Below are 53,650 nucleotides of genomic sequence, written 5' to 3' on the forward strand. Positions count from 1 at the left end.
CTCAGCCGGCGCGGCCAACGCAGCCGGTAGCCCGACGCAGGTGACGGTGTCCCGCAGTGCGTGCGGCCAGGGCTGGACCGATGCGAAGACCGGCCGGCAGACGATCACCCTGCACAACACCGGCGACGCCTCCGCCGAGGTCGATCTCGTCGACGTCGACAGCAAGAAGGTGTACGGCGAGGTGGAGGGCCTGGGGCCGAACACGTCCGCGCCGATGGACGTGCAGCTCGGCGCCGGCCGGTACGCGATCCGCTGCCTGATCGAGGACACCGACGTACTCACCGGCCCGACCGTTACCGTCGCGGGCGACGGGAAGGCCGGCCCCGCAGTGGTCGCTGTCACCAAGAACGACATGTTGCCGCTGGTGAAGCAGTACGAGGCCGCGGTCGCCGCCGGCGTCGCCGGCCTGGTGGTCAAGACGGACAAGCTGCGTGCGGATGTAGACGCCGGCAACCTCGCTGCTGCCCGGGCGGACTGGCTGCCCGCGCATCTGGCGTACAACTCGCTCGGTGCGGCGTACGACGCGTTCGGCGACTTCGCGGACAAGATCGACGGATCCGGCGGCTTCCACCCGTTGGAGAAGGGCCTGTGGCACAACGCGTCCGCCGCGACCCTGAAGCCGATCGCGGACCAGCTGGCGGCCGACGTACACGGCCTGCAGAAGGACCTGCCCAACGAGCAGGTCGATCCGAACGATCTCGGCCTCCGCGCCCACGAGATCATGGAGAACGCGCTCCAGTTCGAGCTGACCGGCGAGAACGACCAGGGCAGCGGTACCTCGCTGAACACCGCACTGGCCAACCTGAACGGCACGGCGAACGTACTCGGCATCCTCGACCCGGTCCTCAAGCCCCGCGATCCCGACCTGCCCCAGGTGCAGAAGTGGGAAGCCCGGGTCCGCGCGCTGCTGACCGCGCATCAGAACACCCCGGTCGCTCAGCTGGACCAGACCACCCGGGAACAGCTCAACGGCGCGGTCGGAGAACTGTTGGAGAAGCTCGCCCCGGTTGCGGCGATCTGTGAAGTTCGGAGGGCTGGATGACCGGCTTCGACCGTCGCTCGTTCCTCCGCGGCACGCTGGCAGGCGCCGGCGCCGCTGCAGTGACCGGCGTTGGGGCGGCGGCACTGGCCGGCTCGACAGCTGCTGCGGAGACGGCGACTGCGGTGCCGTTCCACGGCGAGCACCAGGCAGGTATCACCAACGACCCGCAGAAGCAGGCGATCTTCGCGTCGTTCGACGTGATCGCCGCGAACAAGGCCGAGCTCACCGATCTGTTCAAGACGATCACGGACCGGGCGAGGCTGCTGACCGCGGGCGGAGCGCTTCCGCCGCTCGGGATCACCGCTCCGCCGGCCGATTCCGGCGTACTCGGTCCGGACATGCCTGGTGACGACCTGACCGTCACCGTCGGCGTCGGGGCGTCGCTGTTCGATGCGCGGTACGGCCTGAAGGACCGCAAGCCGGCGAAGTTGAAGCCGATGAAGGAATTCCCCAACGACAGCCTCGACGACAGCCTGTGCCACGGGGATCTGAGCCTGCAGATCTGCGCGACCGAGAGCGACACCGTGCTGCACGCGTTGCGCGACATCGCCCGGCACACCCGCGGCGCGATGCAGCTGCGCTGGCGGGTCGACGGCTTCCAGAGCCCGCCGCGGCCGTCCGGGACGCAGCGCAACCTGATGGGCTTCAAGGACGGCATCGTCAAGCCGGCCGTCGCCGATCACGACAAGCTCGTCTGGGTCGGCAAGGGGAACGGCGAGCCGGCCTGGACCGAGGGCGGTAGCTACCAGGTGCTGCGGCAGATCCGGATGCTGGTCGAGTTCTGGGACCGGGTGTCGGTCGGCGAGCAGGAGAACATGTTCGGCCGTCGCCGCGACTCCGGCGCACCGCTGGACGGTAACCACGAGACCGACCTGCCGAACTACCCAGCCGACCCGACCGGCGGCGCGATCCCGTTGACCAGCCACATCCGGATGGCCAACCCGCGCACCACCAGTACTGCGGCCAGCCAGTTCCTGCGCCGCGGCTACAACTACGACAAGGGCACCGACTCGGTCGGGGACCTGGACATGGGGCTGCTGTTCTGCTGTTACCAGCAGGACATCGCCCGGCAGTTCGAGGCCGTACAGACCCGGCTGATCGACGAGCCACTCGTCGACTACATCCGGCCGGTCGGTGGCGGCTACTTCTTTGTACTTCCCGGTGTTCGGGACGGCAACGACCACTTCGGGCGGTCGTTGCTCGCATGATTTACCTAAGAGGAGAAGGCATGCGCGCAAGACTCCGTGTGCTCGCTACGGCCGGTGTGGCCGCGACGAGCCTGTTGCTGGTCGCCTGTAGCGGCGGCGGCACCAACCAGGGCGTCGCCAGTGGGGGCGGCAAGGGGAGTGTGAGCGGTCAGGGCGGTAGCGCACAGGTGGGTGACGCCGCCTTTTCGTTCCCGACGGTCCACCCGTCGACGCCGATCCAGCACGTCGTGGTGATCTTCGGCGAGAACATCTCGTTCGACCACTACTTCGGCACCTACCCGAACGCGACCAACCAGAACGGCACGCCGTTCAAGGCGGCCCGGAACACGCCCAAGGTGAACGGGCTGTCCAAGAAGCTGCTGACGAACAACCCGAACGCGTACAACCCGAAGCGGCTGGCGCCGTCGCAGGCGCTGACCTGCGACCAGAACCACGGCTACGGTCCGGAGCAGAAGGCCGTCAACGGCGGCAAGATGGACAAGTTCGTCGAGAACACCGAGACCGACAAGTGCACCGGTCAGCCGGTGCTGTTCGGTGAGCCGGGCCTGGTGATGGACTACTACGACGGCAACACCGTCACCGCGATGTGGAACTACGCGCAGCACTACTCGCTGAACGACAACTCGTACGACACGGTCTACGGCCCGTCCACCCCGGGCGCGCTGAACCTGATCTCCGGCCAGACCCACGGGGGCCAGGCCGTCGATCCGAAGACCGGCAAGCCGACCACCGACGCGTACGCCGTCCAGTCGCCGGACAAGAACGGGATCGGCACGATCACCAACGACCCCGACCCGTACTACGACGACTGCTCGAACAACAACGGCAAGTCGGCCAACAACCTCGCCGTGATGCACGGGCAGAACATCGGCGACCTGCTGAACTCCAAGCACGTCACCTGGGGCTGGTTCCAGGGCGGCTTCAAGCCGACCAGCACCGTCGACGGCAAGGCCGTCTGCGGCGCGACGCACAACAACATCGGCGGTATCGCGGCAGCGGACTACAGCCCGCACCACGAGCCGTTCATGTACTACAAGTCGACGTCGAACCCGAAGCACCTGCCGCCGACCTCGGTGAAGGCGATCGGTCACACCGACCAGGCCAACCACCAGTACGACACCTCGGACTTCGACGCGGCCGTCGCGGCGAACAACCTGCCGGCGGTCAGCTTCCTGAAGGCCGGTGAGTACCAGGACGGGCACGCCGGGTACTCCGACCCGCTGGACGAGCAGGCCTTCGTGGTCAAGGAGATCAACCAGCTGCAGAAGTCGAAGGAATGGTCCTCGACCGCGGTCGTCCTGGCCTACGACGACTCCGACGGCTGGTACGACCACCAGAAGTCCCCGACCGTGAACGGCTCGAAGGACGCGGCGCTCGACCAGGCCGCGACCTGTGGCAAGGACCCGGTCTCCGGCGGGTACGCCGACCGCTGCGGCTTCGGTCCGCGCCTGCCGCTGCTCGTGGTCTCGCCGTACGCGAAGACCAACCACGTCGACCACTCGGTGACCGACCAGTCCTCGGTGCTGAAGTTCATCGAGGACAACTGGCGCACCGGCCGGATCGGTGACCACTCGTTCGACCAGCGCGCCGGCAGCCTGAACGGCATGTTCAACTTCTGGCAGCGCCCGAGCAAGAGCAAGCTGATCCTGGACCCGAAGACCGGGGCCGTGGTCCGCTGACCTGAGTCAGACGCCCTGATCGACGAGAAAATCGTCGATCAGGGCGTTCACCTCTTTCGGGGACTCGAGCGCGGCCAGATGCGCCGACTGCTCGAGTACGACGAACCGCGCGCCGGGGATCGAGTCCGCCATCTCCTCGGTCTCCGCCGGCGGGAACGTCGTGTCCTCGCCGCCGGCGACGACCAGGACCGGCGTGCGGATCCGGCCGAACAGGTCGCGCTGATCGGGTCGGCGCGGCACCACGCTGGTCACCGCGTGCCGGCCCGAGGTGATGTTCACCTTGGCGGCCAGTTCGTTGACCGTGGCAACGACCTCGGGCTTCTCGCGTTTCGCGGTCGGGCCGAGGAACGCGTCCCGCACCGGCGCCTTGAGCGGCCCGCGGATCCCGCCGAGGAGCTGGGCGGAGCGGGTCAGTACGCCGTACTCGAATCGTTGCCTACGGCCCGCGGGTGAGGCGGTCGCGTTCATCAGGACGGCGATGCCGATCCGGTCGGGATGCAGAGCCGCGAAGGTGCCGCCGATCATGCCGCCCCAACTGTTGCCGATGACATGGACCCGGTCGACGTCGAGGTCTTCGATGACGGCTTCGACGACCTGCGCGCACTGCTCGAACGTGAACGGTCCGGTCAGCGGCTGGCTGTTGCCGTGACCGGGTGGATCGACGAGGATCACCTGGAAGCGGCCGGCGAAGTGCGCGGCCTGGGCGGACCAGAGCGTGCCGTCCATCAGCAGGCTCGGCCAGAACAGCATCGCGGGCCCGGATCCGTCGATGCGTAAGCGGATCCGGCCCAGCACGGTCTCGACGTACCGATCCTGCATGCCTGAACGGTACCGGTCAGGACGGCGGGAGCGCGGCAGCAAGGCGCGTCGTGAGCTCGCGAATGCAGTCGATCAGCTCCGGCGGTGATTGGACCTCGAAGGGCAGGGCGAGCAGGCCGAGATGCAGCGCGATCTGGTCTAGCGAATTGGCGCCGGTCTCGACCAGAGTCGTGTGCTCGTCGATCGGCGTGACGGTCGCGACGTTCGGCCCGAAGCGGTCGGCCACCTGCTCTGCGGGGGCATGGACTCGGATCTGCGCCTGGTACCGGTAGCCGCCGTACGCGACGCCGCGGTTCGTGGTCGCCAGGTCCGGTACGTCGCGCGGGGTGAATCGCGGTCCGGTCGGGATCCGCGGCTCGAGCCGGTCGAGGCGGAACGTCCGCCAGTCGGTCCGGTCGAGATCCCACGCGACCAGGTACCAGCGCCGGCCGGTGTGCACGAGCCGATGCGGCTCGGTCGTGCGGGTGGTCGCCGTACCGTCGTGGTTGCTGTAGTCGAACCGCAGTCGCTGACGGTCGCGACAGGCGGCCGCGACGGCGAGGAGTACGTCGGGTTGCACGGACGGACCGCCTGCCGGCGTGACGGCGATCTGCTGGAGCAGCTCGATCCGATGGCGCAGCCTGGACGGCAGGACCTGCTCGAGCTTGGTGAGCGCGCGGACCGAGGACTCCTCGGTCCCGGCGACTGTGCCGGATGCGGCGGCACGCAGTCCGATCGCGACCGCGACCGCCTCCTCGTCGTCCAGCAGCAGCGGTGGGAGCGCCGCGCCGGAGCCGAGTCGGTAACCGGCCACACCCGGTACGGCGTCGACGGGGTAGCCGAGGTTGCGGAGCTTGTCGACGTCCCGCCGGACGGTCCGGACGCCGACGCCGAGCTCGTCGGCCAGCGCGGAGCCGCTCCACTCCTTGGGCTGCTGCAGGAGTGAGAGGAGTTTGAGCAGTCGGGCCGAGGTCTCGAGCATGTCCTTGATTCTGTCAGCTGGTTAGGACTGAAGGTGTCCTAGGCGGGTGACAGAGTTGTGGACATGATCAAGCCCTTCACGATCGACATTCCGCAGAGCACGCTCGACGACCTCGCCGCCAAGCTGGCGAGCGCCCGCCTTCCCGCGCCGCTACCCGGTGACGACTGGGACACCGGCGTACCGGTCTCCTGGCTGTCGACGCTGGTCGACTACTGGCGTACCTCGTACGACTGGCGCGCGGCCGAGAAGGAGCTGAACTCGTACCCGCAGTTCACCACCGAGATCGAGGGTCAGCGCATCCACTTCCTCCACGTCCGGTCGGCCGAACCGGACGCACTGCCGCTGCTGCTGACCCACGGCTGGCCCGGCTCGATCGTCGAGTTCCTCGACCTGATCGGCCCGTTGACCGACCCGGTCGCTCATGGGGGACAGGCCTCGGATGCCTTCCACGTGGTCATCCCTTCTCTGCCCGGGTTCGGGTTCTCCGGGCCGGTGTCCACGAGTGGGTGGTCCAGGGAGCGGGTCGGGCAGGTGTGGGCGCTGCTGATGGAAGAGCTCGGGTACGAGCGGTACGGCGTACAGGGTGGTGACATCGGTGGCGCTGTCTCGCCGGCGGTCGCGCGGGCGGCTCGGGACCGGGTCGTCGGTGTGCACACGAACGGCGGCCCGTCGCTGCCGCCGTACCCGCTGCCGGAGGAGGAGCTGAAGACGCTGACGCCGCTCGAGCAGGACCGGATCGCGCGGATCGGCGGCTTCCTGCAGAAGGAGTTCGGCTACATCTCGATCCAGTCCACCCGGCCGCAGACGGTCGCGTACGGACTCGTCGACTCGCCGGTCGGGCAGCTGGCCTGGATCATGGACAAGTTCATGGCCTGGACGTGGCCGGCCGAAACCTTGCCTGAGGCAATCATCGCCAAGGATCGGCTGCTGACCAACGTGATGATCTACTGGCTCACCGGCACCGCCGGCTCGGCGGCGTACGTCGGTTATGCGCAGCAGGAGGCGTGGGGGACCAAGCTGGAGAACTCCGGCGTACCGACCGCCGTGCTCGCGTTCGCGCACGACGTACCGGTTCGCCGGTACGCCGAGCGCGACAACAACATCACCCGCTGGACCGACGTCGACCACGGCGGGCACTTCGCCGCCCTGGAAGAGCCGGAGATCCTGGTCGGTGACGTTCGCGAGTTCTTCAGCTCACTCCGCTGAATAGTCGGTCGAGGTGGTCAGGTGCGCCCAGGCGGCGGCCTCCTCGGCGCGGGACCTGGACGCGCGGTCGGCGTGGGTGAGCGCGTCCTTGCCGAGCAGGAGACGCAGGGGAGGGTTGTCGAGGCTCGTGACGTGCACTATCGCCTCGGCAGCCTTCGCCGGGTCGCCGGGCTGCTTGCCGTCGGTCTCCAGGCGGTAGCGGTTCATCTGGCCGACGGTGGAGTCGTAGTCCGGGTGCACCTCCGCGAGTTGCATCGACGAACCGCCCCAGTCGGTGCGGAAGGCGCCCGGCTCGACGATCGTCACCTTGACGCCGAACGGCCGGACCTCGTTGCTCAGCACTTCGGAGAAGCCTTCGACAGCGAACTTCGCAGTCTGGTACGCGCCCATCCCGGGCGTGCCGCCGACCCGTCCGCCGACCGATGAGAACTGCAGGAAGTGCCCGCTCTTCTGCTCGCGGAACACCGGCAGCGCCGCCTTCGTCACGTTGACGACGCCGAAGAGGTTGGTCTCGACCTGCGCCCGGAAGTCGTCGTCGGGAGTCTCCTCGATCGGGGCGCTGTTCGCGTAGCCGGCGTTGTTCGCGACCACGTCCAGGCCGCCGAACGCGTCGAGAGCGGTCTGTACGGCGGCGCGCGCGGCCGCCGCGTCGGTGACGTCGAGGGCGACGGCGCGGATCTGCTCGCCGTACTTCGCGACCAGGTCGTCGAGCTGCTCGGGCTTGCGCGCGGTGGCGACGACCCGGTCGCCGGTGGCCAGCACGGCCTCGGTGAGAGCGCGGCCCAGGCCGCGGGAACTGCCGGTGATCAGCCAAATCTTGTTCATGATGCATTCTAACCAACTGGTTGGTTGGTTAATTCCCGAGTCGACCAACCAGTTGGTTAGCCTGGTCAGATGCAGCAACGGAACGCCGACCGGACCAAGGCCCGCATCCTGGCCGCCGCCATCGAGGAGTTCGCCGCGCGCGGGATCGCGGGCGCCCGGGTCGACCGGATCGCCGAGGTCGCCGGATGCAACAAGGCCATGCTCTACGCGTACTTCGGCAACAAGGACGAGCTGTTCGACGCAGCGTTCAGCGCCAACGTGGACGAGTACCTCGACGAGGTCGGGTTCGACGTCGACGACCTCCCGGCGTACGCGGGGCGCGTGTTCGACTACTTCGAGGCGCATCCGGACCGGCTCCGGCTGTCGACGTGGTACCGGCTGGAGCGGCCGGAGGGGCAGCCGTTGGAGGCGATCGTCGCGGTCAACCACAGCCGGCTGGACGAGCTGCAGCGGGGGATGCGGCGGCGGGTGGTCACGCGGCAGTTCAGCGCAGTCACGTTGCTGTCGCTGATCCAGGCGATCGCGACGAGTTGGTCGTCGATGAACCCGGAGTACGGCGCCGACGTACCGAGCGCGACGGTGCGGCGGCGGGCGGTGGTGACGGCCGTGGAGAAGATTCTCAGCTGATTCATTGGTTGGCCCGATGGAGTTCTCAGTCTGGCGAGCTCTACTCGTAGGCAGAGGGAACTGGCTGAGGAGGGCACGGGAGATGAACGAGAGCGCTGGACCTGGACCGTACGACGGTGGGCAGTACGGAGGTTGGCCGCCGGCGCATGGCGGGTATCCGCAGTACAACCCGCAGAACGGGCCGTATCCGCAGTACCAGCAGGGGCCGCAGTACAACCCGAACTACCCGTTCCCGCCGAAGCCGCCGAAGAAGCGCGGCCGGCGGTTGCTGGGAGCCGGGGTGCTCGGGCTGGCCGCTGTCGTGGTCGCCGGATCGGTTGCCTGGGGCATCGACCAGCACAGCGCGGCGAACCCGTCGCAGCTGTCCCAGACGGCGTTCGACGCGTCGGCCGTGGCGGCCAAGGTCTCGCCGGGGCTGGTCGACGTGAACACCGTGCTCGGATACGAGAACGCCCGGGCGGCCGGGACCGGGATCGTGCTCAGCTCCGACGGTGAGGTGCTCACCAACCACCACGTGGTCGAGGGCGCGACATCGATCACCGTGACCGACATCGGCAACGGGAAGACGTACACCGCGAGCGTCGTCGGGTACGACGAGCAGCACGACATCGCCGTACTGAAGCTGAAGGACGCCTCCGGACTGGAGACCGCGAAGACCGGGAACTCCGACCAGGTGAAGCTGGGCGACCAGGTCGTCGGCGTCGGGAACGCGGGCGGCACCGGCGGTACGCCGAGCTACGCGGCCGGCAAGGTGACCGGACTGAACCAGGCGATCACCGCGACCGACGAGAACGGGCAGGACCCGGAGAACCTCACCAACCTGATCGAGACCGACGCGAACATCCAGGCCGGCGACTCCGGCGGGCCGCTGGTGAACGCGAGCGGCGAGGTCGTCGGGGTCGACGTCGCCGGCGGGAACGGGAACAACGGCGGGCAGGGCGCGCCGGGTCAGACGGCGGTCAGGTCCGGGGCCACTGCGACGGCGACGTTGGCTGCCGCTGGGAACGGGAGCGGCTACGGCGATCCGTTCGGGAACGGGAATGGGTTTGGCGACCCGTTCGGCAACGGGAACGGCTTCGGTGACGGGTCGGGGTCGCAGAACGGGTCGGGCAACGGCTCGGGCAATGGCTCGGGCGACGGTTCTGGCTCGGGCAACGGCTCGGGCAACGGCTCGGGTGACGGGTCTGGGAACGGGTTCGGGAACGGGCAGGGCGGTTCGGGCAACGGGTCCGGGACGACCACCGAGGGGTATGCGATCCCGATCAACCAGGCGCTGGACATCGCGCAGCAGATCGAGAACGGGAAGTCGTCGGACGTCGTACACATCGGCGCCTCGCCGATGCTCGGAGTCTCGGTCGTGACGAGCCAGGGCACCACCGGCGCCGTCGTCGGCGACGTACTCGCCAACGGCCACGCGGACGACGCAGGCATCGAGGCCGGTGACGTGATCACCTCGTTCGCCGGTCACACCGTCGACTCGCCCGACGCGCTGTCGACACTCCTCAACAACCAACACCCCGGCGACAAGGTCGAGGTCGGCTGGGTAGACCAGTCCGGCCAGACCCACAAAGCCACCATCGAACTGATCACCGGCCCGGTCCGCTAACCCCAGCGCCACCCCCCGCTGCCGGCGGACCGCCCGATCGGGCCCGACGCTCCCCTCCCCCTCGGAGCGCCCGGGCCCGATCTTTTATGTCTGGGTCAGGAAAGGAAGCCGGTGCGCCAGGTTGGGTGGGTGGGGGACCAGCCGAGGGTGTGGGCGTGGGTGTTTGTGGCGCCGCGTGCCCACGGGGTGCGGGAGGTGCTGGTGGGGGATGGTGGGGTGGGGGCGCCTACGGCTTGTGCGAAGACGGGGAGCCAGGTGGTGGCTGGGGCCGGCTCGTTGTCGACGATGTTGACGGGGCCGGAGGGCCAGGTGAGGGAAGAGGCGGCGGCTGTGGCGGCGTCTTGGATGTGGAGGAAGCTGGTGATGTCGGCGTTGGTGGGGAGGTTGCCGGCGGTGGCCAGGTCGGCCATCAGGCCGCCTTTGGTGTACCAGGTGTCGGGGCCGTAGAGCATGCCGTAGCGGAGGAGACCCACTCGGGTGCTTCGGCGGTGATCGCCTCGAGCGTGCGAACAGCGTCGACCATCCCGCGGCGGCTCTCGTCCGCGGCGTTCACGTCCAGCGGCGTGGATTCATCCGCCGGCGCCGAACCCGGCTCGTACGCCCACGCGACGCTCTGCGAGATCACCCGCTGTACGCCGGCCGCCAGCGCAGCGTCGACCAGATTCCGGGTCCCCTCCCGGCGGATCCGGGCGTTGGCGGCGAAATCCCGCGAGGTGAGATCGGTCAGCTGATGCATGACCACCTCCGGCCGAGCAGCCGCAACCACCTCGCGGAGCGCGGCAGCGTCGTACACATCACCCTGCACGGTCGTCACCCCAGGCACCCGCGACCGCCGGGACAACGCGATCACCTCGTGGCCCTCGGCAACGAGCAACGGAGCCAGCCGACGACCGATGACGCCGGTCCCACCGGCGATGAAGATCCTCATACAACCAACCTAGGCACCCACAGGCCCGGCCCGATGGTCCAATCCGCGGCCATTTCGCCGGGCCATTTCCATCAGGGGTGAACAAGCGTTTACCATGCCTGAGAAACCTGAGTAAACAACTGCTCACCCCTGTGAGGACCTCAGCTTGACCGTCCGCCCTGCCGCTCACCCACGCCTGATCCTGGCCGCGCTCGCGTTCTGCGGCGTACTCGTCTCGATCAGCCAAACCATCGTCGTACCCCTCCTCCCTTCCCTCCCGCAGATCACCCACAGCCCGGCGGCCGACGTCAGCTGGCTGATCACGATCACCCTGCTCACCGGCGCCGTCTTCACCCCGCTCCTCGGCCGGGCCGGCGACATGTACGGCAAGCGTCGCGTCCTGCTGATCGCCCTGTCGTCGATGGTGATCGGCTCGTTGCTCTGCGCAATCAGCTCGAACCTGACCGTGCTGATCGTCGGCCGCGCCTTCCAGGGCGCCGCGGTCGCCGTGGTCCCGCTCGGCATCAGCATCCTGCGCGACGAACTGCCGCCGCGGCGGGTGATCCCGTCGATCGCGATCATGAGCTCGACCCTCGGCATCGGCGCCGCATTCGGCATCCCGGCCGCCACGCTCGTCGTCGAGTACGCGAACTGGCACACGATGTTCTGGATCAACCTCGGCCTCGGCCTGCTCGACATCGTCCTGGTGCTGCTGATCGTGCCCGAGTCGGCCGTCCGGACCAGCGGCCGCTTCGACATCGTCGGCGCGATCGGCCTGAGCGCATTCCTGGTCTGTCTGCTGCTCGCCGTCTCGAAGACCAACTCCTGGAGTGCCGAGCGACTCATCACGCTGTACGCCGTCGCCGTGCTGCTGGTGCCGATCTGGGGATGGTACGAACTGCGCGTCAAGAGCCCGCTCGTCGATCTCCGCGTATCCGCGCGACCGGGCGTGCTCTTCACCAACCTCGGCGCACTGCTGATCGGATTCGCCTTCTACGCCAACTCCCTCTCCACAGCCCAACTCGTCCAGGAGCCAACCTGGACCGGCTACGGACTAGGCGAGTCCATCGTGGTCAGCGGCCTCTGCCTGCTCCCAGGCGGCGTGGCGATGGTGCTGCTCTCCCCGGTATCGGCCCGCATCTCCAACGCCCGAGGGCCGAGGTTCACGCTCGCGATCGCGTCGGTCCTGATGGCGGCCGGGTACGTCGTCCGCCTGTTCACCAGCCACAACGTGGCCGGCATCGTCATCGGTGCGACAGTCGTTTCTGCCGGAACCGCCGTTGCGTACTCCGCGCTCCCGGCGCTGATCATGCATGCTGTGCCGGTGACCGAAACGGCCGCCGCGAACGGCCTCAACACGCTGATGCGCACGGTCGGGCAGGCGATCTGCAGCACGATCGTCGCGACCGTACTCGCCAACGTCACGATCGCGAGCGCCGGCCGGGTTGCGCCCGCGCTCTCGGCGTACCTGATCGTGTTCGTGGTCGCGGGTATCGCGGCTCTGGCGGCGGCAGGGCTGGCGTTGCTGATCCCGGTACGGCGTCGCGAGCCGGCGTACGAGGTGGCGGTGAAATGACCGATCCGGGGCGGACCACGATCCTGCGAGCAGCCCGCAAGGCCTTCGCACGCGAGCCGTACGACGCGGTCACGCTGCGCGGGGTCGCTGCGGACGCAGGCGTGAGTGCCGCCCTGATCGTCAAGTACTTCGGCGGCAAGGAAGCGCTGTTCGAGCGGGTCGCCGACTTCACCGAAGCCGCCCAGTTGCTGCTCGCCGCACCGAACGAGCGGCTCGGCGAGCACGCCGTACGGACCCTCGTCGAGTACCGCCGGGCGAACGAGCAGGACCTGCTCGTCCGGGTCGTGTTCGCGGCCGGCAAAGGTGATGAGCGCGCCCAGATCCGCGAGCACTTCCGCGACCAGGTCACCCGCGCCTTCGCCGCCCGGCTGACCGGCGCGGACGCCGACCTGCGGGCCGCGCTGATCACCGGCCAGTTGCTCGGTCTCGGGGCCGCGATCGCGATCGACACGAGCGGCCCGATCGCCGCGGCCGACCCGGCGACGATCGTCGAGCTCTACGCCCCGGCACTCCAGAGCCTTATCCACTAGTTGAACACCCGTCCTAAAATGTGGACATAGGGCTTGGCGTCAGGTGTGACGCCACTAACATGGAGCATCCAGGCCGAGAGGCGCTGCAACGGACCCCGGGTCCGCCACGCTCGTCCTGGGGCACGACTGCAAGGGCGCCTCCGGAGAGTCTTCTGGAGGGGTTGGCAGATGAGTGAGACCGCGCTGCGCGAGCTGCTGGATCAGCGGATCGTCGTGCTCGACGGTGCCTGGGGCACGATGCTGCAGAATGCCAAGCTGAAGCCCGAGGACTACCAGCCTGAGCGCTACAACGACGCGACCCACGACGTCACCGGCGACCCGGACCTGGTGAACCTGACCCGGCCGGACGTCATCCTCGACGTCCACCGGCAGTATCTGGCGGCCGGCGCCGACATCACCACCACGAACACCTTCACCGCCTCGAGTATCGGCCAGGCCGACTACGGTCTGCAGCAGCACGTGCGCGAGATGAACCTGGCGGGTGCGCGGCTCGCCCGGCAGGCGGCCGACGAGTTCGCCACCCCGGACAGCCCGAGGTTCGTGGCCGGTTCGATCGGCCCGCTGAACGTCACCTTGTCGCTGAGCCCGCGGGTCGAAGATCCGGCGTACCGCGCGGTGAACTTCGAGCAGGTCAAGGCGACGTACGCCGAGCAGATCGCCGCGCTCGCCGAGGGCGGTGTCGACCTGCTGCTGATCGAGACGATCTTCGACACGCTGAACGCGAAGGCTGCCGTCGCCGCGGCCCGCGAGGTCGCGCCGGAGTTGCCGCTGTGGATCTCGGTCACGATCGTCGACCTGAGCGGCCGGACGCTGTCGGGCCAGACCGTCGAAGCGTTCTGGAGCTCGGTCGAGCACGCCAACCCGCTGGTCGTCGGCGTCAACTGTTCGCTCGGTGCCGCGGAGATGCGTCCGCACGTCGCGGACCTCGCGCGCTTCGCCGACACGTACGTCGCCTCGCACCCGAACGCCGGCCTCCCGAACGCCTTCGGCGGGTACGACGAGACGCCCGAAGAGACGTCCGCGATGCTCGAGGAGTTCGCGCAGTCCGGGCTGGTGAACATCGTCGGCGGTTGCTGCGGGACGACACCGGCCCATATCAAGCAGATCGCGGCCGCGGTGCAGGACCTGGAGCCGCGGACCGTCGTACAGAGTGATCACACGACCAGGTTCTCCGGGCTCGAGCCGTTCAAGATCAGCGCGGACACCGGGTTCGTGATGATCGGCGAGCGGACCAACGTGACCGGGTCGGCGCGGTTCCGCCGGCTGATCGAGGGCGACAACCACCAGGCCGCGGTCGACGTGGCGCTCGAGCAGGTGCGCGGCGGCGCGAACCTGCTGGACGTGAACATGGACGCCGACCTGCTCGACAGCGAGCAGGCGATGACCACGTTCCTGAACCTGATCGCGACCGAGCCCGAGGTGGCCCGGATCCCGATCATGGTCGACAGCTCGAAGTGGTCGGTGCTGGAGGCCGGCCTGAAATGCGTGCAGGGCAAGGGCGTGGTCAACTCGATCAGCCTGAAGGAGGGCGAGGAGGAGTTCCTCGAGCGCGCCCGGAAGATCATGGACTACGGCGCCGGCGCGGTGGTGATGGCCTTCGACGAGCAGGGCCAGGCAGACACCGTCGAGCGCAAGGTCGCGATCTGCGGTCGTGCGTACGACCTGCTGACCGGGATCGGCTTCCCGGCCGAGGACATCATCTTCGACCCGAACGTGCTGGCCGTCGCGACCGGCATGTCCGAGCACAACGGATATGCGAAGAACTTCATCAACGCGCTGCCGTTGATCAAGGAACGCTGCCCGGGCGTCCACATCAGCGGCGGTATCTCGAACCTGTCGTTCTCGTTCCGCGGCAACGACATCGTCCGCGAAGCGATGCACTCGTCCTTCCTGTACCACGCGGGCAAGGTCGGCCTGGACATGGGCATCGTCAACGCCGGCCAGTTGGCTGTGTACGAAGACATCCCGAAGGACCTGCTGGAGCTGGTCGAGGACGTCATCTTCGACCGCCGCGACGACGCCACCGACCGCCTGGTCGCCTTCGCCGAGAACGTGAAGGGCAAGGGCACCAAACGCGAGATCGACCTGACCTGGCGCGAGGGCACCGTGCAGGAGCGGCTGTCGCACGCATTGGTACACGGCATCGTCGACTACATCGAGGCGGACACCGAGGAGGCGCGTAAGCAGCTGCCGCGTCCGCTCGAGGTGATCGAGGGTCCGCTGATGGACGGTATGAAGATCGTCGGCGACCTGTTCGGGGCCGGCAAGATGTTCCTGCCGCAGGTGGTGAAGAGCGCGCGGGTGATGAAGCGCTCGGTCGCCTACCTCGAGCCGTTCATGGAGGCGGAGAAGGAGCAGGCCCGGCTCGAGGGTCGCGCGGAGATGGTCCGCGGCCAGGGCAAGGTCGTGCTGGCGACGGTCAAGGGCGACGTCCACGACATCGGCAAGAACATCGTCGGCGTCGTGCTCGGCTGCAACAACTACGAGGTGATCGACCTCGGCGTGATGGTGCCGGCGGCAAGGATCCTGGACACGGCCGTTGCCGAGGGCGCCGACGCGGTCGGGCTGTCCGGGCTGATCACACCGTCGCTCGACGAGATGGTTGCCGTAGCCAACGAGATGCAGCGGCGCGGGCTGAAGTTGCCGCTGCTGATCGGCGGTGCGACCACGTCGAAGCAGCACACCGCGGTCCGGATCGCACCGGCGTACGAGAAGACCACTGTGCACGTGCTGGACGCGTCGCGGGTGGTTGGCGTGGTGTCGGATCTGCTCGACGAGACCCGTGCGGAAGAGCTTGCTAAGAGCAACAGTATTGAGCAGGAGCGGCTCCGCGAGCAGCACGCGAACAAGCAGCGCAGCCCGCTGCTGACGCTGGCCGAGGCGCGGGCGAACAAGGAGCCGGTCGAGTTCGGCGAACTGCCGGTGCCGGCATTCACCGGTCTGCGCCGCGAGACGCCTTCGCTGGAGACGCTGCGCGCGATGATCGACTGGCAGTTCCTCTTCCTGGCTTGGGAAGTGAAGGGCAAGTACCCGGCGATCCTGGACAACCCCGTCGCGCGGGAGCTGTTCGACGACGCGAACACCTTGCTGGACGAGATCATCGCGAACGGGTCGTTCCGGGCCGAGGGCGTCTACGGTTTCTGGCCGGCGCACAGCTCAGGGGATGACATCATCCTCGACGGGTTGGACGTGTCGTTCCCGATGCTGCGGCAGCAGACCGAGAAGCCTGCCGGGCGGCACAACCGTTGCCTGGCGGACTACGTCGCGCCGGCCGGTGACTACCTCGGCGGGTTCGGGGTCGCGATCCACGGTGCCGAGGCGCTGGCGAAGTCGTACGAGGAGAAGAACGACGACTACCGGGCGATCATGGTGAAGGCGCTGGCCGACCGGTTGGCAGAGGCGTTCGCCGAGTGGATCCACCTAGAGGCGCGGAAGGCGTGGTTCGAGCCCGACGTACAGCCGGTGCTGGAGGATCTGCACGCGGAGCGGTTCCGCGGGATCCGGCCGGCGCTCGGGTACCCGGCGAGCCCGGACCACACCGAGAAGAAGGAGCTGTTCGAGCTGCTCGAGGCGGAGAAGCTAGGTCTCGGGCTGACCGAGTCGTTCGCGATGACGCCGGCCGCCGCGGTCAGCGGCCTGATCTTCGCGAACCCGGCGTCCCGCTACTTCAGCGTCGGCCGCCTCGGCCGCGACCAGATCGAGGACTACGCCGTACGCCGAGGCCTCTCGGTCGAGGAAGTCGAACGCTGGCTCCGCCCCAACCTCTCCTACGACCCGGCCTAGCCGCCGAGGCCTCGCTGCTCGCGACCGGGCTGGATCGTCGACGGCCCGGTCGCGCTGTAGCCGGCGCCGGCGGTGATCGCGCCGCTCGCCGAGGCCAGGGCGGAATCCTCGATCAGCCTGCGGAGTTGAGGATCGATCCGTTCTGACGCGGCCTGGACGGCAGCGGCCGCGAGCGACGGGTCGTTCTTCGCGACGGCCTCGGTGAAACCGTTCCGGAGCGTGACCTCGGCCCGGAACAGGTCTCGCGGCGACAGCTCGTCGGTGCCCGGCAGCAGCGAGAGGATCTCGCCGTACCGCTCCTCAGGCTTCACCGAGATCAGCCAGTCGGAGAGCGCGGCGTAATCCTCGGGCTCGGCCGGTGTGCCGCCCTGCTGCCGGACGATCTCGGCCATCAGTGCGCGCGCTGCCGCGGCCGCCGCCGGGTTCCGCCCGGCGAAGGCGAAGTCCGGCACCTCTGCGGCCGGGAGGAACTTTCCGGATTCGGTCTTCGACCAGAGCTGCGGCAGTCGTTCCTGCGTCCAGACGTCGGCCAGGCCGTCGTCCAGATCCGCTTCCGGCTGGTGAAGTCCGCCGATGTTGTCGAACAGCGGGCTGCTCAATCCGACCGACTGCGACATCGTGTGCGCGGTGGCCTGGACCAGCCGTTCCCGGTCGCCCTCCACCGGCTGCCCAGCGCCATACCGGCGGACCGCGTCGGCCAGTTCCTCCGGCAGGACCAGGGGACTGTCGTTCGACCGGAGCGCGTCGACTGCGTTCATTCCCGGGCGGTCGTTCGGCCGGACGACGAAGTCGATGCCGCGCCAACGGACGAGGCGATCGGTGGTCTCGCTGACGGCTTCGACGATCGAGTCTCCCCACGGGAAGCACGGATCGTTGGTCTTGACCAGGCCAGTGGCCATGGCGTGTTCTCCTTCGTGAGGGAGGCCGAACGGAGCAAGCGTAGGGGTGCACCGGGTTCATTTACGCTGACCGCATGACTGTGATCGTGCGACCTGCCGTTGCCGGTGATGCTGATGCTGTGGCGGCGATCTGGTACGCCGGTTGGCGGGACGGGCATCTCGGGAATGTGCCGGACGAACTGGTCGCCTTCCGGACCGAGGAATCGTTCGGAACGCGTGCTGCACAACGGGTTCCGGACACCACCGTTGCCTTGGCCGGGGACGAGGTCGCCGGGTTCGTGATGGTCGTGGGGGACGAGGTCGAGCAGGTGTACGTGTCGCGCGATCACCGCGGATCGGGAGTAGCCGGGACGCTACTCACCGAAGCTGAACGGCAGGTGAAAGCAGGAGGGCACGGCGAAGCCTGGCTGGCCGTGGCAACCGGGAACGCGCGGGCCCGCCGGTTCTACGAGCGCAGCGGCTGGAGCGACGGCGGCGCGTTCGACTACCCGGCCGCGGTGGAGGGCGGGACCATACCGGTCCCGTGCCACCGTTACGTGAAGTCGGTCTGAACAGACGCAGGATTCCCCTGCAATTCAGGCTGACGGGCGGTCAGCCCGGCCGGACCGGGGTTAGTTTGCTTTGGCAAGCATTCCCGTACTCCGAAGAAGGTCACCATGGCATTCCGTTCCTGGCGCCGGCCGTCCCGCCGGATGGTTCTGACCAGCGTCGCAGCAGTCGCGATGACATCGGTCGTCGGCGGGGTCGCGTACTCGGCCGGTGCCGCGAACCCGCAGCCGGGCATCCAGACGTCGACACCGCGCAGCGAGAAGCAGGTCACGAACATCGACGTACTGCGTCAGCAGTTGCGCAACTACTACGGCGATCCGCTCGGCAGCGGCACGTTCGCGGACGACAGCAACTACGCCAAGGAAGCCCGTTCGGTCGCGGCCGCCGGCTCGCGGTACCTCGCCGCGCCGCACCACACGCACAAGACCAAGGCGATCCTGCTGGACGTCGACGACACCTCGCTGGCGACCTGGAACTACGAGATCTTCAGCAACTGGGCGTTCAACCCGACCACCAACGCGGACTACGTGCTGAACCAGCGATTCCCGGCCGTACCGGGCATGGTCGACCTGGTGAAGAAGGCCTCGCGCCAGGGGTACGCGATCTTCTTCCTGACCGGCCGCGGCGCCGCGCAGGAGCCGGCGACGCTCGGCAACCTGACCTCGGACGGCATCGGCGTCGACGCCGGCTACCCGCAGCCGACGACGCTGAGCAACGGTGAGGACGGCCTGTTCACCAAGCCGGCCGTCGCCGACTACCCGGACTACCTGAAGAAGGCGTGCGCGGCCGACCCGAACGGCTCGTGCACGACGATCCACTACAAGTCGGCGACCCGCGCGCATATCGAGTCGCTCGGCTACGACATCGTCGCGAACTTCGGCGACCAGTTCTCCGACCTGAAGGGCGGCTTCGCGGACCGTACGTTCAAGCTCCCGAACCCGAACTACTACCTGCCCTGATCACGGGGTAGGGCGCCGTACAGCAGGGTGCGGAGCGAGTCGGTGAGCGCCGGCTCGAACCGCATCCGGATGGCGCCGAGGGACGGGTCGGCCTCGTACGCCGCGAGGATGGCCGGGACGGGATGCGAGTGGGACCAGATGGCGCCCGCAAGCAGGCTGGCAGTCGCGATGAACTGACCGGCCCCCTCCCGGCCCAGCTCGGGCAGTACGCCGACGACCGCCGCGATCATGTCTTCGTACGCCGTCGCGGCCGCGCGCTTGAACGTCAGCGCTGTCTCCGTGGTGATGTTGCGCTCCAGAACGCCCGCCTGCGCACTGATCAGGTCGCAGAGCACCGGCCGCTCCGACAGCGTGCCGACGATGGCCGTGATCAGCTGCTCCGCCCGATCATCGATCGACAGCTCGGGTAGCGCGTCGCCGACCGCATCGTTCAGATCCTTCACCCAGGCCGCGAGCTCGCTGCTGGACAGCTCGAGCAGGACGGCCTCGCGGGAGTCGAAGTAGTTCAGCACGTTCGACTTCGCCAGGCCGACGCGGCGACTCAGCTCGTTCAGGCTGACGTCGGCGACCGGCATCTCGGTCAGCATCGTGGCGGCCGTCGCGAGGATCGCCCGCCGCCGCTCGGCCCGCTGCTCCGCGCTTCGCGCGCGCTGGAATGTCGTCACGCTCACATTCTACAGACCATCGGTCTGTTGTTATCACACCGATGGTCTGATAACGTCGTAGCCATAACAGACCATCAGTCTCTTACGGAGTGTGGATCATGTACGACGTTCCCGATCAGACCGGCAAGCTCGTTGTCGTGACCGGCGCCAACAGCGGCACCGGCAAGGAGGCCACCAAGCGGCTCGCCGCCGCGGGCGCGCGGGTTGTGATGGCGGTCCGGACTCCGGCCAAGGGCGAGGCGGCGAAGGCCGAGATCCTCGCCGAGCACCCGGGCGCGCAACTCGAAGTACGGCGGATCGACCTTGCTGATCTGGCCTCGGTCCAGGAGTTCGCCGAGAAGCTCGCGGCCGACGAGTCGCACCTCGACCTGCTGGTGAACAACGCCGGCGTGATGCACCCGCCGACCCGGCAGACCACGAAGGACGGCTTCGAGCTGCAGTTCGGCTCGAACTACCTCGGCCCGTTCGCGCTCACGGTCCGCCTGCTGCCGCTGATCCTCGCCGCTCCGGCGCCGCGGGTCGCGACGATGGCCAGCGGTGCGGCCAACTTCGGCAAGATCAACTTCGACGATCTCCAGTGGGAGCAGCGTTATCGCCGGATGGCGGCGTACTCGCAGTCGAAGCTCGCCGACCTGATGCTGAGCAACCACCTGGCCAAGCTCTCGACCGATCGCGGCTGGGGTCTGCTCAGCGTCGCCGCGCACCCGGGCTACACCCGCACCAACCTGCAGAGCGCAGGCGCCAGCCTGGGGCGCGAGCGTCCGTCCGTTCTCACCGAGCTCCTGTTCCGCTTCAACCCGCTTCCGTCGCAGGGCGTGGAGGTCGGCACCGAGCCGGTGCTCTTCGCCGCCGCCGATCCCGCGGCCCAGCACGGCGCGTACTACGGTCCGTCCGGTCGCTTCGGTCTGGTCGGTCCGACCAAGCAGGTCGACGAGCCGAAGGCCGCGCTCGACACCGCCACCAGCGCCCGGCTGTGGAGTGTCGCCGAAGGCCTGACGGGGGTGTCGCTCCCGTCTATCCTGCCCAAGTGAATGAGTGGTCGGACGGTGGGGTCTACGAGTCGTTCATCGGCCGCTGGAGCCGGCTCGTCGCGGCGGAGTTCGTCGACTGGCTGCAGCAGCCGGCGGCTCTGCGCTGGCTCGATGTCGGTTGCGGTACGGGCGTTCTGACCAACACGATCCTTCGTGCGGCCGAGCCGGCCGCGGTGCTCGGGATCGACCCCTCGGCGGGCTTCGTCGAGTACGCCCGGCAGGCCGTCCAGGATCAGCGCGCGAGTTTCGACGTACGCTCGGCGGCCGAGCTGCCGGACGGTCCGTTCGACGTGGTGGTCGCCGGGCTGGTGCTGAACTTCATCCCCGAGCGGGTCGAGGCGCTGCGCCGGATGCGGGAGATCGGGTCGACGGTCGCGGTCTACGTGTGGGACTACGCCGAAGGCATGCAGTTGCTCCGCTACTTCTTCGACACGATGCTCGAGCTGCGCCCACAGGATGCGCACCACGACGAAGGCTCCCGCTTCGGTTTCTGTACGGCGGAAGGGCTCGAAGGGCTCTTCCACGAGTCCGGATTCGGCGACGTGCGGACGCGCGAGATCGTCGTACCGACGGTGTTCACGTCGTTCGACGACTACTGGCAGCCGTTCCTCGGCGGGACGGGCGTGGCGCCGGCGTACCTGCGCAGCCTCGATCCGGCTGACCAGGAGGCGATGCGCGAGGGCGTCCGCGAGCGGCTGCCGATCGAGGCGGATGGCTCGATCAGGCTGACGGCGCGGGCGTGGGCCGCGATCGGTTGAGGTAGTCGTCGCGGAGGTAGCCGAACAACAGGTCGTCGGTCCACTCGCCCTTGAACCATGAGTTGGACAACCGCAGGCCTTCGCGCGTGAAGCCGACGCGCTCGAGCAGCCGGGCCGATGCGGTGTTGCGGGCATCGGCTTCGGCGGAGATCCGATGCAACTCCCGCTCGACGAAGAGGTGCTCGAGCAGCCCGCGCACGGCTTCCGAGGCATACCCCATTCCTTGGTACTCCGTTGCGAGCGTGAAGCCGAGCTCGGCCTGCATCAGGTTCTCGTGCAGGTTCAGACCGAGGTCGCCGATCAACACACCGTCCAGATCGACGGCGTACTGGAACCAGCCGGGCGCCTCCGGATCGCCGCCCGCGAACCGCTCGACCGTCTCCTGGGCGTCGGCGAGCGGCACCGGCGCCTCCCAGCCCTGGTAGTGGGCGACGTCAGGATCCGAGCGGTACGCCGCGAAGCGCTCGGCGTCGGCCGGCAGGAAGCGGCGCAAGGTCAGCCGTTCGGTACGCACGAACATCGGGCCATCATGTCAAAACCGCGCGCTCGACTCCGTCCTATCAGTGGAGAGGAGTGCGCCGATGAAGTTCCTACTGCTCCTGCAGGGTGATGGTGAGCCGCGCCTGCAGCGCGACGAGTTCGAGCGAGTTGCCCACGACGCCGGCGAACTGGTCGGCGGCGAACTGCTCGCCGATCCGCAGCTGTCCGTCCAGCTCCCCGAGTGCGAGCCGAGCCAGATCGACGGGTACTACGTGATCGACGTGGAGACCCGGGAACGAGCGATCGAGCTCGCGCGCCTGCTGCCAGACGCGCGAGCCGCTGGTCGCTCCGTCGAGATCCGCGCGGTCATGCACCCGACCGCTGCGGACTTCTAGACCACCGTGAACCACATGCTGGTGGCCATCGCCGTCTCGGTGACGCTCTTGCGTTCCAGCCGGACCGTGTGGCCGCCGGGGTAGTCGAAGAGACGGGTGCCGTCGCCGAGCATCGTCGGCGCGAACAGGAGCAGGACCTCGTCCAGTTCGCCGGCCTCGATGCACTGCTTGGCGATGTTGGCGCCGATCACGTTGACGTACTTGTCGCCGGCCGCCTCCTTGGCTTGAGCGAGCGCCTTGGCGAAGTCGTCGACGTACGTGACGTCGGGTTCCGCCTCGGCCGGCGGGCGGTGGGTGACGACGTACAACGGTCCGCTCCACCCGCCGCCGAATGCCTGGCCCTCGCCGGATTCACCCTTGAACGGATCGTCCCCGTCGTGCGACCGGCGGCCGACGAGGATCGATCCGATCCGCGGGATCAGCTCGTCGACCTCCGGATTGGGGCCGAGGTACGGGCGCATCCACTGCATGTCACCGTCCGGCCCGGTGATGAAGCCGTCCACCGACATCGTCACCGAGTACAACACCTTCGCCATGAATCCTCCTGCTCGTTTCGTTGGTAGGTGTTGAGACGAACGAGCCGGAGAAAACTCATCGCGAGGCCGGCAAGACGCCCCCGGTGCAGCGCTCGGCGGATTTGCTGGATAGCCTTCCGGCAATCCCGCTTTTCGGATGACGGAACGAGGTGGAGCAGGCCATGCCGGATTACGGGCAGCTGGACCTGATCGACCTCGACCGCGCGTCCCAGGCGCGGGTCTACGACCTGCTGCTCGGCGGCAAGAACAACTTCGAGGTCGACCGGCGGTTCGTCCAGGAGCTGCTGAAGATCGCGCCCGAACTGCCCGAGCTGACCAAGCAGAATCGGCGCTGGCTGGCCGAGGTGATCGGCCGGATGACGACCGAGGGCGGGATCGACCAGTTCCTCGACCTCGGCGCCGGTCTGCCCACCGCGCTGAACACGCACGAGATCGCCCAGCAGGCCAACGTCGCCGCGAAGGTCGTGTACGTCGACCACGACCTGACCGCGATCTCGCACGGGCAGGCCCTGCTCGCCGACGACAAGCGCACCTTCTTCGCCGGAGTCGACCTGAGCGATCCGGCCGCCGTACTGAACCACCCGGACGTGACCGCGGGACTCGACCTCACCCGCCCGGTCGGGATCCTGCTCGGGCTGGTCCTGCACAACGTCCCGAGCCCGAAGGCTGTTCGCGTCATCGCGGATTACGTGGCCGCCGTACCGTCCGGCTCCTACGTTGCACTGACCAATCCGCTCAACCCGCGCGACGGCGGTCGGCTGGCGGAGTTCTCGACCGCGATCGAGGAGAAGCTGCAGGAGCCGTTCCCGCAGATCCGGTTCCGTACCAGGGCCGAGACCGAGGAGCTCCTCGGCGGGCTCGAGCTGGCCAAGCCCGGGCTCGTCGATCTGACCGCGTGGTGGCCGCACGACGAGCAGACCCTCAGCTCCACCGGCGCCGGCCAGCTCCTGATGGTCGCCCTGGGCCGCAAGCCGTAGAAATTTCACTGGTGTCCGGCCGTCGGCCGGACGATGATGGGTCGCATGTCTGCCAAGGCTGCTGCCGCTCACTGATCGCATCGCGCCCCGATGAACCCTGGCGCGCGACCTGATCACGCCCGTCCCGCGGACGGGCTCCGTAGCGTGCAGTCCTTCAGCCTTGGAGCTTGTGTATGAGTACCCAGTTCGAGGTCGCGTGTGACGAGTCGGGGTTCTCCGGGACCAACCTGCTCGACCCCGCCTCACCCGTCATCACCCACGCCAGCGTCGACCTCGACGAACCCGCGGCGGCAGGCATCATCGCCGTACTGCGAACCCGTCTGCGCCAGCGCACCGAGTACAAGTCCAACCAGCTACTGCGACCCGAGCAGCGCCCCGCGCTCGAGTGGCTGCTCACCACGCTCCGCGGGCATGCGCACGTCCACATCATCGACAAGACGTCGTACGTCGCGGCGCGGGTGCTGGAGCTGTTCACCGAGGAGCCGTCGTACGGCGCGGGGACGAGCCTCGGGACGGATCACTCCGAGGCCGTGGCGACGTTCCGGCAGCGGACCGGGTTCCTGACGGCGTTCGTGGATCTGGCCCGGACCAAGCGGGTGCGGCTGATGGATCACGAGGCCGTGGATCGCTTCTTCGCGACGATGCCCTCCGACGTACCGGCGTTGCGTGCGGTGACTCGCGCACGGGTCGAGAAGGTGATGCAGCGGCTGATCGACGAGGATCCGGAGATCCCGCCACCTCTCGAGCCGCTGGTGCCGGCGCTCGCGGAGACTGTCTTGTACTGGAGCGCCGGCCATCGATCGGTCGCCGTGGTACACGACGAGCAGAGTGCGCTGACCCCTGGTCGGGTGGCGCGGCTGGGAGCCTTCCTGGCCGAGCAGGCGGAGCCACCGCCGTTGCAGTCGTTCACACAGGTTGATTCCAAGCACGATCCGCGGGTGCAGGTGGCGGACTTCCTTGCCGGGATCGCGCGGCGTCGTACGCCGGATCTGGAGGAGCTGTTGGAGCCCTACACCTGTGCGGCGACGAAATCTTCCCAGGTGTGAGTGCCGCGATCGGCGCCGCTGAGGCTGAGGTTGCCGCCGGCGCGGTACACCTTGCCGGCCTTGCCGGGCACGTGGATCGGCAGCGACAACCGGTGCTTGCCGGTGGCGTGCAGATAGTCGTGAGCGAGCTCGGACAGGCTGTAAACCTTCGGGCCGACGAGGTCCGGGACGAGGCCCTGCGGCTCACCGAGTGCGAGCTCGACGAGGCGCTGGGCCACGTCCCGCCCGTCGACCGGCTGGAACCGGACGCCGCCGGGCATCGGCAGGACGGGCATCTTCGCCATCATCCGGACCGTGTTCCAGGCGAAGTCGTGCAGCTGGGCGACCCGCAGTACGGAGGACGGGACGGACGACTGCAGGACGGCCTGCTCGGCGCCGAGCTTGGACCTGAAGTACGTCAGCGGGAGTTGGTCGACGGCGGTCACCGAGATGTGGACCAAGTGGCCGACCCCGGCCTGCTCGGCTGCCTTGACCAGGTTGCGGGTGCCGATGTCGTCGCCCTTCGGCCCGCCGGCCAGGTGCAGGATGACGTCCACGCCGTCCACCGCCTGGTCCAGGCCGTCGCCCTTGAGCAGGTCGACGGCCAGGTACTCGACACCGTCGCCGCGGTCGTGCGCGTGCCGGCTCAGCACCCGGACCTTGGCACCGGCCGCCTGCAGCAGCGGTACGGCGTGGCGTCCGATCGTTCCGGTCCCGCCCGTCACCAGAATCGTGCCCATGATGTGTTCCTCTCTTCGCGTCTAACCGGCTGACGGAACCCGGCGGGGCGAGTGTGACCGGATGTGAGCTGGAATACATCGAGGAGAAATGTCGAGGTCTGTCGAGGGCCTCCGACGTCATCGGTGCCGGGGCGCAGTACGGCGTACCGGCTGAGACTGGAGGTCAAAGATGAAGTACGTGGTTCTGATCCACTCCAACCCGCAGCCGTGGGGTCACCCGACGATCGACTTCACCGAGGTGGGGCGCTCGATCCCGGCGGACGAGCGGGAGGCGATGGGCAAGGAGTTCGACGCGATGCTGGCCGAGCTGTCCGCGTCGGGCGAGCTGGTCAGCGGGCTGGCGCTCGACGCTCCGTCGACGACACGCACGTACCGGTGGGAGGGGAAACGACCGGTCAGCACCGACGGTCCGTACGCCGAGTCGAAGGAGCAGCTGGCCGGGTTCTTCGTGCTGGACTGCGCGACGCGGGAGCGGGCCGAGGAGCTGGCGGCCAAGTTCGCCGGGCCGGGCGACGTCATCGAGCTCCGCCCGGAAATGATTTTCTGAGATGAACGGCACCGGGATCCGGCTGAGTTCGCCGACGATCAACTGCCCGGACGCGGCGGCGCTCGGCCGGTTCTACGCCCAGATCACCGGCGGGAAGGTGGTCTACACCGACCCGGTCTGGGCGGCCGTCGACGGGCCGGGCGGGCGGATCGACTTTCAAAGCGACCCGGCACATGTCGCGCCGACCTGGCCGGATCCCGCGGTGCCGATCCAGTTCCACCTCGATTTCTACGTCGAGGACCTCGCGGCCGCCGCCGAGTTGGTGCTCGCGGCGGGTGCGACGCAGTACGAACATCAGCCGAATGCCGATCACTGTCTGGTGTTCGCGGATCCGGCCGGGCATCCGTTCTGCCTCTCGACGTGGGATTTGCTCGAGAACCAGTGATTCCGGACAGTAACGCGCGGTGTGACGTATTTCGGGGATTCGGAGTGACGTACGCCGTACCGCAGTTGCGGAAGGTCCAATATTCTTTGGGACTTACCGAGGGTCAGGAGGGTGCCGTGACCACTGTCTTGCTGATGGGGCCGCCGGGGGCGGGTAAAGGGACGCACGCGGGTCACCTGGCCGACCATCTCGGGGTGCCGGTCATCTCCACCGGTGATCTGTTCCGCCGCAACATCGCGGACGACACCGAGCTCGGGCGCACGGCCAAGCGCTACCTCGACGCGGGCGAGTACGTACCCGACGAGGTGACCAATGAAATGGTTCGCGACCGGCTCGCCGCGGCCGACGCCGCCGCGGGCTTCGTCCTGGACGGCTACCCTCGCACGCTCACCCAGGCCGGCGTGCTGGACGACATCCTCGACGAGCAAGGGCGCGAGCTCGACGCGGCCCTGGTCCTCCAGGTCGCGGTCGACTCGCTGGTCCACCGGCTCCTCCGCCGCGCCGAGATCGAGCACCGCTCCGACGACACCGAAGAGGTCATCCGCCGCCGCTTCGAGATCTACCACGAGCAAACCGCACCCCTGATCAACTTCTACGCGAACCGGGGCATCCACCACGAGGTAGACGCCTCCGCCGACATAGACACCGTCCGCACCCGCGTCTGGCAGGTCGCCGTAGAACTAAAACCCGCCGCCTGAACCAGTTGCCGTGCGCACCTTCACTGTTGCCAGGTGGGGGCTACTGATTTGCGGTAGGTGCGGCCGAAGAGGCCGGCTATGAGTGTGAGGACCGGTTTGGGGACGGTGTGGGTGATGGCTTCGGATTCCTCCGGTCCGGCGCCGTCGAGGGCCCAGGCGAAGAAGGTGCCGCCTTGGACCGGGCCTACCTTGGCGAACTCGCGGCCCATCGCCTTGATCTCGGGAGCGTCCTTCTTCGCGAGGTAGACGGGCTCGATCTCCGCCTCCTCGTGGTCCAGGTGTACGACGGTGACCCGTCGCAGCTCCAGCATCGCGGCGTGTGCGGCGGCCGCATCCGTCGCGCTCGCGGACTTCCGCAGCTTGCCCATCGCCGTCCGGGTCGCGGCGAGCGCGGTCGCCATCGTGTCGTGCTCGGCATCCAGTTGCGTCAGCAGGTCCCGGCTCACACCGACCTTCTCCAGCGCCGGCCACGCGATCTCGTGCTCGCCCTCGTGATGCCGGACGAGCTGCTCGTCGAAGTTCTGCCAGGCCACCGCCAACTGCTCGGCCCGCCGCCGGTCCGCGTCCCGGAACCGGTCCAGTGCGTCAAGGAAGCGATCGAGGTCGCGCCGTACGGCGGCGTGGATCGCCTTGTTCATGCTCATTTCCCCCATGACCGGGAGTATGCGCCCCGGGAACAACCGTTGACCAGCGCAAGTTGTTGCTGAGTATGCATGGTGAGTACAAGGTGCCCGGTGGGAAGCTCGTCGTCGCGGATCTCGATGTGGTCGACGAGCACGTCCGGAACGCGCAGATCTCCGGCGACTTCTTCCTCGAACCGGACGATGCGCTCGAGCGGATCAACGGCGCCTTGGCCGGCTTGCCGATCGCGTTGCCCGCGGCCCAGATCGCGGCGCGCGTGCGTGGTGTGCTGGGCGACGGCGTCGAGATGCTCGGCTTCTCCCCGGAGGCGGTCGCGGTCGCCGTACGGCGTGCGTTGACCGGGGCAACGGGTTGGCGCGATCACGAGTGGGAGTTCGTGCACGACGTACCGCGGGAGCCTGCGCTGCAGATGGCGCTCGACGAAGTACTGACCGAGCAGGTCGGATCCGGTGAACGTCCGCCGACGCTGCGTGTCTGGGAATGGGCCTCCAACGCGGTGATCATCGGCAGCTTCCAGTCGCTGCGCAACGAGGTCGACCTGGCCGGCGCCGCGCGGCACGACGTGACAGTGGTACGGCGGATCAGCGGCGGCGGCGCGATGTTCGTCGAGCCTGGTAACACGATCACGTACTCGCTGTACGTTCCGGAGTCGCTCGTGTCCGGCCTGTCGTTCATCGAGTCGTACGCGTTCCTCGACGACTGGGTCATTGGTGCGCTCAACGATCTCGGCATCGCGGCGACGTACCAGCCGATCAACGACATCACTTCGCCGGCGGGCAAGATCGCGGGCGCCGCGCAGAAGCGGTTCGCGGGCGGCGCGGTCCTGCATCACGTGACGATGGCGTACGACATGGACGCCGGCAAGATGCTCGAAGTACTGCGGATCGGCCGTGAGAAGCTGTCCGACAAGGGGACGACGAGCGCGAACAAGCGTGTCGACCCGCTGCGCAGCCAGACCGGCCTCGACCGTACGGACGTGATCGAGCGGATGGTCGGAACGTTCCGGAACCGCTACGGGCTTGCGTCGGGCGCCATCGACGCCGCGACCGTGGAGCTTGCTCAGGAACGGGTTGCGGAGAAGTTCGGCACCGAGGAGTGGCTCACGCGGGTGCCGTGATCGGTACGGCGTTCCCGCTGACGCGCACGCGGTTGTCCTCGTCTGACAGCTCAACCGTGATGAGGCTGGGCCGACCGAGGTCGTCTCCCTGGTGCAGCGTGATCGTGGGCTGCCCGAGCCCGAGCTCCCGCAGGTAGGCGCCGAACGCGGCCGCGGCCGCACCGGTCGCCGGATCCTCGACGACACCGCCGACCGGGAACGGATCCCGCACGTGGAAGACGGTCGGCGACTCCTGCCAGACGAGCTGCAGCGTGGTCAGATCGCGCTCGAGCATGTACGCGAGCAGGCGATCGAAGTCGTAGTCCAGGTCCGCAAGTCGTTGCCTGGTCGCCGTACTCAGCACGAGATGCCGCGCCCCGGCGTACGCGATCCTGGCCGGCAGATCCGGGTCGAGGTCGGTGGGCTTCCATCCGAGCATGTCGAGCACGTCCGTCAGATCACCAGCCGGCTCGACTGACGGCTCCACGCTGGTGAGGGTCGCGCGCAGCCCGTCGTCCACAGTCACCGGGACGACACCGGCCGGGGTCGAGAACACGAACTCACCCGGCCCGTTCCGCTCCGCCAGCGCGACCGCGGTCGCCACCGTCGCGTGCCCGCAGAAGGGCACCTCTGCCTTGGGCGAGAAGTAGCGCACCGATCGGTCGATCACGAACGCGGTCTCGGAGTACCCGACCTCCGCGGCGATCGCCTGCATGGCTTGGTCATCCAGCCCGCGGGCATCCAGCACCACCCCCGCCGGATTCCCACCAGCCGGGTCGAGCGTGAAAGCGGCGTACCGGAGCACAGTCGTCATACCGACAATTGTGGGTATGGAGATCGGGTACGTCATCTTGTATGTCGGGGACCTGGAACGGTCCGTGGCGTTCTACCGGGATGTGGTAGGGCTGGCGTACAAGTTCACGGATGCGGGGTACGCGGAGTTCGACGCCGGGGGAGTGCGGTTCGCGTTGTACGAACGGCGGCGGGCGGAGTGGTTGACCGGGCATGACGTGACGCCGGGTGCGGGCGGGGAAGTGGTCGTCATGGTCGACGGCGTGGATGCGTACGCCGAGCGGCTGGCGGCGGCCGGCGTACAGGTGCTGAGCGGGCCGGCGGACCGTCCGTGGGGACATCGGACGGTCCACGTTGCCGACCCGGATGGTTTTGTCGTCGAGTTCGCGGAGGAGATCCCGCGGGCTCGTCAGCGGCGGTAGTTGTGCCAGCGGCGCTTGGACATGCCGCTGATCAGGACGATCCAGAACACGCCCCACAACAGCCACGGTGCGGCCAGTGCGAGCGAGCTGATCACCAGGCCGAGCATCAGGAACGGCATCAGCATCAGGATCGGCGGCGGCGGGCCGGGCCTCCGGCGTACCCCTGCCGGGCCGCGTTGTGCGACCTGGAGGTCCATGGAGGTCGGCAGATCGTCGAACAGCGGATCGAGCTCGTCGTTGTACCGCGATCGCGTCGCCTGCTCGCTGCGCTCCTCGAACTCCGCCTGCGTCAACCGCCCGGCAACGAAGTGATCGCTGAGCAACGACACAGCCTGGTCCCGCTCGGCGTCGCCGATCCGCACCCGCTTCACAGGTACGTCGTCGCGCCGCCGAGCGCCAGCCTGCTCGCGGTCGTCCTCGGCGCGGTTCCAGCCGGCGGTTCGTGGGTCGTCCCAGCTGGTCTCGCGCCAGTCACCGACCCAGCCGGGACCATGCCATTGACCGCCCCAGCTCTCGCCGCCCCAGCCCTGCCATTCGCGCCCGCGGCGGTTGCCGCGAGCGCCGGGACCGCCCCGATGGGGTCGGCCCCGGTCGGCCGCTGTCATGCCCGGTCCTGCTCGTTGTTCTCCGGGCTGTCGTCGTCCTCGGCGAGGATGCCGTACAGCTTGCGCCGCAGGTCACCGACGGCCTCGCGGGCCTTCGCCTGCTGTTCCGGCGTACCGCTGGCCATGATCTGCCACATCGCCGACGCCACCTGCCCGAGCACCGGCTTGAACCCGTTCTCGTCGTCGCCAGTGGGAGCGCTCATCGCCTCCCACGGCGCGGACACCTCGTCCTGGTGCGCGGCGACGTACGCACGACCTTCGTCCGTCAGCTGGAACGTCCGCCGGCCGACCTCGGCGTCAGCCGTCACCAGGCCCTCGTCCTCGAGCTGCTGCAGCGTCGGGTAGATCGAGCCGGGGCTCGGCTTCCACACGCCACCGCTGCGCTCGGCGATCTCCTGGATGATCTGGTACCCGTTCATCGGCTGCTCCGCCAGTACGGCGAGGATCGCGGCCCGAACGTCACCCCTGCGGGCCTTCGGACCGCGCCACCGCGGCGGCGGGCCCCACGGCGGACCGAACATCTGTCCGCCACCGAACATCCCCCACTGGGGACCGAAGTGCTGCTGTTGCCGATGGCCCTGGTGCCCGCGCCGGCCGGTCATCGCCGCGCGCAGCTCGTCCAGGATGTCGTCGAAGTTCGAACAATGCCGCGCGAACTGCTGCCAAGGCCAGCCCGCGGCGTACGCCGATCCGGTCATCTCGACCACCCGTCCCTACGAAAAGTGATTGCGATAGTTCGACGATATATCGCGAACCATCGCAACCCAAGGGAGTCAGGCGCTGAACTTGAGCTCCTTCGCCGCCGCGGTCAGGACGACCGAATTGTCGACGATGCTGATGCCGGTGAGCTGGGCGCCGAACGGCAGTTCGGGGATCGTGATGCCGCGGGCGAGCTGGTTCTGCAGGGCGGTCCGGACGAACGACGGGATCGAGTCCGACAGCTGTCCGAGAGCCAAGGTGATCCGGCCGTTCTGGACCTTCGGCGTGATCGGCACGTCGGCGTTGAAGCCGCGCAGCGACAGCTTCGCGTGCAGCTGCCCGCCGACCACCTCCAGCGACAGACCGTCCAGCCCGGTGCTGGCCACCGCGAGCCGGCTCAGCTCGCGTGGCGACAGCTGCAGCCTCAGATCGCTCGAGTCGATCGTGACCGCCGCGCCGGCCTGCCCGGTCAGCAGTCCGCGCGGCACCTGTACGTCGTGCAGCTGGACCTTCAGGTCCTCGCCCGGGATCCCGGAGAACGTCGGCCGCTCCATCGTCAGCGTGACCTTGGAGAAGTTTTCCTTGACCAGCTGGGGCAGGAACCCGAAGCCCCCGATCTTGACCGACGTGTCGGCCGAGCGTACGTCGTACTGCGCGGCCTTCTTGTCCGCCATCGAGGCGAGCTGGTTCTCGGCGACGTACGCGGCCGCCCGGTCGACGACGACCGCCAGAACCGCCAGCACCAACACGGTGACCACCAACCGCCGCAACCAGCGGCGCGGTCTCGGTGAACTCATCCTTGCCCTTCCACAATTCGGCGAACCCGGGACGCTAGCATCGCATCAGGGCCGGCCGATCATCTCCCGGAGTGCATCGTCGGTCGCCGTCGGTTTGATGCCGAAGGCAACTGTCGCGGCAGTCGAGTCGAGCACGAACGGCCGCTGCCACTGGTACTGCATCTCCACCATCTCGCGCGCGGCCGGGTCGACCAACCCGGCCAGCTTCAATATCCAGGGCGGCATCGCGGCCACCTTGGCCTTCGGTGCGCCGGCCAGTTCGGCGGCGCGGTCGGCGAGCCGGCGGACCGAAACCGGAGCGGGCGTGGGCACGTGCCAGGCTCGGCCCCACGCGCCCTCGTCGCCGGCGACGGCGATCAGGGTCCGCGCGACGTCACCGACGTACGTCCAGCTGTGCGGCGCGTCCAGGTCGCCCGGCATCATCCCGCGCTTACCGGCGATCACCTTCGGCAACACGGTCACGCTGAACGGCGACACCGCCCCGGCCCCGAGGTAGTCCGCCCCGCGAACCTCCGCAGTCCGAATCCGCCCGGCCTCATGCGCTTCGAGCGCATCGGCCCAGAGCCTCGCGCGCACCTGTCCCTTGACCGTGTTGGGCAGCAACGGCAGCTCCTCGGTCATAGGCCGGTCCACAGCACCGTACCCATAGAGGTTGCCCGTCGTCACAAGAGTCGCACCAGACGCCTCAGCCGCCGCAATCAACGCTTTGCCGAGCGGCGGCCACTGCGCAGCCCACTTGCTGTACGCCGGTCCCGCACACGAGTAGATCGCCGTCGCCCCCTCGACGTACTCCGTCAGCCCCTGTCCAGCATCCACCGCAACCCGCTCGACCCCATCCGGCCCACCCCCAGACCGCGTGATCACCCGAACCCGCTCCCCCCGCGCCACCAGCAACCGAGCAACCACGCCCCCCACAGCCCCAGCCCCGACTACTACGTGCACGTCAGATCCCTCTCGCCTATCCATGATCTAGCTCTCGGTGGGTACAGGATGGCTTATGACGACGCGGCGGGCAGGTGCGGCGGCTGTCGTTCGGACGCGGGGTTGGCGGTTGTTCCGTGGTGTCCTGGCGATGCTGGTGTTTGCGCTGCCTGTGGTGTTTCTCGGGCTGGCGGTGCGGCAGCAGTTCGAGCCGTTGATCAGGGCCGACAACGCGCTCAGCCGGGCGGCCACCGGGTTCAGCCTTCGGCACGGGCTGGTGCCGGCGCTGACTGTGCTCCAGGCGGTCAGTCAGCCGTTCGTCGTGTACATCGTCGCGACCGGGGTGGCTGTCTGGGTGTGGACGTCGAAGAAGCTCAAGGGCCGGGCGTTGTGGGCGTTCGTCACGATGATGGTCGGTTGGGGAATCGGCGGCATCTCCAAACCGATCGCACAGCGTGCACGGCCCGTGGTCGACGGTCAGGTGCCGCATGCCCACGGCTACTCGTTCCCCTCCGGCCATACGCTGAACATCACGTTGGCGGCCGCCGTCATGGTCTTCCTGCTCTGGCCGCTGCTGTCCACGGCCTGGCGGCGCGTCGCCGTCGTACTCGCGATCGTGGTGCCGGTGATCGTCGGTCTGGACCGGCTTTTCATCGGCGCGCACTTCCCGTCCGACATTCTCGCCGGGCACATTCTCGGTCTAGGCATTATGTTCGCCTCATGGATCGGGTTCATCGGCAAGACGGCGTCGACCTCCTCACCAGGACCGTCGCACCCGGCGTAGCACTCGGTGGACTCATCATCGGGATCGGGCTCGCGCTCAAGGGACCACTCGACGGGCTCTCCCACAGCGAAGAGGCGGTGAACAAGGATCTTGCCGCCAACCGGACCGGCACCTGGGACACGATCACCGCGATCTGGTCCCAGATCGGCAACACCGCCGGTGTGATCGCGGTCTGCATCGTCGTCTCGTCGCTGCTGCTCTGGCGAACCCACGACCTACGCCTCGCCCTCGTCGCACCGATCGCGATCGCCATGCAAGGCCTGATCTTCCTGATCGCAGCCAGGGTCGTCGATCGCGACCGCCCCCAGGTCGACAAGCTCGACGCATCCCCACCAACCGCGAGCTACCCCAGCGGCCACACCGGCGCCTCCACCGGCCTGTACGTCGCCTTCGCCCTACTCGCCCTAGGCATCGAACGCGCCTGGCTGCGTTGGACAACCGTCATCCTCTGCCTGGCCATGCCGCTGCTCGTGGCATTCGCCCGCCTCTACCGCGGCATGCACCACGTCACCGACGTGGGCGCAGGCTTCCTCAACGGCTCCATCTGCGCCCTACTCGCCTACGCCTGGTACCGCCACTGCAAGTCCCGCCGCACATCTCGCCGCTGAAGGGCTAGCTCTGCACGAACTCGTAGGTGTAGAAGACCAGGCTGTCACCGAGCTTCCGGGTGTTGACCAGGTGCAGCGGCTTCTTGTCGCTGGTCTCGTCGAAGAGACGCCGGCCGGTTCCCAACATGACCGGGAAAACTACCAGCCGTAGTTCGTCGGCCAGGTTCTCTTCGATCAGCGTGCGCTGCAGCTGATAGCTGCCGTAGACCAGGATCTCGCCGTCCACCTTCCGCTTCAGCTCCGAAATCTCCTTCACCGCATCGCCGCTCAGAACCGTGGCATTGGTCCACAGAGGCTCGTCGAGAGCCGACGAGACGACGTACTTGGGGAGACTGTTGATTCTGTCCGCCCACTCCGGGCTTACCCGGACAGCCGCGCCGACGCCCGACACCATCCGGGACGCGAACCACTTACTGCTCCGCGCGCCGAGCAGCAGCGCCTCCACATCCAGCGCTTCCTGCGTCTCGCGGGCCTGCCAGTCCTCGAGGTCCTTGCTCCCCACGAACTGGTGGAACCACCCACCCCGCTCGAAGCCCTCCGAACCATCCGGGTCCTGCACCACACCATCGAGGGTGACATTCGAGCTGATGACGATCTTTCCCATCTCCGTGCTCCTTTGACGATGTTGTCGGCTATCACTGCTGTAGACGACGCCGTCATCAGAAAGGAGGCGCTGCGCGACCGCCCCGTTCGCGCCTTGGTTGGCGTCCATACAGGATGGGACTGCACACAAGGAAAGGTGTGGCGGGAGTGGAGCTGGCGAGAACGGACCTGATGTCGAGGGCGCAGGCCGGCGACGGAGACGCCTTCCGAGCACTGACCGAACCGCACCGCCGCGAGCTTCAGGTGCACTGCTACCGGATGCTCGGATCGTTCCAGGATGCCGAAGACGCTCTCCAGGACACGATGCTCGCCGCTTGGCGAGGCCTCGAACGATTCGACGGACGCGCCTCACTCCGCACCTGGCTCTACCGCATCGCCACCAACCGCTGCCTCGACACACTGCGCTCTGCTCGCCGACGTCCTGCCAAACAATGGGACATCCCGGGAACCGAACCACCAGAACCCACTGGACTCGGCGAGATCCACTGGCTCGAGCCCTATCCCGACGCCCTGCTGGACGGTGGGATCATTGTGCCGCTCGGTCCGGAGGCGCGCTACGAGCAGACCGAGTCCATTTCCCTGGCGTTTGTGACCGCCCTGCAGATCTTGCCGCCTCGCCAGCTCGCCGTCCTCATCCTGCGCGACGTCCTCGGATTCCACGCGGACGAGGTAGCCGACATGCTGGATACCACCGTCGAATCGGTCAAAAGTGCCCTCAAACGCGCGCGTGCAGGAATGCAGCGCCGACTGCCGGTCATGACTGCTCGAGAGCAACCGCCTGCTGGCGACTCTCCTGCCGAGGACGCGATCGTGACGAAGTTCGTGAGCGCTTACGGATCTGCCGACATCGACGCACTGGTGGCTCTGTTGACCGACGACGTCTTCATGTCGATGCCACCGATGCCGCTGGAATACCGCGGCCGGGACAGTGTTGCCCGCTTCTTCGAGTTCATCTTCGGCTCGGTGGAAAGATTCGAACTGGTACCGACGCGAGCCAATGGTCAACCGGCATTCGGGGTCTATCGACCTACCCCCACCGGCACCCACGGAGTCGGCCTCTTCACCATCACCCTCACCGGCGACCGAATCAGCGCCATGACGCGCTTCGAAGACACCGTCCTGTCGATCTTCGGCCTGCCGCAATCCCTTGTAGCGGTGCCCCCAGCAGGATTTCAGTCCGGCCGTTCTTGACTTCACTCCGCTTTGTGGTCGCCTGGTCTGCAATCCGCTGTTCATCCGCGGCGGACGACGCGAGGCGGGGGCGGATCGACAAGTGTCGTGGCATAGCCGGGTGGCGTGATGCTGCGCCCCGGGGAGGCTGGTTCGAGGGAGTCGATCATGGGTGAGCCGTTCAGGGGAGTTATCAACACCGACATCCGTGACTCGGTGCCTGATTGGTCGCCGTTCGAGCCGCCGAAGGCGTCTGATGGCGCGGCGAGCGTGGTGTACATCGTGCTCGACGATGTGGGGTTCTCGGCCATGAGTTGCTACGGCGGTCCCGTCGAGACGCCGAACATCGAACGGATCGCCGGCGCCGGGGTGCGGTACACCCAGTGGCACACGACGGCGCTGTGCTCGCCGACGCGCTCCTGCCTGCTGACCGGCCGCAACCACACCCGCAACGGCATGGCGTGCATCACCGAGTGCGCGAGCGGGTTCCCCAACGCCAACGGGGTGATCCCGCCCGGGAACGGCCAGATCCAGGAGATCCTCGGCGCCCAGGGGTGGAACACGTACATGGTCGGCAAGTGGCACCTGTGCCCGGAGTCCGAGATGAACCTGGCCTCCTCGCGGCGCAACTGGCCGAGTGGCAGGGGGTTCGAACGGTGGTACGGGTTCCTCGGGGCCGAGACGAACCAGTGGTATCCGGACCTGGTCTACGACAACCACCCCGTCGACCCGCCGCGCTCGCCCGCGGACGGATACCACCTCACGGAGGACCTCACCGACAGGGCGCTGGAGTTCATCACGGACGCCAAGGTGATGGCTCCAGACAAGCCGTTCTTCCTGTACTACGCCCCGGGCGCCTGTCACGCCCCGCACCACGCGCCGAAGGAGTGGATCGATCGCTTCAAGGGACGCTTCGACATGGGCTACGAAGTCCTGCGGGAGCAGACGCTGGCTCGTCAGAAGGAGATGGGCATCGTCCCGCCCGAGACGAACCTGCCGCCGCTGAATCCGATCGGGACGCCCGAGAGCCGCACCGGCCCGAACGACCAGCCCTACCCGGCCCTCGACTACACCAGGCCGTGGGACTCGCTGTCCGATGAGGAGCAGCGGCTGTTCAGCCGCATGGCAGAGGTGTACGCCGGCTTCCTGGCGCACACCGACGCGCAGATCGGCAGGCTACTGGACTACCTCGAGGAGACCGGCCAGACCGAGAACACGATGATCATCGTGGTCTCCGACAACGGTGCCAGCGGCGAGGGCGGCCCCAACGGGTCGGTCAACGAGAACAAGTTGTGCAACGGGATCCCGGACGACCTCCAGGAGAATCTCGCCAAGCTCGACGAGCTCGGCAGCCCGGCGACGTACAACCACTACCCGAACGGCTGGGCGATGGCGTTCAACACACCGTTCAAGATGTGGAAACGCTACGAGTTCGAGGGCGGCACGTCGGACCCGTGCATCATTTTCCTGGCCGCACGGCATCGAGGCCAGGGGCGAGCTCCGCGAGCAGTACCACCACGCCATCGACATCGTTCCGACGATCCTCGACGTGCTCGGTGTCGAACCGCCCGAGACCATCGGCGGCCACCAGCAGACCCACTTCGACGGCATCAGTATGCGCTACAGCTTCGACAGTGCGCCGCTGCCCAGCGCACGTCAGACGCAGTTCTACTCGATGCTCGGCTCACGCAGCATCTGGCACCAGGGCTGGAAGGCCGTCACGACCCACCCGACCATCAGTGGCTGGAGCAACTTCGGCAAGGACACCTGGGAGCTCTACCACACCGACGTCGATCGCGCCGAGCTCCACGACCTCGCCGCCGAAGAACCCGACCGCCTACGCGACCTGATCAACCTCTGGTACGCCGAGGCCGGAGCCAACGGCGCCTTCCCGCTCGACGATCGCGGCGCGCTGGAGCTCATCACGACGCCGCGACCGGTGCTCTCGCCGGCGCGCAACCGCTACGTCTACTACCCGGGCGTCGCCGACGTACCGGAGTCGCAGGCGGTCAGCATCCGCAACCGTTCCTATTCGATCGCAGCGGTCGCCGACATCTCCACGCCCGGAGCGCAGGGTGTGCTGTTCGCGCACGGCTCGCGTTTCGGCGGCCATACTCTCTACGTCAAGGACAACCGGTTGCACTACGTCTACAGCTTCGTGGGCAGCTTGGAACAGAAGATCGTTGCCGACGAGGAGCTGCCGACGGGCGAGGATCTGATCCTGTCCGCCGCCTTCGAGAAGGACGGCGAGGACCCGCCCGGCGTCTCGGTCGGAACGCTGTCGCTCTTCCATGGCGACGTCAAGGTCGGCGGGGGCCGGATCAAGACCCAGCCGGGCAAGTTCTCGCTGGCCGGCGACGGCCTGTGCGTCGGACGCGACAGCAGCGACCCGGTCACCCAGGACTACCCCGGCCACGCACCGTGGTTCTTCACCGGCGGGACGATCAAACGCGTAGCCGTCGATGTCAGCGGCGACCCGTACGTCGACCTGGAGCGCGAAGCCGTCGCGATGATGTCGCGCGAGTAGCGCGACAGTCTGGCGGCTGGGCCGTGAGCCCGGATCCACGGTCTGCGGATCAACCGGCGGAGGGGGAGCTATGACTGTGAGTACTGCGGGTGGCAGGTCGGCGAGCCCTGCCGTACCGGAGTTCCGTCGAGACGCGAAGCGGGCCGGGACATCCGGGCAGTTGAGCCATGCGGACCGGGTCGCCCTGGGGAAGGACGCCCGGAGGGTGACTCCGCGGGAGGCGCATGCGGAGTTCCAGCCCGGGCCGCGGGATCCGGTGGGGCTGTTGCTGGAGCAGTCGAAGTCGCGGGTGCCGGACCTGGTGCCGATCCGGCACGGGCGGATGCTGGTGTCGGCGTTCACCTTCTACCGGGGGGCTGCACTGCCGATGGCGGCCGACCTGGCCACGACGCCCACGTCGGGGCTGCACGCGCAGTTGTGCGGAGATGCGCATCTGTCCAATTTCGGCGCGTACGCCTCGCCGGAGCGGGAGCTGGTCTTCGACGTCAACGACTTCGACGAGACGCTGCCCGGCCCGTTCGAATGGGACGTCAAGCGGCTGGCGGCGAGCCTGGCGGTGGCGGGTCGGGACAACGGATTCGGAGGCAAGCACCGCCGCAGGATCGTCCTCGCGGCGGTGAAGGCGTACCGAAAGGCGATGCGGAGGTTCGCCAAGCAGACCTACCTGGAGGTCTGGTACACCCACCTGGACATCGAAGAGGCGATCGGACAGTTCCGGTCGCAGATGAAGGCCAAAGGGTTCAAGGCCACGGAGAAGATGCTGGCCAAGGCTCACACCCGCGACAGCACGCAGGCGCTGCGCAAGCTGACCACGGTGGTCGAGGGCCGTCGGCGGATCATCAGTGACCCCCCGATGGTCGTTCCTGTCGAGGAGGTCTTCCCCGACGTACAGGCCAGTGCGGCGTACGAGGAGATCCGCACTGTGCTGGGCAGGTACCGGCGCACCCTGCAGTCGGACCGGCGGCACATGCTCGAGCAGTTCACGCTGGTCCAGGCGGCTCGCAAGGTCGTCGGCGTGGGCAGCGTCGGCACCCGTGCCTGGATCGTGCTGATGGACGGCGGGGACGGAGTCGAACCGGTGTTCCTGCAGGCCAAGGAGGCGCAGCGATCGGTTCTGGCGGACTACTGCGGGCGCAGCCGGTACCGGAACCAGGGCGAGCGTGTGGTCGCCGGACAGCACCTGATGCAGGCCGAAAGCGATATCTTCCTGGGCTGGACCCACATGCCTGGTCCGGACGGAGTAGACCGCGACTATTACGTCCGCCAACTCAAGGACTGGAAGTTCTCCTTTCCGATCGAGCAGACGGCTCCCTCGGGCATGGATGTCTATGCCCGCATCTGCGGACAGACCCTGGCCCGCGCTCATGCTCGCTCCGGCGATCGCGTCGCCCTGGCCGCCTACCTCGGCGGATCGGATGCCTTCGACCAGGCCATCGCCGACTTCGCCGAAACGTACGCCGACCAGAACGAGAGCGACTACGCCGCGCTCAAGAGCGCCGTCGAAGACGGTCGAGCCCGGGCGACCACCGACATCTGAAACCGAACCCGGGCGACCCGGCCCGGACGGCCGAGAAGGAAGGGACGCGCGCCATGGCAGAACCCGCCATCGATCCGGATGCTGAGCACAGGGCCTCACTTGGGCGCCGGTACTTCATCCGGTTCGAGGAAGACACCCTGCGGCAACGGCCGTTGTGGATCCGGCTGATCATCGAGTTCCTGGGCACCTTCGTCCTGGTGACGGTGGCGGCCGGATCGGGTGTGATCAACCAGTACGTGGGCAACGAACCGATCAGCAGGACCGCGGCGGTGATCGCGCCGGGGGCTGTGGTGATGGCAATGATCTACGCCTGGGGTCCGCTGTCGGGACTCCACATCAACCCCGCTGTGACCGTCGCGTTCGCCGCCCGTGGAGTGTTTCCCGCCAAATGGGTGGTGCCGTACTGCGTGGTCCAGTTCGCCGGGGCCATCTGTGCCGCGCTGTTCCTGCAATTGATGTTCGTCAACGCCGGCGCGGGCGGGAACTACCCGATCGACAAGCCCGGCGGGGAGTGGAAGTCGCTGGTGATGGAGGTCGTCCTGACCGCGATCCTGGCCAGCGTCATCCTCAACACTGCGACCGGGGGCCGCAGCATCGGGCACAACGCGGCGATTGCGGTCGGCTCGACGGTCGCCCTGCTCGGCCTGTTCGCCAGCCCGATCAGCGGCGCGTCCATGAACCCGGCCCGCACTCTCGGGCCCGACATCATCGGTAACGACTACACGGGCTGGTGGGTCTATGTCGCCGGCCCGGTGATCGGGGCCGTCATCGCGGTGGCGATCATCGGAGCGGTGCGTGGGCTGCCCGACAAGGACGAGCGTGAGGCCGCGGAGGGCGGTGCGCTGCCGATGACCGCCACCAGTGAATAGACAGCCACACAGACAGATGGTGCGCGAGCGGAAGGGGCGCGACATGAACGCCGAGTTGCTGTCGAGCTGGCGGGATGGTCCCGCCAAGCAGGCAATCGTCAACTTCGTCGAACGAGCCCGCGGAGAGGACGGATCCGCAGCTGCAGCGGTCGAGGAACGGGTGGCAGTGTTCGACAACGACGGCACCTTGTGGTGCGAGAAGCCGATGCCGATCCAACTCGACTTCGTCCTCCGCCGTCTCGTCGAGATGGCGCAGGCGCAACCCGAGCTGCGTGAACGCCAGCCATGGAAGGCCGCCTCGGAGCGGGACTACGGCTGGTTGAGTGCCCTCATAGCAGAGCACTACGCGGGGAACGACACCAATGTGAAGACGTTGGCGGCCGGCATCCTGGCGGCCTACGCGGGGATGAGCGTCGACGAATTCGAGAAACGCTCTGATGACTTCCTGCGAAGCGCGCAGCATCCGACCCTCGGTCGCGGCTATCTGCAGTGCACCTACGCACCGATGGTTGAGCTGCTCGGCTACCTGGAGGCGAACGGATTCGCGAACTACATCGTCTCGGGCGGCGGTCGCGACTTCATGCGGCCCATCAGCCAGGACGTGTACGGCATCCCACGTGAGCGGGTCATCGGAAGCAGTACCACCTTCACCTACACCAGCGACGGGCCTGGCGGCACCATCACCCACAGACCTGAGGCCGACTACCTTGACGACGGGCCGGAAAAGCCGGTGCGTATCTGGAACCGCACAGGCCGCCGCCCAATGCTCGCCGCGGGCAATTCCAACGGTGACATCCCGATGCTCCAGTTCACGCATCACGCCTCCAAGCCGACGCTGCGCCTACTCGTCGTCCACGACGACGCCGAGCGTGAGTTCGACTACACCACCGGCGCCGAGCAGGCGCTCAAAGAAGCCGAAGCCGCCGGCTGGACGACCGTCAGCATGAGAAACGACTGGACCACCGTGTTCTGAGCGGTCGCAACCACCACAGATGGCTCCTGGTCCGGGGCGCGGATCACGTCGCGGCTGTGGCGGCCGGCGCGGGGAGTCGGCTGGTGGTGACGAAGGCCACCGTCACCGCGACCACCACTTCGGGAGTGACGGAGAGACCGTCGGCCCCGAGCAGCAGCGTGGCGAGCAAGACCGACGTCAGCGGCAGCCGGAGCATGACTGCGCACATGGCACCGATACCCATGCCGATCGCCGGCGCGAGACTCAGGCCGGGCAAGCCACTGACCGCGATGCCGACTGCCGCACCGATGAACATCGAGGGAAAGACCGGCCCGCCGCGGAACGCGCTGAGCGAGAGCCCGTACATCAGGCTCTTGCCCACGATGAGCACGACGAGCACCGCGAGCGAATAGCCGGACGCGTTCTTGACCAGGTCGGGCATCGCATCCTGGCCGGAGAACAGGATGTCGGTGAACTGGTGATCGGTGATGAGCTGATAGCTCATGGCGGTCAGGCCGATGAGGAGGCCGAGTACCAGGGTGACGAGAACGCGGTTCAGGTGCACGATCGGGCGCAGCGACAGCGCCATCCAACGGATCAGCCAGCCCAGGAGCGCAGCGACGACCCCGACAGCCAGGGCCCAGCCGAGCGATGCCACGGTCGGGGCCACCTCCGGGGGGACCGAGGTGAGTGCGAGCGAGAAGTTGCCCAGCCCGGTCCAGGCGTCGAGGCCGACGAATGCCAAGGCGCCGATGCCGGAGGCGAGCAGCCCCGGCAGCGCGACCAGGCTCAGCGTGGCACCACCGATGCCCGCGGCTTCCATGATCAAGAACGCACCGAGGACCGGGGAGCCGAGCAGCGTGCTGATTGCTGCGAAGCTTCCGGCCGCCGCCATCATGGTCAGCGCCATCGGAGGCGCGTCCTTCTTGGCCAGGTGCACAGTCAGGGCGGCCAGACCTCCACCGATGGCGATCAGGGGTGCTTCCGGTCCGAGTACAGCGCCCAGGCTGAGGGTGGCGAGCGCTGCGAGGAGGATGCCAGGGAGCTCGCGGCCGGTGGGTGGGCCACCACCGGCGTGGAACCCGAAAGCGGGTGAGTGCCCTGCGTTGCCTGGCAGGTATCGGATGGTCAGTGCGGTGAGGAGCCCGCAGAGGACCAGCCAGGGAACAGGCCACCAGGCAGGTACTGCGCCTTCGATGAGCTGACCCGGTAGGTCCACGAAGATGTAGGTCTGGAGGTGAGAAACCGCCGCCAGGAAGCCGTAGGCGATAACCGAGATCGGAAGACCCAGAATCGCTGCAAGCACCAGCGCCGACAAGTAGGCTCTCGACCGGATGACCGCGACCGGGTCGATCGCCGGCGTACCACCGGAAGGACCGGAGGCGGGAGGGCCAGAAGGTGGCGACGCTGAGGCTGGGTGGCCATTCGACTGGGTCATCAGACTCTCGTCGCCCTCCCCGCGGCATGGGGTCCTGACCCGCACCACTATGGCCGCCACCGCCAACGGGGTTCCTCATCCACGCGGGGTGAAAATCCTCGACCCCCGCGGTCATGCCGATGTCCTGAGACATCACACTGTGCCCCCGGCAGGATTCGAACCTGCGACGCACGGTTTAGGAAACCGACGCTCTATCCCCTGAGCTACGGGGGCGCACGCGGGGACAGCTTAGCGGTCAGCCGGTCAGGGCCGTGACGCCTAGGTGGCCGGTGATGGATTTGTAGCGTTCGGCGTAGAGGGTGGTGCAGCGGGAGGCGGCGCAGCCGGCGCCGGCGAAGGCCAGGCCGCGGATGGTGGCGGAGGCGGTACCGCGGCGGGTGTAGACGGGGCCGCCGGAGTCGCCGCCGATGATGGCGACCAGTCCGCCGCGGGTGGCGCGGATGACGTACGTCGTGCAGCCGTCGGCGTCGCAGTACTTCGCTGAATTCGAGCGGACCGTGAGGCCGCACAGGGATGTGCTGAAGCTGCCGGACTGGCAGACCACCGTGCCGACGCCGGGGTCGCCGCCGCCGGTGACGGTGCGGGTGTTGGCGGTGTCGCCGGGGCCGTCGGTCCAGATCTTCGCGCCGTACGCGCTGCCGGTGACCAGCGACTGGTCGTAGTCCGGGTAGTTCGTCCGGAGCGTCGTGGTGCCGTAGTAGTTGGTGCCCGACTTCCACACCGTGCCAGCCGCACCGCAATGGCCGGCAGTCACCGATCCGCGCTGCCCGTTGGAGCGCCGTACGACGGAGAAGCCGGCGGTGCAGTTCTTCGACGCGGACGTGATCCGCGCACCGCCCCAGTGGCCGCCCTTCGGGGTGTCGCTCAGGCGAGTCGTCCGCGCGAGCGAGCCGGCGACGACCTGTACGCCGGACAGCTTGCGGAGGCCGGCCTGGGACGTTGGCGACGTGGTGGCCTGGTCGTATTCGACGACGACGTTCTCGGTGACCGGGTCGAGGTCCGCGGCGAACGTCGTACGGCCGGCGTCGGATGACCAGTCGCGGGCGCCGACGGCGTTCCAAGCGTCGGCGATCGACTGGGCCGAGCGGCAGCTGCGCTCCACGCCGACCATCTGCTTGCCGGCCGCCGGCAGGCTGCGGGCCATCGCGGACTGGTACTTCTTCTCGTCAAGCTTCGCGGAGTCGACGACAACCTTGTAGCCGGTCGCGGCCGAGCCGACCACGCCGATGACGCCCTGGCTCAGCCCGTACGGCAGGCCGGACGTGGGACGGCCGGTCGCGTCGAGCGGCTCGAGCGAGCTCACGGCGGCGGAGATGCCGTCGCCGAGCGACTCGCCGAGCGGCCGCGCGTCGGACGCGGAGGTCGGTTGCGACAGCCGCTTCGCCTCGGTCGAGCTTGCACTCGGCTGTGCGTGAGAACACACCGCGGCACCCACGACCGCACCCGACGAGGGCACGGTGAGGACAACTGCGAAGAGTGAGGCTGAACCGAGGGTGAGCAGCGGGACGGTGACAGAGAGTCGCACAAAGCTCCCAAGATCGGTGGACCGGCCACTAGATGGTGTGGTCAGAGACTCCGTTCCGTCAAGCGCCGATCACCGTCCGCGAGCAATTGCGACTACCGTGCGCGAGCGTAACTCGCAAGTTGACGCCCGTCGGCGCCGAAGAACTTCAGCGTGTCGCCGGCCATCGCGACCCGCTTGGCAGACGTCAGTACGCCGGTGTGCGGGACGTTGTCGCAGCCGATCAGGTGCTGCAGGCCCGGCGTCGCGGTGAACTCACCGCGCTGGCCGATGCTGTAGGTCCCCTGGAGTCCGTTGCAGCCGTCCGAACCCGACCACGTCCCGTCCGGGTGGAACACCAGCACCGGATCCTGCGGCCGGGCCGCCTTCAGCACCTTGAATCCGGCGATCTGCAGTGGTCGCCACGTGCCGGACACCGTCTGGGCCGTCAGCGGCTTCGGCGTGGGTGTCGCCGAGACCGGCGCCTGCCCACCGGCGACCGGCGGCTGGGAGGGTTTGCTGTTCGAGCCGGCCAGCCCGAAGCCCACGACGGCGATCGCCGCGACCGCGACGGCGGCCGCACCGGAGACGATCCACGTACGCCGCTGGGCCCGCTGCGCGCCCGTCGTGGCGCGCTCGGTCAGGCCGGTGGACTCTGGCACCGAGGCGGCGGCGCGTTCGAACGTACCCCGCAGGTCATCCTCGAGATCGGTGTTGCTCACGACAACCTCTCATCAATGCGATTGGTCTTCTTCGATTCCCGCAGCGAGGCGAGCGCCCGGCTCGCGGTCGCACGCACGGAGGACGGTTTGATGCCGAGTACGTCGGCGATCGTCTGGTCGTCCAGGTCCTGGTAGTAGCGCAGGACCAGCACGACCCGTTCCCGGGCGGACAACGTGGCAAGTGCTCGCCAGAGGTCATCGGAGTTGGCGATGTCCGTGGCGTGATCGGGTACGGCGCCCTGCGGGTCGATCTCGGCCGTCGGCGCCTCGCTGTACGAACGCCGCCGGGTCATCGAGAGGAACTCGTTCACCAGGATGCGCCGGACGTAGTGGTGTGGGTCGTCGACGTTGCGCACCTTCCGCCAGGAGCGGAACGCCTGCATCAACGCGATCTGCGCAAGGTCCTCCGCTCGCTGGTAGTCGCCGGAGACCGTGAACCCGAGCCGCACCAGTTCCTGTCCACGGGCGGATACGTACTCCTCGAACTCCACGCGCCACTCCCTGGCTGGGCGTACAACTTCCTCACACCTATTAGACGCATCGATGCGCCCACGTGCTGCAACCGTTGGCGCACAGTTCCGTCTCTAGTCCAGCAGGAACGCCCGGACCGCTTCCTGCCCACGGGGATCCCGTTGCACGCTGTGCCCGCTGCCGGGGATGACAACCAGCTTGGCGTCCCGCGAGTGCTCCTGCTCCCATCTGGACCAGTCCAGTGGACAGAACAGGTCGTTGCTCCCGTGCAGGATCAGCGTGCGTGGCAACAGTTCCCGTGCGGCCGGGTACGTCGACACGCGGGCGGCCGGCCAGCGCAGGCAGCCCTGGATCATCAGCTGGCTTCGCGCGGTCGCCACGTCGTACGGGTACAGCCGCTTCGCGTCCAAGCGTCGTACGGCGTCGTTGAGAGCGGTCTCGCGATCGGGCTTGCCGAACCACGGGAAGCGGAGATCTGAGCAGAGGGTGGCCATGTGCAGTCCTGCCGAGAGCGTGCTGTATGCAAGGCCTCTGCTGCTGGTTTGCTGGAGGAGCTCCTTCAAGCCGGTGTCGTCGCCGGCGCGTGCGGCGTGCAAGGTGGCCGGAATCCCTTTGAGCGTTGGGTTTACCGAGTTGAGACTCGCGACCGACAGCGTCTCCATCAGGTCGTCCCGCTCACACCGTGCTGCACCAGCCAGGCCAGGTCCGCGACTGGATCCGTCGTACACGTTGGATCCTGACGGCACGCGGCCTTGAGTGTCGGACCGGTCGCCGCCATCAGATCGACGCCCATCGGATCGAACCCCTTGTGCGGTACGACGGAATCCAGCACGAGCGACTGCACATGATCCGGATACTTCAAGCCGTACTGCGCCGCCGTGAAGCTCCCGTACGACGTCCCGTCGAGGGTCAGCTTGTCTACCTTCAGGGACTGGCGCAGCTGCTCGATGTCATCGACGGTGTCGGGTGCGCCGTAGTACCCGAGGCCTGCGCCGATCCGCTGAGCGCACTCGTCGACGGCGGTCGGGGGCGGTGTGAGGAAGTCCGAGCCGCCCACAGTCTCTTGTAATGAAGGGCAATTGATGCCGTCCGGGCCCGTGCCGCGTTGGTCGAGCATGACGAGCCGGTACTCGCGCAGTACGTCGGGGTGCACGTTGCGCTTGAGGCTGGGGAGGAGCGGTACGCCGGGCTGGCCGGGGCCGCCGGTGAGGAGCAGGAGAACACCGCGTGGTGCATCGACGTTGTCGGCCGCGATGACGGCGAGGTCGAGGGAAGGGCCGTCCTGTCGTTGCCGATCGACCGGGACGTGGAGTGTCGTGCAGGTGAACCCCGGCGTGCAGTCGGCAGCACCTGTCGGCGCCGAGCAGGCGCTGGTGGCGAGGACCAGCGCGCCCAGCAGCCGGATCGTTCGCATGCATCAGCCTGCGGCAACGCGCCGGCCGCCGCAACCTGCCTCGCGGGTCGACCTGTGGAGGGACCCGCAAGGCAGGCGCGGGTTGACCCCGCTTCGGACGGCTTCGGGGTGCACGTCCGGCGCGGGGGGTCAGCGGAGGCCGAGTGCCTTGGTCAGCTCGCCGGTTACCTGGCGCGGCGCCGGCAGGGTGCCCGGCTTGCCCGGACCCTCCAGGGAGGTCGCCACCAGGCGGTGGCAGCCGAAGGCTTCGGCCGTGATCGACAGCACGCCGCGGTCGTTGTCGGTGAACCGCATGACGTAGGTCGGGCCGAGTTCCTTGGTGCAGATGCTCGGCTTCTTGGCGACTGGTTTCGCCGCGTTGACCAGCGCGAGCAGGTCGGTCGCCTGCTTGCCGGTGCGCTTTGTGGTGACGGTCGCGTAGTCCTGCCCGGACGCCGCCGCGTCGTACTGGCAGATCGTCACGCTGACGGGGTGGAACGCGGAGGTCGCGGCACCCTGGCCCCAGACCGCCTTGTCGGCGGCGGCGCGGACGGCCGCGATGGTCTCGGGGCAGTCGGTGCTCGGTGTGCCGCTGGGGTTGGGTGACGGCGTGGGGGTGCCGGGGGTGGTCGGCGTGTCCGTGGGCTGGGCGGCGGGCGGAGAGGTGGAGTTCTCGTTACCGCAGGCGGCGGCAACTCCGAGAACAGCCACGACGAGCGTCGCACCGATCAGGCCCCGTGTCCGTAATGCACTCACGACTCGGTCCTTCCGGGTTGGCAAGGTCACCCATGATGCTGGAAAGGGGTCACGTCGTGCGTGCCAGAACATCACGGCGGCGCGTCGTTCCGGTCACGCCGCCGGATCGTTCGGCAACCGAGGCAGAGCTGTAACGTCCGCGCGCTGGTCGCGAGTATCGCTCGCCGGGGAGAAATCACTCCCGGAGCGCCCCGGCGACTCGGTAATCTGGGGACATGACGAGCCCGTATGAAGACGACGAGCCGCTGTTGCCGGAACAGACCCGTGACGACGACCCGCGTACCTGGGGTGAGAACGACTTCGGCAGCGACGACGACGAGCGCATCCTGAACGAGGTTCCCCCGCACCACGGATGACCCTGCTCCTCGTCCACGGCGGCCTCTGGGAAGCCATGGACGCAGCCAGGTTCTGGGGTACGCCGGGAATCACCGCCGGACTCACGTCGTACGGCGTGGAGGTGCTCGCGCCGGACCGTCCGCAGTGTGCAAGTGCGTGGGACGTCGAGGTCGAGGCCCTCGGTGAACTCCTGGCGAAACGTGCCGGTCCGGTAAGAATCGTTGGCGCCTCCAATGGGTGTACGGTCGCGGTCCTGCTGGCATTGAGGTTTCCGGAGCTGGTCGATCGCCTCCTGCTGGCCTGGCCCGCGACCGGCGACGACGCCGCCGCGAACGAACGTGCCCGGACGGGGTTGGTGACCCGCGGCTGCCCGCCCGACGCCGTTGAAAGCCTGCTGGCCGGCGGCATCCTGCGCGGTGTGACGGACCAGGAACTTGCCGCTCTGACACGTATTCGGGTGGCGGTGCTGCCGTCGGTACCGGAGAATCCGTCGCATCAGCGGAAGACGGTCGACGCGCTGTTGCGGTCGATCCGGGGGAGTCGTGAGCTGGCAGGGTGTCCCGAACCGCCGACGCCCGCCTTCCGGAACAGCACGCAGTACCTGGATCAGCTGGTGCGAACGATCGTGGAGTTCGTCAACTGAGGGGGAGCGCGTGGAACTTCGGGGGTTTTCCGACGGGTACGGCGTCGAGGTCGCGAGCTGGGCCGTCGATGCGAAGGAAGTGGCGTTGCTGTCCGGGCGGGTGGAGTACCCCTTCCCGGATGATCTGCGGACGAGCTGGCGGACGGTCGAGGAGGACATCCACTCCTATCTGCTGTTCGACGGCGAGCAGCCGGTGGGCTACGGCGAGATCTGGCTGGACGACGAGGAGGACGAGGTCGAGCTCGCCCGGATCATCGTGGATCCGAAGCTCCGGGGTCGCGGGGTCGGCGGAGAACTCGTCAAGGCGTTGCTCGGACCGGCACTGGACGCCGGCTATTCGGAGGTCTTCCTGCGGGTCCGCCCGGAGAACGCGGCGGCGATCCGCGCCTACCACGGCAGCGGTTTCGTCGACGTGCCCGCGGCCTTGATGGAGGAGTGGAACGACGGTCAGCCGGTCCCGTACCGCTGGATGCGGTACGCCGGTGAGCAGGTGGACGCCGGCGAGCTCAGGGGCTGAGGTTTACGCGCCCACCTGCAGCGACGGCAGGCCTTATGGCTGGCGGGTGCGGAGCAGGTCGCGGATCTCGGTCAGCAGCTCCTGGTCGGCGGTGAGCGGAGTGGTCTCCGGCTCGGGCTCCTCGCCGCGCCTGCGGCGCTCGGCGAACTTGTTCAGCGGCATCACGATGAAGAAGTAGATCGCCGCGGCGACGAACAGGAAGTTCAACGCCGCCTGCAGGATGAGCCCGATCGAGAACTTCGCGCCGTTGATCTCGAAGTTCCAGACGCCGCTGATATCGGTCTTGCCGAAGATCGCGGCGATGAACGGGTTGATGAAGCCGTCCACGAGCGCATTGACGATCTTGCTGAACGCTGCGCCGATGACGACGGCGACCGCGAGGTCGACGACGTTCCCGCGCATGATGAATTCTTTGAAGCCCTTGAGCATGTGGGTTGCCTCCACGAAGCGGGTGGTTTGTACCCGAGAAACGTAGGGCCGAGGGCTGCCCAGAGCGAGGTACCGCGCCGCGCGGCAACGCATCGTGCCCTCAGCTGTCCGCTGAGTGATCAGCCCGTGTCGGGCGTCAGCGCGACAGTGATGCGCGAGTTCGTACTGGCCTGGGCCAGTCGGGTCGCGATCTCCGGCGTTGCCGCGACCACGATCAGCGCGCCGGCCGTGGCCGACCGAGGCGCCGGCAGAGCGATGACGGGAACGCTTCGGGCAAGGAGGCCTGCAGCGGCCGTACTCGTTGCGGCGTACAGATTGATGTGGTCGCCGACCCGTAGGAGAGCGCTGATGTCGGCGTCGTCGACACGGAACGGGTAGGCAAGCGAGCCGGACGGCACGGCTGGTGGCGCCAGGAATCTGGCGTCGGTGAGTGGCTCGCCGGCTCTGACCGGTCCGCTCAGCAGCCGCGAGGTCAGATCTGTGCCCGGTCTGAGGGCGCCAGCAGGCACCGCGCCCGGCGGTAGGTCGACGGTACGCAGGTCGTCGTGCGTGGGCACGGCGCCGCCGGTCAGGTCGCGGGCGGCGGCCAGCACCGCGACTGTCGGCGGTGGCCAGGGGGAGAGGGCTAGAAGGCCGAAGTAGACGGCGGCCGCGGCGGCAACGCCGGCCAGGAGCCGACGGTGCCAACGGGCGGCGCGGAGTAGATCACGAAGCGGGGAAGGGATTTTCATGCCGGAGAAGATACGAACTTCTCCGGCGTCCCTTCCGGTTATCCACAGAAAAGATTCAGGCGGCGCTGGTGCTCGAGGAGGACGAGCTTCCCGAGGAGGAGCTGCCCGACGAGGAGTCCTTCGAGGTCGACGACGACTTCGACGACTCGGACGAGCCGCCGGAGCCGGCCGAGGACGACTCGGACTTCGCCGGCACCGAGCTCTTGCCGGACGACCGGCTGTCGGTCCGGTAGAAGCCGGAGCCCTTGAACACGACCCCTACGGCGTTGAAGACCTTGCGGAGGTTGCCCTGGCAGTTCGGGCACACGGTCAAAGCATCGTCCGTGAAGCTCTGGCGCACCTCGAGCGCTTCACCACAGTCGGTGCACTGGTACTGGTACGTCGGCACGGTCGGTTCCCTTCAAGCCGCTGGCACTCCTACTACCCGACTGCTAATAATGCGCCAGCGGCCCGAAGTATTCCAACTCAGCCCTGTCGGCGCACCGTGAAGTTCCAGCATCCGGCCACCACATTGCGCACCTGAACGGTGTCCACGGCCGGATCCCCGAACAGTAGTTTGAGCTCCGTTTCGCTCGTCCCAGGCTCTGCGACGACACCGTCCAGCATCTGACCGGCGGCGTCGTACGGCCGCAGTACCGCCTGCCGGTCCTGGAAGTCGATCGGGAAGCCCTCGTCCGGACCCGGGCAGTCCGTCACGTGCACGAACACCGGCCCGACCTCGGCGTACGGGCCGCCGACAGTCATCGGCCGGTGTGCGACCAGCGCGATCCGCTCACCGGGGCCCGCGAGCGTCAGGCAGCAGCGCAGCGGCTCGCCGCCTTCCGACGTCCGCGAAACGACGGCGTTTCCGAAATCGTCGTAGCTGTTGCAGCGAATGCGGTCCAGCTCGGAACCGGGGACGCCCTCATACCTCAACTCTGCGTTCATGTCGAGGGAACGCAGAGCAACGCAAAGTTGTGAGGGACCCCATTTGGGGTGCGCGGGCGGATTCTCTACGGTTGGTCCGTGCCTCGCCTGCTTCGACTCGTCGTCATCAGCGGAATCGCCCTCGCCACGGTCCTCGTGGTGATCGCCGGGACCGTGATCTTCGTCGTCCGCCACTCGTTCCCGACGTACGACGGATCGATCGATCTGAATGGTCTCGACGGCGACGTCAACGTGGTCCGGGACGCGAACGGGATCCCGCAGATCTACGCCGACACCCCGGCCGACCTGTTCGCCGCGCAGGGCTATGTGGCCGCGCAGGACCGGTTCTTCGAGATGGACTTCCGCCGGCACGTCACCGCCGGCCGGCTCAGCGAGCTGTTCGGCAAGGACGCGCTCGAGACCGACAAGTTCGTCCGGACCCTCGGCTGGCGGCGCGTCGCGGAGCAGGAGCTGCCGCTGCTCAGCCCGAGCACCCGTGAGTACCTCGACGACTACGCCCGCGGCGTCAACTCGTACCTGTCGAAGCACAGCGGCTCCGGCCTCAGCCTGGAGTACGGCATCCTCTCCCTGCAGCCCGGCGGGCCGAAGAACTACACCCCCGAGCCCTGGACCGCGGCGGACTCGCTGTCCTGGCTCAAGGCGATGGCGTGGGACCTCGGCGGCAACCTGGACGAGGAGATCACCCGGACCAAGCTGCTGGCCGCGTTCCCGGCCCGCAACATCGAGAGCCTCTACCCGCAGTACCCGTACGACCGGAACCAGCCGATCATGTCCAGCGGCTCGATCGGTACGGACGGCAAGTTCACCACCGCGCCGGTGAGCCCCGAGCTCCGCCGCGGCATGCTGACCCAGGACCTGCTCAAGTCACTCGACTCCGTGCAGAGTGTCGCGAAGGGGCTGCCCGAGCTGCTCGGCCAGGGCGACGGCGTCGGTTCGAACTCCTGGGTCGTCTCCGGTGACCACACCACCACCGGCAAGCCGCTGCTGGCCAATGACCCGCACCTGGGCGCGACCATGCCGGGTATCTGGACGCAGGTCGGTCTGCACTGCAACAGCGTCGGTAAGGCCTGCCCGTTCGACGTCTCCGGCTTCAGCTTCTCCGGTCTGCCCGGTGTGGTGATCGGCCACAACAACGCGATCTCCTGGGGCTTCACCAACCTCGACCCCGACGTACAGGACCTGTACCTGGAGCGGATCGACGGCAACAACGTTCTCTACAACAACAAGTGGCGCGCGATGGCCACCCGCGAGGAGACGTTCAAGGTGGCCGGCGAGGACAAGCCGGTGAAGATCACCGTCCGCGAGACCAGGCACGGTCCGCTCATCTCCGACGTCGGTGAGGACGAGCG

General features: G+C 67.9%; 60 protein-coding genes, 1 tRNA gene, 1 pseudogene and 1 riboswitch (2 of these 63 running past the window's edge). Of the genes and pseudogenes, 33 read left to right on the forward strand and 29 right to left on the reverse strand.

Going from position 1 to position 53,650, the window contains the following annotated elements; genetic code table 11:
- The 3 genes in view from ACFWUU_RS21980 to ACFWUU_RS21990 are tightly spaced (at most 20 nt apart) and all read left to right on the forward strand, a layout consistent with a single transcriptional unit that may run on beyond the window.
- Nucleotides 1–1,042, forward strand: the 3' portion of a protein-coding gene (locus ACFWUU_RS21980) for an EfeM/EfeO family lipoprotein (RefSeq protein WP_380177673.1). It extends 89 nt beyond the left edge of the window; the window shows 1,042 of its 1,131 coding nt (coding positions 90–1,131); its start codon lies beyond the left edge, outside the window; it ends in the stop codon at nt 1,040–1,042.
- Nucleotides 1,039–2,250 (forward strand): iron uptake transporter deferrochelatase/peroxidase subunit, encoded by a 1,212-nt coding sequence (gene efeB, locus ACFWUU_RS21985; protein ID WP_380177675.1) that lies wholly within the window; start codon nt 1,039–1,041, stop codon nt 2,248–2,250. Before ACFWUU_RS21980 ends, efeB begins: the two co-directional genes overlap by 4 nt.
- A gap of 20 nt (nt 2,251–2,270) precedes the next feature.
- Nucleotides 2,271–3,929: a phospholipase C gene (locus ACFWUU_RS21990; RefSeq protein ID WP_380177677.1), complete on the forward strand. Its 1,659-nt coding sequence runs from the start codon at nt 2,271–2,273 to the stop codon at nt 3,927–3,929.
- Nucleotides 3,930–3,935: 6 nt separating this feature from the next.
- On the opposite strand, the gene ACFWUU_RS21995 is transcribed toward ACFWUU_RS21990, so the two are convergent.
- Both ACFWUU_RS21995 and ACFWUU_RS22000 read right to left on the reverse strand, forming a co-directional pair.
- Nucleotides 3,936–4,748 carry an alpha/beta fold hydrolase gene (locus ACFWUU_RS21995; RefSeq protein ID WP_380177679.1) on the reverse strand — a complete coding sequence of 271 codons (813 nt, stop codon included), beginning with the start codon at nt 4,746–4,748 and terminating at the stop codon, nt 3,936–3,938.
- A 16-nt stretch (nt 4,749–4,764) separates the two neighbouring features.
- A complete protein-coding gene (locus tag ACFWUU_RS22000; protein ID WP_380177681.1) occupies nt 4,765–5,709 on the reverse strand; it encodes a helix-turn-helix transcriptional regulator in 945 nt (314 codons plus the stop codon).
- A gap of 63 nt (nt 5,710–5,772) precedes the next feature.
- Between ACFWUU_RS22000 and ACFWUU_RS22005 the strand changes: the two genes are divergently transcribed.
- Nucleotides 5,773–6,915 (forward strand): epoxide hydrolase family protein, encoded by a 1,143-nt coding sequence (locus tag ACFWUU_RS22005; RefSeq protein ID WP_380177683.1) that lies wholly within the window; start codon nt 5,773–5,775, stop codon nt 6,913–6,915.
- Here the strand turns inward: ACFWUU_RS22005 and ACFWUU_RS22010 are convergent.
- Nucleotides 6,904–7,740 (reverse strand): oxidoreductase, encoded by an 837-nt coding sequence (locus ACFWUU_RS22010; protein ID WP_380177685.1) that lies wholly within the window; start codon nt 7,738–7,740, stop codon nt 6,904–6,906. The genes ACFWUU_RS22005 and ACFWUU_RS22010 overlap by 12 nt on opposite strands.
- A 69-nt stretch (nt 7,741–7,809) precedes the next feature.
- On the opposite strand from ACFWUU_RS22010, the gene ACFWUU_RS22015 reads away from it, so the two are divergent.
- Together ACFWUU_RS22015 and ACFWUU_RS22020 are read left to right on the forward strand one after the other, a co-directional pair.
- A complete protein-coding gene (locus tag ACFWUU_RS22015) occupies nt 7,810–8,367 on the forward strand; it encodes a TetR family transcriptional regulator (protein WP_380177687.1) in 558 nt (185 codons plus the stop codon).
- 82 nt (nt 8,368–8,449) lie between these two features.
- Nucleotides 8,450–9,973: a S1C family serine protease gene (locus ACFWUU_RS22020; protein ID WP_380177689.1), complete on the forward strand. Its 1,524-nt coding sequence runs from the start codon at nt 8,450–8,452 to the stop codon at nt 9,971–9,973.
- Nucleotides 9,974–10,068: 95 nt separating this feature from the next.
- Here the strand turns inward: ACFWUU_RS22020 and ACFWUU_RS22025 are convergent, their stop codons facing one another.
- Together ACFWUU_RS22025 and ACFWUU_RS22030 are read right to left on the reverse strand one after the other, a co-directional pair.
- Nucleotides 10,069–10,383, reverse strand: a complete 315-nt coding sequence (locus ACFWUU_RS22025; protein WP_380177691.1) for a hypothetical protein — start codon at nt 10,381–10,383, stop codon at nt 10,069–10,071.
- Entirely contained in the window at nt 10,383–10,901 is a 519-nt protein-coding gene (locus tag ACFWUU_RS22030; protein WP_380177693.1) for an NAD-dependent epimerase/dehydratase family protein, read from the reverse strand. The genes ACFWUU_RS22025 and ACFWUU_RS22030 overlap by 1 nt, the downstream gene beginning before the upstream one ends.
- 145 nt (nt 10,902–11,046) lie before the next feature.
- Between ACFWUU_RS22030 and ACFWUU_RS22035 the strand changes: the two genes are divergently transcribed.
- From ACFWUU_RS22035 to metH, 3 genes are all read left to right on the forward strand, one after another.
- Complete coding sequence (locus ACFWUU_RS22035; protein WP_380177695.1) at nt 11,047–12,456, forward strand: MFS transporter; 1,410 nt, start codon at nt 11,047–11,049, stop codon at nt 12,454–12,456.
- Nucleotides 12,453–12,986 (forward strand): TetR family transcriptional regulator, encoded by a 534-nt coding sequence (locus ACFWUU_RS22040; protein WP_380177696.1) that lies wholly within the window; start codon nt 12,453–12,455, stop codon nt 12,984–12,986. The genes ACFWUU_RS22035 and ACFWUU_RS22040 overlap by 4 nt, the downstream gene beginning before the upstream one ends.
- Nucleotides 12,987–13,055: 69 nt before the next feature.
- Nucleotides 13,056–13,133: riboswitch (S-adenosyl-L-homocysteine riboswitch) on the forward strand.
- 21 nt (nt 13,134–13,154) lie between these two features.
- Complete coding sequence (gene metH, locus ACFWUU_RS22045; RefSeq protein ID WP_380177697.1) at nt 13,155–16,769, forward strand: methionine synthase; 3,615 nt, start codon at nt 13,155–13,157, stop codon at nt 16,767–16,769.
- Here the strand turns inward: metH and ACFWUU_RS22050 are convergent.
- Nucleotides 16,766–17,668: a hypothetical protein gene (locus ACFWUU_RS22050; RefSeq protein ID WP_380177698.1), complete on the reverse strand. Its 903-nt coding sequence runs from the start codon at nt 17,666–17,668 to the stop codon at nt 16,766–16,768. The genes metH and ACFWUU_RS22050 overlap by 4 nt on opposite strands.
- 74 nt (nt 17,669–17,742) lie before the next feature.
- Here ACFWUU_RS22050 and ACFWUU_RS22055 point away from each other — a divergent pair, with 74 nt between their 5' ends.
- Both ACFWUU_RS22055 and ACFWUU_RS22060 read left to right on the forward strand, forming a co-directional pair.
- Nucleotides 17,743–18,219, forward strand: a complete 477-nt coding sequence (locus ACFWUU_RS22055; RefSeq protein ID WP_380177699.1) for a GNAT family N-acetyltransferase — start codon at nt 17,743–17,745, stop codon at nt 18,217–18,219.
- 105 nt (nt 18,220–18,324) lie between these two features.
- Nucleotides 18,325–19,176: an HAD family acid phosphatase gene (locus ACFWUU_RS22060; protein ID WP_380177700.1), complete on the forward strand. Its 852-nt coding sequence runs from the start codon at nt 18,325–18,327 to the stop codon at nt 19,174–19,176.
- On the opposite strand, the gene ACFWUU_RS22065 is transcribed toward ACFWUU_RS22060, so the two are convergent.
- Nucleotides 19,164–19,841: a TetR family transcriptional regulator gene (locus ACFWUU_RS22065; protein ID WP_380177701.1), complete on the reverse strand. Its 678-nt coding sequence runs from the start codon at nt 19,839–19,841 to the stop codon at nt 19,164–19,166. The genes ACFWUU_RS22060 and ACFWUU_RS22065 overlap by 13 nt on opposite strands.
- Before the next feature lie 98 nt (nt 19,842–19,939).
- Between ACFWUU_RS22065 and ACFWUU_RS22070 the strand changes: the two genes are divergently transcribed.
- Both ACFWUU_RS22070 and ACFWUU_RS22075 read left to right on the forward strand, forming a co-directional pair.
- Nucleotides 19,940–20,872: an SDR family oxidoreductase gene (locus ACFWUU_RS22070; RefSeq protein ID WP_380177702.1), complete on the forward strand. Its 933-nt coding sequence runs from the start codon at nt 19,940–19,942 to the stop codon at nt 20,870–20,872.
- Nucleotides 20,869–21,630 carry a class I SAM-dependent methyltransferase gene (locus ACFWUU_RS22075; RefSeq protein ID WP_380177703.1) on the forward strand — a complete coding sequence of 254 codons (762 nt, stop codon included), beginning with the start codon at nt 20,869–20,871 and terminating at the stop codon, nt 21,628–21,630. The genes ACFWUU_RS22070 and ACFWUU_RS22075 overlap by 4 nt, the downstream gene beginning before the upstream one ends.
- On the opposite strand, the gene ACFWUU_RS22080 is transcribed toward ACFWUU_RS22075, so the two are convergent.
- The gene (locus ACFWUU_RS22080) at nt 21,593–22,150 is read right to left on the reverse strand and encodes a GNAT family N-acetyltransferase (protein WP_380177704.1); all 558 of its coding nucleotides are present in this window, start codon (nt 22,148–22,150) and stop codon (nt 21,593–21,595) included. The two genes, ACFWUU_RS22075 and ACFWUU_RS22080, sit on opposite strands and share 38 nt — an antisense overlap.
- Before the next feature lie 61 nt (nt 22,151–22,211).
- Between ACFWUU_RS22080 and ACFWUU_RS22085 the strand changes: the two genes are divergently transcribed.
- Nucleotides 22,212–22,505: a YciI family protein gene (locus ACFWUU_RS22085; RefSeq protein WP_137258948.1), complete on the forward strand. Its 294-nt coding sequence runs from the start codon at nt 22,212–22,214 to the stop codon at nt 22,503–22,505.
- Here ACFWUU_RS22085 and ACFWUU_RS22090 read toward each other — a convergent pair.
- Entirely contained in the window at nt 22,502–23,041 is a 540-nt protein-coding gene (locus tag ACFWUU_RS22090) for a dihydrofolate reductase family protein (protein ID WP_380177705.1), read from the reverse strand. The genes ACFWUU_RS22085 and ACFWUU_RS22090 overlap by 4 nt on opposite strands.
- A gap of 161 nt (nt 23,042–23,202) precedes the next feature.
- Here ACFWUU_RS22090 and ACFWUU_RS22095 point away from each other — a divergent pair, with 161 nt between their 5' ends.
- Nucleotides 23,203–24,018, forward strand: a complete 816-nt coding sequence (locus ACFWUU_RS22095) for an SAM-dependent methyltransferase (protein WP_380177706.1) — start codon at nt 23,203–23,205, stop codon at nt 24,016–24,018.
- A gap of 173 nt (nt 24,019–24,191) precedes the next feature.
- The gene (locus ACFWUU_RS22100) at nt 24,192–25,064 is read left to right on the forward strand and encodes a DUF3800 domain-containing protein (protein ID WP_380177708.1); all 873 of its coding nucleotides are present in this window, start codon (nt 24,192–24,194) and stop codon (nt 25,062–25,064) included.
- Here the strand turns inward: ACFWUU_RS22100 and ACFWUU_RS22105 are convergent.
- Nucleotides 25,028–25,783, reverse strand: coding sequence for an SDR family oxidoreductase (locus ACFWUU_RS22105; RefSeq protein WP_380177710.1), 756 nt, complete (start codon nt 25,781–25,783; stop codon nt 25,028–25,030). The genes ACFWUU_RS22100 and ACFWUU_RS22105 overlap by 37 nt on opposite strands.
- 169 nt (nt 25,784–25,952) lie before the next feature.
- Between ACFWUU_RS22105 and ACFWUU_RS22110 the strand changes: the two genes are divergently transcribed.
- From ACFWUU_RS22110 to ACFWUU_RS22120, 3 genes are all read left to right on the forward strand, one after another.
- Nucleotides 25,953–26,330, forward strand: a complete 378-nt coding sequence (locus tag ACFWUU_RS22110; RefSeq protein WP_137258953.1) for a YciI family protein — start codon at nt 25,953–25,955, stop codon at nt 26,328–26,330.
- Between the two features lies 1 nt (nt 26,331).
- The gene (locus ACFWUU_RS22115; protein WP_380177712.1) at nt 26,332–26,715 is read left to right on the forward strand and encodes a VOC family protein; all 384 of its coding nucleotides are present in this window, start codon (nt 26,332–26,334) and stop codon (nt 26,713–26,715) included.
- Between the two features lie 116 nt (nt 26,716–26,831).
- Nucleotides 26,832–27,413, forward strand: coding sequence for an adenylate kinase (locus ACFWUU_RS22120; protein WP_380177714.1), 582 nt, complete (start codon nt 26,832–26,834; stop codon nt 27,411–27,413).
- Between the two features lie 20 nt (nt 27,414–27,433).
- Here the strand turns inward: ACFWUU_RS22120 and ACFWUU_RS22125 are convergent, their stop codons facing one another.
- Entirely contained in the window at nt 27,434–28,066 is a 633-nt protein-coding gene (locus tag ACFWUU_RS22125) for a hemerythrin domain-containing protein (protein WP_380177716.1), read from the reverse strand.
- Between the two features lie 56 nt (nt 28,067–28,122).
- Between ACFWUU_RS22125 and ACFWUU_RS22130 the strand changes: the two genes are divergently transcribed.
- Nucleotides 28,123–29,172 carry a biotin/lipoate A/B protein ligase family protein gene (locus ACFWUU_RS22130; protein ID WP_380177718.1) on the forward strand — a complete coding sequence of 350 codons (1,050 nt, stop codon included), beginning with the start codon at nt 28,123–28,125 and terminating at the stop codon, nt 29,170–29,172.
- Here the strand turns inward: ACFWUU_RS22130 and ACFWUU_RS22135 are convergent.
- Nucleotides 29,156–29,965 (reverse strand): PhzF family phenazine biosynthesis protein, encoded by an 810-nt coding sequence (locus tag ACFWUU_RS22135; protein ID WP_380177720.1) that lies wholly within the window; start codon nt 29,963–29,965, stop codon nt 29,156–29,158. The two genes, ACFWUU_RS22130 and ACFWUU_RS22135, sit on opposite strands and share 17 nt — an antisense overlap.
- A gap of 16 nt (nt 29,966–29,981) precedes the next feature.
- Between ACFWUU_RS22135 and ACFWUU_RS22140 the strand changes: the two genes are divergently transcribed.
- Nucleotides 29,982–30,365, forward strand: a complete 384-nt coding sequence (locus ACFWUU_RS22140; protein WP_380177722.1) for a VOC family protein — start codon at nt 29,982–29,984, stop codon at nt 30,363–30,365.
- Here ACFWUU_RS22140 and ACFWUU_RS22145 read toward each other — a convergent pair.
- The 4 genes from ACFWUU_RS22145 to ACFWUU_RS22160 form a co-directional block, all read right to left on the reverse strand.
- Nucleotides 30,353–30,970: a DUF1707 domain-containing protein gene (locus ACFWUU_RS22145; RefSeq protein ID WP_380177724.1), complete on the reverse strand. Its 618-nt coding sequence runs from the start codon at nt 30,968–30,970 to the stop codon at nt 30,353–30,355. The two genes, ACFWUU_RS22140 and ACFWUU_RS22145, sit on opposite strands and share 13 nt — an antisense overlap.
- Nucleotides 30,967–31,668, reverse strand: coding sequence for a PadR family transcriptional regulator (locus ACFWUU_RS22150; protein WP_137258960.1), 702 nt, complete (start codon nt 31,666–31,668; stop codon nt 30,967–30,969). Before ACFWUU_RS22150 ends, ACFWUU_RS22145 begins: the two co-directional genes overlap by 4 nt.
- Before the next feature lie 75 nt (nt 31,669–31,743).
- The gene (locus ACFWUU_RS22155) at nt 31,744–32,466 is read right to left on the reverse strand and encodes a DUF2993 domain-containing protein (protein WP_380177726.1); all 723 of its coding nucleotides are present in this window, start codon (nt 32,464–32,466) and stop codon (nt 31,744–31,746) included.
- Between the two features lie 45 nt (nt 32,467–32,511).
- On the reverse strand, nt 32,512–33,432 hold the full coding sequence (locus ACFWUU_RS22160) for an NAD-dependent epimerase/dehydratase family protein (RefSeq protein WP_380177728.1): 921 nt from the start codon (nt 33,430–33,432) through the stop codon (nt 32,512–32,514).
- A 31-nt stretch (nt 33,433–33,463) separates the two neighbouring features.
- On the opposite strand from ACFWUU_RS22160, the gene ACFWUU_RS22165 reads away from it, so the two are divergent.
- Nucleotides 33,464–34,171, forward strand: a complete 708-nt coding sequence (locus ACFWUU_RS22165; RefSeq protein ID WP_380177730.1) for a phosphatase PAP2 family protein — start codon at nt 33,464–33,466, stop codon at nt 34,169–34,171.
- Nucleotides 34,108–34,779 (forward strand): phosphatase PAP2 family protein, encoded by a 672-nt coding sequence (locus tag ACFWUU_RS22170; protein ID WP_380177732.1) that lies wholly within the window; start codon nt 34,108–34,110, stop codon nt 34,777–34,779. Before ACFWUU_RS22165 ends, ACFWUU_RS22170 begins: the two co-directional genes overlap by 64 nt.
- A 4-nt stretch (nt 34,780–34,783) precedes the next feature.
- Here ACFWUU_RS22170 and ACFWUU_RS22175 read toward each other — a convergent pair whose 3' ends face one another.
- Nucleotides 34,784–35,383 (reverse strand): dihydrofolate reductase family protein, encoded by a 600-nt coding sequence (locus ACFWUU_RS22175; protein WP_380177735.1) that lies wholly within the window; start codon nt 35,381–35,383, stop codon nt 34,784–34,786.
- A 146-nt stretch (nt 35,384–35,529) separates the two neighbouring features.
- Between ACFWUU_RS22175 and ACFWUU_RS22180 the strand changes: the two genes are divergently transcribed.
- The 6 genes and pseudogenes from ACFWUU_RS22180 to ACFWUU_RS22205 all read left to right on the forward strand — a co-directional run bounded on the left by ACFWUU_RS22180 (nt 35,530) and on the right by ACFWUU_RS22205 (nt 42,458).
- A complete protein-coding gene (locus ACFWUU_RS22180) occupies nt 35,530–36,573 on the forward strand; it encodes a sigma-70 family RNA polymerase sigma factor (protein ID WP_380177738.1) in 1,044 nt (347 codons plus the stop codon).
- A gap of 288 nt (nt 36,574–36,861) precedes the next feature.
- Nucleotides 36,862–37,839: pseudogene (locus ACFWUU_RS22185) on the forward strand (sulfatase-like hydrolase/transferase); the annotation flags it as partial.
- Nucleotides 37,840–38,101: 262 nt separating this feature from the next.
- Nucleotides 38,102–39,079 carry a hypothetical protein gene (locus tag ACFWUU_RS22190; RefSeq protein ID WP_380177740.1) on the forward strand — a complete coding sequence of 326 codons (978 nt, stop codon included), beginning with the start codon at nt 38,102–38,104 and terminating at the stop codon, nt 39,077–39,079.
- Between the two features lie 70 nt (nt 39,080–39,149).
- The gene (locus ACFWUU_RS22195; RefSeq protein ID WP_380177742.1) at nt 39,150–40,616 is read left to right on the forward strand and encodes a DUF2252 domain-containing protein; all 1,467 of its coding nucleotides are present in this window, start codon (nt 39,150–39,152) and stop codon (nt 40,614–40,616) included.
- A gap of 53 nt (nt 40,617–40,669) precedes the next feature.
- Nucleotides 40,670–41,485: an MIP/aquaporin family protein gene (locus ACFWUU_RS22200; RefSeq protein WP_380177744.1), complete on the forward strand. Its 816-nt coding sequence runs from the start codon at nt 40,670–40,672 to the stop codon at nt 41,483–41,485.
- A 43-nt stretch (nt 41,486–41,528) separates the two neighbouring features.
- Nucleotides 41,529–42,458, forward strand: a complete 930-nt coding sequence (locus ACFWUU_RS22205; protein WP_380177746.1) for an HAD family hydrolase — start codon at nt 41,529–41,531, stop codon at nt 42,456–42,458.
- 43 nt (nt 42,459–42,501) lie between these two features.
- On the opposite strand, the gene ACFWUU_RS22210 is transcribed toward ACFWUU_RS22205, so the two are convergent.
- The 8 genes from ACFWUU_RS22210 to ACFWUU_RS22245 form a co-directional block, all read right to left on the reverse strand.
- Nucleotides 42,502–43,875 (reverse strand): chloride channel protein, encoded by a 1,374-nt coding sequence (locus tag ACFWUU_RS22210; protein WP_380177748.1) that lies wholly within the window; start codon nt 43,873–43,875, stop codon nt 42,502–42,504.
- Nucleotides 43,876–44,015: 140 nt separating this feature from the next.
- Nucleotides 44,016–44,088 (reverse strand) — tRNA-Arg (locus ACFWUU_RS22215).
- A 22-nt stretch (nt 44,089–44,110) separates the two neighbouring features.
- Nucleotides 44,111–45,400 carry a hypothetical protein gene (locus ACFWUU_RS22220; protein ID WP_380177750.1) on the reverse strand — a complete coding sequence of 430 codons (1,290 nt, stop codon included), beginning with the start codon at nt 45,398–45,400 and terminating at the stop codon, nt 44,111–44,113.
- A gap of 92 nt (nt 45,401–45,492) precedes the next feature.
- Nucleotides 45,493–46,098 (reverse strand): META domain-containing protein, encoded by a 606-nt coding sequence (locus ACFWUU_RS22225; RefSeq protein ID WP_380177753.1) that lies wholly within the window; start codon nt 46,096–46,098, stop codon nt 45,493–45,495.
- Nucleotides 46,095–46,589, reverse strand: a complete 495-nt coding sequence (locus ACFWUU_RS22230) for a SigE family RNA polymerase sigma factor (protein WP_137258973.1) — start codon at nt 46,587–46,589, stop codon at nt 46,095–46,097. The genes ACFWUU_RS22225 and ACFWUU_RS22230 overlap by 4 nt, the downstream gene beginning before the upstream one ends.
- 93 nt (nt 46,590–46,682) lie before the next feature.
- Entirely contained in the window at nt 46,683–47,063 is a 381-nt protein-coding gene (locus ACFWUU_RS22235) for an alpha/beta fold hydrolase (RefSeq protein ID WP_380177756.1), read from the reverse strand.
- A gap of 167 nt (nt 47,064–47,230) precedes the next feature.
- Nucleotides 47,231–47,983, reverse strand: coding sequence for an alpha/beta fold hydrolase (locus ACFWUU_RS22240; RefSeq protein WP_380177758.1), 753 nt, complete (start codon nt 47,981–47,983; stop codon nt 47,231–47,233).
- 129 nt (nt 47,984–48,112) lie between these two features.
- Entirely contained in the window at nt 48,113–48,718 is a 606-nt protein-coding gene (locus ACFWUU_RS22245; RefSeq protein WP_380177760.1) for a hypothetical protein, read from the reverse strand.
- A gap of 215 nt (nt 48,719–48,933) precedes the next feature.
- Between ACFWUU_RS22245 and ACFWUU_RS22250 the strand changes: the two genes are divergently transcribed.
- From ACFWUU_RS22250 to ACFWUU_RS22260, 3 genes are read left to right on the forward strand one after another with little or no spacing between them, the layout of a single operon-like run.
- The gene (locus ACFWUU_RS22250) at nt 48,934–49,074 is read left to right on the forward strand and encodes a hypothetical protein (protein WP_380177761.1); all 141 of its coding nucleotides are present in this window, start codon (nt 48,934–48,936) and stop codon (nt 49,072–49,074) included.
- Nucleotides 49,071–49,697: an alpha/beta fold hydrolase gene (locus tag ACFWUU_RS22255; protein ID WP_380177763.1), complete on the forward strand. Its 627-nt coding sequence runs from the start codon at nt 49,071–49,073 to the stop codon at nt 49,695–49,697. Before ACFWUU_RS22250 ends, ACFWUU_RS22255 begins: the two co-directional genes overlap by 4 nt.
- Nucleotides 49,698–49,707: 10 nt before the next feature.
- Nucleotides 49,708–50,214 (forward strand): N-acetyltransferase, encoded by a 507-nt coding sequence (locus tag ACFWUU_RS22260; RefSeq protein WP_137258976.1) that lies wholly within the window; start codon nt 49,708–49,710, stop codon nt 50,212–50,214.
- Between the two features lie 33 nt (nt 50,215–50,247).
- Here the strand turns inward: ACFWUU_RS22260 and mscL are convergent, their stop codons facing one another.
- From mscL to ACFWUU_RS22280, 4 genes are all read right to left on the reverse strand, one after another.
- Entirely contained in the window at nt 50,248–50,658 is a 411-nt protein-coding gene (mscL, locus tag ACFWUU_RS22265; protein ID WP_380177765.1) for a large conductance mechanosensitive channel protein MscL, read from the reverse strand.
- A 104-nt stretch (nt 50,659–50,762) separates the two neighbouring features.
- Nucleotides 50,763–51,374 carry a Flp pilus assembly protein CpaB gene (locus tag ACFWUU_RS22270; protein WP_380177767.1) on the reverse strand — a complete coding sequence of 204 codons (612 nt, stop codon included), beginning with the start codon at nt 51,372–51,374 and terminating at the stop codon, nt 50,763–50,765.
- 55 nt (nt 51,375–51,429) lie between these two features.
- Nucleotides 51,430–51,762: an FmdB family zinc ribbon protein gene (locus ACFWUU_RS22275; RefSeq protein WP_137258977.1), complete on the reverse strand. Its 333-nt coding sequence runs from the start codon at nt 51,760–51,762 to the stop codon at nt 51,430–51,432.
- A 77-nt stretch (nt 51,763–51,839) separates the two neighbouring features.
- Nucleotides 51,840–52,301, reverse strand: coding sequence for a DUF1203 domain-containing protein (locus ACFWUU_RS22280; protein WP_380177769.1), 462 nt, complete (start codon nt 52,299–52,301; stop codon nt 51,840–51,842).
- 78 nt (nt 52,302–52,379) lie between these two features.
- Here ACFWUU_RS22280 and ACFWUU_RS22285 point away from each other — a divergent pair, with 78 nt between their 5' ends.
- On the forward strand, nt 52,380–53,650 hold the 5' portion of the coding sequence (locus tag ACFWUU_RS22285; protein ID WP_380177771.1) for a penicillin acylase family protein. The gene runs 1,270 nt beyond the window's last position; only the first 1,271 of its 2,541 coding nucleotides appear in the window; the start codon lies at nt 52,380–52,382; the stop codon falls past the right edge of the window.

The sequence above is a fragment of the Kribbella sp. NPDC058693 genome (assembly GCF_042715335.1).
Lineage (GTDB): Bacteria > Actinomycetota > Actinomycetes > Propionibacteriales > Kribbellaceae > Kribbella > Kribbella jiaozuonensis.

Excerpts from the sequence above, each read along its gene's own strand:
- ACFWUU_RS22165 (WP_380177730.1), top strand. The coding sequence starts at position 33,464 with ATGACGACGCGGCGGGCAGGTGCGGCGGCTGTCGTTCGGACGCGGGGT.
- ACFWUU_RS22175 (WP_380177735.1), bottom strand. The coding sequence starts at position 35,383 with ATGGGAAAGATCGTCATCAGCTCGAATGTCACCCTCGATGGTGTGGTG.
- ACFWUU_RS22050 (WP_380177698.1), bottom strand. The coding sequence starts at position 17,668 with ATGGCCACTGGCCTGGTCAAGACCAACGATCCGTGCTTCCCGTGGGGA.
- ACFWUU_RS22030 (WP_380177693.1), bottom strand. The coding sequence starts at position 10,901 with ATGAGGATCTTCATCGCCGGTGGGACCGGCGTCATCGGTCGTCGGCTG.
- efeB (WP_380177675.1), top strand. The coding sequence starts at position 1,039 with ATGACCGGCTTCGACCGTCGCTCGTTCCTCCGCGGCACGCTGGCAGGC.
- ACFWUU_RS22080 (WP_380177704.1), bottom strand. The coding sequence starts at position 22,150 with ATGTTCGTGCGTACCGAACGGCTGACCTTGCGCCGCTTCCTGCCGGCC.
- ACFWUU_RS22280 (WP_380177769.1), bottom strand. The coding sequence starts at position 52,301 with ATGAACGCAGAGTTGAGGTATGAGGGCGTCCCCGGTTCCGAGCTGGAC.
- ACFWUU_RS22020 (WP_380177689.1), top strand. The coding sequence starts at position 8,450 with ATGAACGAGAGCGCTGGACCTGGACCGTACGACGGTGGGCAGTACGGA.
- ACFWUU_RS21995 (WP_380177679.1), bottom strand. The coding sequence starts at position 4,748 with ATGCAGGATCGGTACGTCGAGACCGTGCTGGGCCGGATCCGCTTACGC.
- ACFWUU_RS22000 (WP_380177681.1), bottom strand. The coding sequence starts at position 5,709 with ATGCTCGAGACCTCGGCCCGACTGCTCAAACTCCTCTCACTCCTGCAG.
- ACFWUU_RS22115 (WP_380177712.1), top strand. The coding sequence starts at position 26,332 with ATGAACGGCACCGGGATCCGGCTGAGTTCGCCGACGATCAACTGCCCG.
- ACFWUU_RS22055 (WP_380177699.1), top strand. The coding sequence starts at position 17,743 with ATGACTGTGATCGTGCGACCTGCCGTTGCCGGTGATGCTGATGCTGTG.
- ACFWUU_RS22110 (WP_137258953.1), top strand. The coding sequence starts at position 25,953 with ATGAAGTACGTGGTTCTGATCCACTCCAACCCGCAGCCGTGGGGTCAC.
- ACFWUU_RS22240 (WP_380177758.1), bottom strand. The coding sequence starts at position 47,983 with ATGCGAACGATCCGGCTGCTGGGCGCGCTGGTCCTCGCCACCAGCGCC.
- ACFWUU_RS21990 (WP_380177677.1), top strand. The coding sequence starts at position 2,271 with ATGCGCGCAAGACTCCGTGTGCTCGCTACGGCCGGTGTGGCCGCGACG.
- ACFWUU_RS22085 (WP_137258948.1), top strand. The coding sequence starts at position 22,212 with ATGAAGTTCCTACTGCTCCTGCAGGGTGATGGTGAGCCGCGCCTGCAG.
- ACFWUU_RS22200 (WP_380177744.1), top strand. The coding sequence starts at position 40,670 with ATGGCAGAACCCGCCATCGATCCGGATGCTGAGCACAGGGCCTCACTT.
- ACFWUU_RS22135 (WP_380177720.1), bottom strand. The coding sequence starts at position 29,965 with ATGACGACTGTGCTCCGGTACGCCGCTTTCACGCTCGACCCGGCTGGT.
- ACFWUU_RS22145 (WP_380177724.1), bottom strand. The coding sequence starts at position 30,970 with ATGACAGCGGCCGACCGGGGCCGACCCCATCGGGGCGGTCCCGGCGCT.
- ACFWUU_RS22090 (WP_380177705.1), bottom strand. The coding sequence starts at position 23,041 with ATGGCGAAGGTGTTGTACTCGGTGACGATGTCGGTGGACGGCTTCATC.
- ACFWUU_RS22005 (WP_380177683.1), top strand. The coding sequence starts at position 5,773 with ATGATCAAGCCCTTCACGATCGACATTCCGCAGAGCACGCTCGACGAC.
- ACFWUU_RS22250 (WP_380177761.1), top strand. The coding sequence starts at position 48,934 with ATGACGAGCCCGTATGAAGACGACGAGCCGCTGTTGCCGGAACAGACC.
- ACFWUU_RS22255 (WP_380177763.1), top strand. The coding sequence starts at position 49,071 with ATGACCCTGCTCCTCGTCCACGGCGGCCTCTGGGAAGCCATGGACGCA.
- ACFWUU_RS22150 (WP_137258960.1), bottom strand. The coding sequence starts at position 31,668 with ATGACCGGATCGGCGTACGCCGCGGGCTGGCCTTGGCAGCAGTTCGCG.
- ACFWUU_RS22205 (WP_380177746.1), top strand. The coding sequence starts at position 41,529 with ATGAACGCCGAGTTGCTGTCGAGCTGGCGGGATGGTCCCGCCAAGCAG.
- ACFWUU_RS22025 (WP_380177691.1), bottom strand. The coding sequence starts at position 10,383 with ATGGCCGACCTGGCCACCGCCGGCAACCTCCCCACCAACGCCGACATC.
- ACFWUU_RS22155 (WP_380177726.1), bottom strand. The coding sequence starts at position 32,466 with ATGAGTTCACCGAGACCGCGCCGCTGGTTGCGGCGGTTGGTGGTCACC.
- ACFWUU_RS22130 (WP_380177718.1), top strand. The coding sequence starts at position 28,123 with ATGCATGGTGAGTACAAGGTGCCCGGTGGGAAGCTCGTCGTCGCGGAT.
- ACFWUU_RS22060 (WP_380177700.1), top strand. The coding sequence starts at position 18,325 with ATGGCATTCCGTTCCTGGCGCCGGCCGTCCCGCCGGATGGTTCTGACC.
- ACFWUU_RS22070 (WP_380177702.1), top strand. The coding sequence starts at position 19,940 with ATGTACGACGTTCCCGATCAGACCGGCAAGCTCGTTGTCGTGACCGGC.
- ACFWUU_RS22095 (WP_380177706.1), top strand. The coding sequence starts at position 23,203 with ATGCCGGATTACGGGCAGCTGGACCTGATCGACCTCGACCGCGCGTCC.
- ACFWUU_RS22040 (WP_380177696.1), top strand. The coding sequence starts at position 12,453 with ATGACCGATCCGGGGCGGACCACGATCCTGCGAGCAGCCCGCAAGGCC.
- ACFWUU_RS22010 (WP_380177685.1), bottom strand. The coding sequence starts at position 7,740 with ATGAACAAGATTTGGCTGATCACCGGCAGTTCCCGCGGCCTGGGCCGC.
- ACFWUU_RS22140 (WP_380177722.1), top strand. The coding sequence starts at position 29,982 with ATGGAGATCGGGTACGTCATCTTGTATGTCGGGGACCTGGAACGGTCC.
- ACFWUU_RS22235 (WP_380177756.1), bottom strand. The coding sequence starts at position 47,063 with ATGGCCACCCTCTGCTCAGATCTCCGCTTCCCGTGGTTCGGCAAGCCC.
- ACFWUU_RS22210 (WP_380177748.1), bottom strand. The coding sequence starts at position 43,875 with ATGACCCAGTCGAATGGCCACCCAGCCTCAGCGTCGCCACCTTCTGGC.
- metH (WP_380177697.1), top strand. The coding sequence starts at position 13,155 with ATGAGTGAGACCGCGCTGCGCGAGCTGCTGGATCAGCGGATCGTCGTG.
- ACFWUU_RS22195 (WP_380177742.1), top strand. The coding sequence starts at position 39,150 with ATGACTGTGAGTACTGCGGGTGGCAGGTCGGCGAGCCCTGCCGTACCG.
- ACFWUU_RS22125 (WP_380177716.1), bottom strand. The coding sequence starts at position 28,066 with ATGGGGGAAATGAGCATGAACAAGGCGATCCACGCCGCCGTACGGCGC.
- ACFWUU_RS22100 (WP_380177708.1), top strand. The coding sequence starts at position 24,192 with ATGAGTACCCAGTTCGAGGTCGCGTGTGACGAGTCGGGGTTCTCCGGG.
- ACFWUU_RS22105 (WP_380177710.1), bottom strand. The coding sequence starts at position 25,783 with ATGGGCACGATTCTGGTGACGGGCGGGACCGGAACGATCGGACGCCAC.
- ACFWUU_RS22270 (WP_380177767.1), bottom strand. The coding sequence starts at position 51,374 with ATGAAAATCCCTTCCCCGCTTCGTGATCTACTCCGCGCCGCCCGTTGG.
- ACFWUU_RS22015 (WP_380177687.1), top strand. The coding sequence starts at position 7,810 with ATGCAGCAACGGAACGCCGACCGGACCAAGGCCCGCATCCTGGCCGCC.
- ACFWUU_RS22160 (WP_380177728.1), bottom strand. The coding sequence starts at position 33,432 with ATGGATAGGCGAGAGGGATCTGACGTGCACGTAGTAGTCGGGGCTGGG.
- ACFWUU_RS22170 (WP_380177732.1), top strand. The coding sequence starts at position 34,108 with ATGGATCGGGTTCATCGGCAAGACGGCGTCGACCTCCTCACCAGGACC.